This window comes from Cobetia sp. MB87, from assembly GCF_011319755.1.
Taxonomy (GTDB): Bacteria; Pseudomonadota; Gammaproteobacteria; order Pseudomonadales; family Halomonadaceae; genus Cobetia.
Map to the genome: position 1 here is coordinate 57,672 of NZ_VFBC01000004.1, position 57,671 is coordinate 115,342.

Sequence of the window (57,671 nt, forward strand, 5' to 3'; positions counted from 1 at the left end):
CGGCCTTGGCGATCTCGGCGGCCGAGCCCGGCACGCCGCCACGCCATTTAGCGCTCTTGTACTCGCGTGCCCACTTCAGACCGTCCCAGTCGAGGGTCACGGCGGTGGCGTCGGCCAGCAGTACCTTCATCTGCTTGCCGGTGCTTTCCACCACGATGGCGGCCTTCAGCGGGCCGTAATCCGGGGTACGGTCGAGCACTTTCAGCCAGTTCGAGACATCACGGTCGATGCCGGCGATACGCTTCTCGCTCTTCTGGGCCGCCTGCTTGGCGGTTTCCAGCACTTCCGGCGACTTGGAGAGCTCTTCCTCGAGGCCGGCCTGATCGGTCTGGTCCTGGGCTTCCGCCAGGGAGGCTGCGATGTCGGATTCCTCGACCCCGCGCCAACCATGGCGAGTATCGTAGGCGATCAGGCCCTTGATCAGCGCGTCGCGTGCCATTGGTTGCAGCGAGCTGTCCAGCGTCGTGGTGATGCGAACGTTGTCGGTGTAGGCCTTGTCGCCGAAACGATCGACGGCGAAGCTGCGTGCCATTTCCGCGACGTAGGGTGCCTGGACCTCTGGTCTGGAGTAGTGGCGTGCCGCGGTGATCGGTGCCTTGACGGCTTCGTCATAGGCCTGCGGCTCGATGTAACCCAGCTCCTTCATGCGCAGCAGGATCCAGTTGCGACGGATCAACGCGCGCTGCGGGTTGGTCAGCGGGTTGAAGCTCGACGGCGCCTTGGGCAGGCCGGCCAGCATGGCCTGCTCGGCCAGGGTCAGCTCATCCAGTGACTTGTCGTAGTAGGTGCGCGCAGCGGCGGCGATCCCGTAGGCACGATGGCCCAGGAAGATCTTGTTGACGTAGAGCTCCATGATCTCCTGCTTGGAGAGGATCTCTTCCATCTGCAGGGATAGCAGGATCTCGCGAATCTTGCGCGTGAAGGTCTGGTCCAGCGTCAGCAGATAGTTGCGCGCCACCTGCATGGTGATGGTACTGCCACCGGACTGGATGCTGCCGCTGGAGGCCAGTTGCACGGCCGCGCGCGCCAGTCCCTTGGGGTCGATGCCCGGGTGGGAGAAGAAGTTGCTGTCCTCGGCGGCGAGGAGGGCGTCGACGAAGGTCTCGGGAATCTCGTCGTAGGTGACCGGGATGCGGCGCTGGTCACCGTATTCGCCGATCAGCTTGCCATCGCGGGTATAGATGCGCAGCGGCGTCTGCAGCTTGGTATCCTGTAGCTGATGGACGTCGGGCAGGCCTGGCGAGAAGTACAGCGAAGCGCCAACGATGGCCAGAAGTCCCGCGGCACATAGTGATAGCAGCAGCCAGAACACTGGCGAAAATAGTCGTCTCAATAGCTTCATGGGCAAGACAGGGTCCGTGGGTAAGAAAAGCGAGTGGCTGCGCGGGATTGGCAATTCCATTGCTGGGGCATTATAAGTAGCGGGTTCAGATGCGGCCAGCGTTGAACCCTGACTTGCGCGTCTGTTGTGTTATTCTGGGAAACATAATGTAACATCCTGGAATGATAGAGGGTGTCGCGGCAACGTCGTCAGGGAACCGGCGGCCAGCCAGTCTGGCAAGATCGTCATCAGAGCAGGGGAACGCCAATTGCTGGGACTCAAATCCGCCGGCAAGGGACTCATCGGGGTCGATATCACGTCGGCCACGGTGAAGCTCCTGGAGCTGTCCAGGCAAGGAAATCGATACCAGATCGATAGCTATGCGGTGCGTCCACTCAAGGAAGGCGCAGTCGTCGAGCGACGTATACGGGACATGGACGAAGTCGTACTGGCCATCAAGCGCGCGGTCGAGCAGGCACAGCCGCGCTCGAAGCGTGCCGTGGTCGCGGTTCCCGCGAGCGCAGCCATCACCAAGACACTGAGCTTCCCGGCCAATCTCGCCGATGACGAGATCGAACAGCGCATCGCGCTCGAGTCCGAGAAGCACTTTCCCTTTCCGCTGAACGATGTCGCGTTCGACTTCCAGCATCTGGGCGTCAATCCACGCAATCCCGATCAGCAGGACCTGCTGCTGGTGGCGTGTCGCAGCCTGGACGTCGATCAGCTGACCTCGGCACTCTCCCAGGCCGGCCTCGAGCCGGCTGCCGTCGATGTCGAGACCTTCTCCCTCGAGCGCGCCTTCGGCGAGCTGCGTCATCAGTTGCCGCCGACCTATGACAACGAAGAGTGCGTTGCCGTCGTCGATATCGGTGCGACGATGACCGCCTTCCACGTCATCCAGAATGGCCGCATCGTCTACAGTCGCGACGCCGTCTTCGGGGGACGCCAGCTGACGGACGAGATCATGAATCGCTTCGATCTCTCCAATGATGAGGCGGGTCTGGCCAAGAAGCGGGGCGGTCTGCCGGATACCTATGACAGCGAAGTGCTAGGTCCGTTCCGCGAGACGCTCATCCAGCAGATTGCACGTTCGCTGCAGCTCTATTACACCGCCGGCAAGCGTCGTGAGGTGCAGCGTATCCTGCTCGGAGGCGGTACGGCCGCCATCGTCGGGCTGCGTGAAGGCCTGGCGGAACACACCGGGCTTGAAGTGATCATGGCCAACCCCTTCACTCACATGAGCGTCAATCCGCGCGTCGACATCCAGGCGCTGGCGGGCGATGCCCCCGCGATGCTCACGGCCTGCGGTCTTGCGATGAGGAAGCGCTCATGACCATCGAGATCAATCTGCTTTCCTGGCGTGAAGACCGGCGTGAGAAGCGCAGCAAGCGCTTCATGGGCATACTGGCGCTGGCGGCTGTCGTCGGCATCGGTGGCGGCTATGGCATGAGCGAGTATTACCAGAGCCAGCTCGAGGCGCAGCAGCAGCGGCATGCCTTCATCGAGAAGGAAATGGCCCGCCTCAATCGTGACATCAAGGAAGTCGAGGACATCGAGGCGCGCCGTACCCAGATGCTCGACCAGATAGAGCTGATACGCAGTCTGCAATTCTCGCGTCCGGAAACGGTGCGGGTCTTCAATCAGCTGGTGACGTCTCTGGTGGACGGCGCCTGGTATCAGAGCATCAGTCGCAGTGGGCGCCAGCTCAAGGCGAATGGCACGGCGGAAAGCACGCGCCAGGTCTCGGGCCTGATGCGCGCCATTGCCCTGTCGGATTCCTTCGGCACCCCGACGCTCTCCGATGTGCAGAGCAATGACGACGATCAGCGCAGTTTCAATATCATGATTCCGGAGCGCCCGACGGGGTCGGCGCTGAATGCTGCCGATGCGGAAAATGACAAGAAAGGAGGTCGGCGATGAGTTTCATCGATGCTGAAATCCGCCGCCTCAAGTCGACGGATTTTCGTGATCTAGACCTGAAGGAAGCCGGCATCTGGCCGGTCACCCTGCAGGCCGTGCTGGCACTCATCGTGCTGGGCGCCCTGTTCTGGGCGTCCCATTGGTTCCTCGCGGCGCCCAAGGCAGAAAACCTCGAACGTCTGCGCGCCCAGGAAAGTCAGCTGCTGCAACAGTTCGAAAGCAAGGCGTTCAAGGCCGCCAACCTGCCGGCCATGCGCGAGCAGATGGTGGAGCTGGAGTCCCGCATGGGACAGCTGCTGGAGATGCTGCCCACCGACGCGGAAGTCCCGGCGCTGCTGGATGACATCAGCGAGACGGCGATCAACAACCAGCTGGCGGTCGAGTACATTCGTCTGAAGCCGGCGGAGAATCGCAACTTCTACGTCGAACAACCTTTCGATATCAAGGTGCGCGGCGACTATCATCGTATCGCCGCCTTCATTTCCGGTGTCGCGGGGCTTTCCCGCATCGTGACGCTGCATGATTTCGTGCTGACGCCGGTCGCCAACAGTGATGATCTCGAGCTTTCTCTGCTGGCCAAGACCTACAACTATCGTCAGACCCCGGCAACATCAGGAGGCAAGCAATGAGCCTGATGACACGTCGAAATGCCGTGATGGGAAGCATGTTGCTGGTCACTCTGCTGGCGGGTTGTGGAGATCCGCAGCTGGGTGCGCTGGAGGGGGAGCTCGAGTCCTTGAGAGGGCGTCCTTCCGGCAAGGTGCAGGAGCTGCCGCCGCAACCCGAGTATCATCCCGTCACCTATGACATGGCGGATGCGCGCAGTCCTTTCCAGTCACGCCTGCCGGAGCCCGAAGAGGAGCTGACGGCCGTCGACAACGGTGTGCGACCGGACCTCGATCGCCCTCGTGAGCCACTGGAAGCCTGGCCGATGGAGCAGCTCAGCATGGTCGGGACGCTGGATGTCGATGGTGCGCGTTCGGCGTTGATTCTGACGCCGGAGCAGGAAGTCCAGCGTGTGCGGGTCGGCAATCATATGGGCAGCAACTTCGGCAGGATCACTCGTATCGGTGATACGCAGATCGATATGGTGGAAATCGTGCCCAATGGTCAGGGCGGTTGGATAGAGCGGTCTCGCGCCATGGCGCTGAAAGAGCCCGTCTCGACAGGTGGTTGAGATCACTGGCGTTGGCAGTAGCCATATTGTCACGGAAGACGAACGGTCGACCCGCAAGAGTTGGCGACCGACACCATAACGCTTCGATAAGAATAAGGCGCGATCAGCCCGACGGTTGAACGGAGCCACGGCGAGACAGGGGACTAGGGAACATGACGCGATTGCAACGAATGAGTCTGCTGGGGCTGGCGGCAGTCGGTAGCCTGATGGCGAATGTGGCGATGGCTGCGTCGTCGCTGCAGGACCTCAACTTCACCGCCCTCGGGGGCGACCGCATGGAGCTCAAGCTCGACTTCGTCGGCGGAGTGCCGGAGGTCAAGGGCTACCGTATCGAGACGCCGCCGCGCATCACCATCGACCTCCTGGATACCAGCAGTCAGCTCGACAAGCGTCGCTTCGATCTGGGGCTCAGCGGCGTCGACGAGCTGGTGGCGCTGGAGGCCGGCTCGCGCACGCGTCTGGTCATGAAACTCAACCAGTCCAAGCCGTACGTCACGCGCACCGAGGGCAACAGCCTCTACGTCATCATCGGTGAGCAGGGCGGTGCGCCGGGCGCTCAGCCTGCGGCTGCCTCCCAGGCGAGCGCCGCCAACGTGCCGCCTGACAACCGTGCCCTGGAAGTGGCCAGCGAGCCGGCCGTCAGTGGCATCGATTTCCGTCGTGGCACGGATGGTGAAGGTCGCGTCGTGATCAACTTCAACCGCTCCAACGTCGAATCGCGTGTCACCGAGCGCGGGCGCAAGATCTACGTCGATATCAAGGGCGTGAAGCTGCCGCCGGAGATGAATCAGGTGCTGGATGTCGGCGATTTCGCTACGCCGGTGACGCGTATCGATCCGCAGCGTACCCGCGATGGCGTGCGCCTGGTGGTGGACGCCAGTGGCTACTACACCCAGCTTGCCACCCAGGCAGGCAACGAGCTGGTGCTCGAGGTCAAGCCGCTGACGCGTGAAGAGCAGGCGGAGCGCATCAAGGACAAGTTCCCCTACACCGGAAAGAAGATCTCGCTCAACTTCCAGAACATCGAAGTGCGCTCCGTGCTGCAGATCATCGCTGACTTCACGGGGCTCAATCTGGTCGCCAGTGACAACGTCACCGGCAACGTGACCCTGAACCTGAAGGAAGTACCCTGGGATCAGGCGCTGGATCTGGTGCTCAAGTCCAACGGTCTGGCCAGTCGTCGCATGGGCAACGTGCTGATGGTCGCGCCGGCCGAAGAGCTGGCGGCACTCGAGCGCAAGGAGCTTGAGGCGAACCAGCAGGTCAAGGAGCTGGCGCCGATGACCACCGAATACATCCAGGTGCGTTACGCCAAGGCGGCGGACCTGGCGGCGTTGTTGCGTGGTGAGGGGGGTATCGGTCTGCTGTCCGAGCGGGGCCGCGTGATGGTCGATGAGCGCACCAACACCATGCTGATCCAGGATACCCGCGACACGCTCGAGTCCATTCGCGGCACGCTGGAATATCTCGATATTCCGGTGCGTCAGGTGCAGATCGAAGCGCGCATCGTCATCGCGCGCAGCAGTGTCTCCAGCGAGATCGGTGTCAATTGGGGGCTTTCCAACAGCAGCAACGGCAAGTTCGGCCTGGAAGGCGCGTCGACCGGTACGACCAGTGATGGCGGCCTGAGTGTCAATCTCGGCGATGACAGCGATCCGGGAAGCACCTTCAGCTTCGGTTACCTGTCCGGCGATATCCTGCTCGACCTGGAGCTCTCGGCGCTGGAAAGCGAAGGCAAGAGCCAGACCATTTCCCAGCCCAAGATCATCACCGCCAACCAGAAGAAGGCCGTCATCAAGCAGGGTCAGGAAATTCCCTATGAGGAGGCGACCTCCAGCGGTGCGACCAACATCGAGTTCAAGGAAGCGGTGCTGGCGCTGGAAGTGACGCCGCAGATCACACCTGACAACCGCATCATCATGGATCTGTTGATCAACAATGACGATGTCTCCGATGACAGCTTCAATGGCGAACCGGCCATCGATACCAATGAAATCGAGACGCAAGTGCTGGTCAATGACGGCGAAACCGTAGTGCTGGGCGGCATTCTGACCTCTGAGCAGATTCGCAGCGTCTTCAAGACGCCCTTCCTCGGGGACCTGCCGGTGATCGGGAATCTGTTCCGCTATACCGAAGAGTCCAACGAGAAGGTAGAATTGCTGGTATTCATTACTCCGAAGATCATCGAGGACGGCCTGGCGGTGCGCTGATGCATGTGATTCCCAACGTATTCCTTGTCGGCCCCATGGGGGCCGGCAAGAGCACTATCGGCCGCCTGCTGGCGGCCGACTTGCATCGTGAATTTTGCGATAGCGACCATGTGATTGAAGACCGCTGCGGAGCCAGCATCCCGTGGATTTTCGACGTCGAGGGCGAGTCCGGCTTTCGTGAGCGTGAGCAGGCTGTCATCGATGAGCTGACCTCGCTCAGGGAAGTCGTGATGGCCACCGGTGGTGGCGCCATCATGGCGGAGGCCAATCGGCGCGTACTGCGCGAACGCGGCACTGTCGTGTACCTCTACGCGCCTGTCGAACAGCAGCTCAAGCGAGCCGGTCGTGATCGCAATCGTCCGCTGTTGCAGCAGGATGACCCCGGGCGGGTGCTCAAGCGCCTGTTCGAGTTGCGTGACCCGCTTTACCGCGAGACGGCCGATATCATCGTGCGTACCGATCGGCGCAGCCCTCGGGCGGTCACCAACGAGATCCGTCGCCGCATCAAGGCGCTGGCTGATCCGTTGCACGCCCCTGGCTAGTCTCATCAGCGGCTGGTGGCCCTGGCGGGCATCCGTCGCTGTCATCTGTTTGCCCAAGGAGAATTCTGATGTCCCTGGCACCTGCTCATCGTCTTGATGTCGCGCTCGGCGAGCGTAGTTACCCCATTCATATCGGGCCGGGCCTGACCGCACGTGGTGATCTGATTCGTGAGCACCTTGCGGGGCGTCAGGTGATGATCGTCACCAACAGCGTAGTGGCGCCGCTGTATCTGGACGCCTTGAAGGCCTCGTTGGGCGAGGGGCTCGATATCCGCGAGGTCATTCTCGACGACGGTGAACAGACCAAGCACATGGCCAGCATCGGCCTGATCTGGGATGCCCTGCTCGAGGCCGGCTTCAATCGCCGCTGTACCTTGATCGCCCTCGGTGGCGGTGTGATCGGTGACATGACCGGCTTCGCGGCGGCCTGCTATCAGCGGGGTGCGGCTTTCATCCAGGTGCCGACCACGCTGCTGTCGCAGGTGGATTCCTCGGTGGGCGGCAAGACCGGTGTCAACCATCCGCGTGGCAAGAACATGCTGGGCGCCTTCTGGCAGCCGCGTCTGGTGCTGATCGACACTGCAAGCCTCAAGACATTGCCGCAGCGTGAGCTGTCAGCGGGCATGGCCGAGGTCATCAAGTATGGTCTGCTGTGGGATGAAAGCTTCCTGAGCTGGCTGGAAGACAACATGACGGCCCTGATGGCGCTGGACGAGACCCTGCTCGGTGAAGCCATTCGCCGCAGCTGTGCCATCAAGGCGGATGTCGTGGCGCAGGACGAGACCGAGCAGGGCGTGCGTGCGCTGCTCAATCTGGGCCACACCTTCGGGCATGCCATCGAGACGGACCAGGGCTATGGCGTCTGGCTGCACGGTGAAGCCGTCGGCACCGGCATGCTGATGGCGGCTGAGCTTTCGGCGCGCATGGGCTGGCTGTCGAGTGCGGATGTGGAGCGTGTCTCGCACATCATCGCCAAGGCAGGCTTGCCGCTGGCGGCTCCGGAAGACATGGGTGTCGAGGACTTCCTCAAGCACATGCAACTGGACAAGAAGAATGTCGATGGTCGTCTGCGCCTGATCCTGCTTGAGCGCATCGGCCGAGCGGTGATTACCGAAGAGGCGCCAGCCGGCGTGCTGGCCGACATGCTGGAGCACTGGCCACGCAGCTCTCGTTGATACTGACACCGGCTACGAGACTCTGGTCAGCCATCGGCTGGTACATGAGCGCTGCACGACCACACAAGCCGTCACCCTTTGGGTGGCGGCTTTTCTTTTGGCGGGTGTCAGCGCGCCGTGCCGGAGTCATTGGTGGAGCGTGATTCCTGAATTGGTATGCCGTATGCGTAATCGGTATGGGGCAAATCGAATAAAAACGCTGTTTTTTATTTAACCAATACTAAAGTTGCAAGGCGAAATTCATGAGGCATGTCTACCCGCTAAGCGCTTGAGCCTACAGGGTTTTTTGGTTGAAGGTTCTTCTAACCTTCGGTTTTGTCAGGTTTTTTTGGTCGATGGGCGACCTGTGGAGAATTGCGCAGGCGGGAAGCTGGGGGATATGCTCGAGGGAAATCTGGCGTCGTGCAGCGACACTGATGGCGCCACTATCGGCAGGTACAAAAATAAAGATAACCGATAACTATAACCGGGAAAATGCTTGAAAAAAAGCATCTGGACACATGATTTCTCCGTGAGGCACGCCCCATGAACAAAGGTCTCCACCATCCGGGAGAGTTCCGCGACAACTGCGGCTTCGGCCTGATCGCCCATATGGAAGGGCAGGCGAGCCACGAACTGCTGCAGACCGCCATTGAATCCCTGACCTGCATGACCCACCGTGGCGGGATTGCCGCTGACGGCAAGACCGGCGATGGCTGTGGCCTGCTGCTCAAGATGCCGGACGGCTTCATGCGCCAGATCGCTCGAGAAACCCTCGGGCTGGAACTGGGCACTCGTTATGCCGTCGGCACGCTTTTCCTGCCGAATGATGACGCGCGTGAACAGTCCGCGCGTGACGCCTTCGAGTCGGCGCTGAGCGCGCGCAACCTCGAGGTGCTGGGCTGGCGCGACATGCCGGTAGATGACAGCGTGTGCGGCCCGATGGCCCGCGACTGCCTGCCGCGCATCCGTCAGGTCTTCGTCGGTGCCGCCGACGAGCGCACCGATATCGCCTTCAATGTCGATCTGTTCATGGCGCGCCGACATGCCGAGCAGGCGCTGAAGAGTGAAGAGGACTTCTACGTCTGCTCGCTCTCCGGCAAGGTCATCTCCTTCAAGGGTCTGGTGATGCCGGAAGATCTTCCGCGTTTCTACAAGGACCTGGGCGACCCGCGTCTCGAGACCGCGATCTGTGTCTTCCACCAGCGCTTCTCGACCAACACCGCGCCGCGCTGGCCGCTGGCCCAGCCGTTCCGCTTCCTCGCCCACAACGGCGAGATTAATACCATCGAGGCCAACCGCGGCTGGGCCAACGCGCGCAAGGAGAACTTCGTCTCCGAGCAGCTGCCCGAGATCGCCGAGCTGGACGAGATCGTCAACACTGTCGGCTCCGATTCCTCCAGCATGGACAACATGCTGGAAGTCCTGCTGACCGGTGGCATGGATATCTATCGCGCCATCCGCATGATGGTGCCGCCGGCATGGCAGAACGTCGAGCAGATGGACTCCGATCTGCGTGCCTTCTACGAATACAACTCCATGCACATGGAGGCCTGGGACGGCCCGGCGGGCATCGTGCTCACCGACGGTCGCCACGCCGTCTGCATGCTGGACCGCAACGGCTTGCGTCCGGCGCGTTGGGTCATCACGCGCAATGGCTTCATCACTCTGGCCTCCGAGATCGGCACCTACGATTACAAGCCGGAAGATGTCGTCGCCAAGGGGCGCGTCGGGCCGGGGCAGGTGCTGGGCGTCGATACCGAGACCGGTGAAGTGCTGCACACCGATCAGGTCAGTGAGCGCCTGAAGGGCGCGCATCCCTACAAGCGCTGGCTGCGTGAGAACGCCAACTATCTCGAGTCTGCATTGACCGAGCTGGCGCGTTTTCAGCCGATGGATGCCGATCAGCTGGACGTCTACCAGAAGATGTTCCAGGTCAGCTTCGAGGAGCGCGATCAGCTGCTGCGCCCGCTGGCCGAGAGCGGTCAGGAGGCGGTCGGCTCCATGGGCGATGACACGCCGATGGCCGTGCTGTCGCGCCAGAACCGCGTGCTGACCGACTACTTCCGCCAGAAGTTTGCCCAGGTCACCAACCCGCCGATCGATCCGCTGCGTGAAGCGATCGTGATGTCGCTGGAAACCTGCTGTGGCGCCGAGCTCAACATCTTCGACGCGACGCCGGAGCACGCGCATCGCCTGATCCTGACCACGCCGGTGCTGTCACCGCGCAAGTTCAATGCGCTGGTCAATCACGAGGATCCGGCCTTCACCTCCCAGACGCTCAAGCTGCACTACGATCCGGCGCAGGACTCCCTCAAGCAGGCGCTCAAGGGCCTCTGTCAGCAGGCCGAGGAAGCGGCGCGCAATGGCAAGGTGATCCTGGTACTCAGCGACTGTGGCTTGAAGAAGGGACAGCTGCCGATCCACGCCGCACTGGCGACTGGCGCCATCCATCACTACCTTGGCGGGCTGGCACTGCGCCCGCGCGTCAACCTGGTGATCGAGACCGGCTATGCGCGTGATGCGCACCAGATGGCAGTGCTGTTCGGAGTGGGCGCCACGGCGGTCTACCCGTACCTTGCCTATCAGGTGATGGCTGACATGCATCGCACTGGCGAGCTGTCCGGCAATCCGGCGGATGCCCGCGAGAACTATCGCAAGGGCATGCAGAAGGGCCTCTACAAGATCCTGTCCAAGATGGGCATCTCGCACATCGGCTCCTACCGTGGCTCGCAGTTGTTCGAGGCGGTCGGCCTCAACAGTGAAGTCATGGACATGTGCTTCACCGGCATGGCCTCGCGCATTGAAGGCGCCGGCTTTGCCGAGCTGCAGTTCCAGCAGGAGCTACTGGCCCGTGAGGCCTGGCTACCGCGCAAGCGCATCAAGCAGGGCGGGCTGGTCAAGTACGTGCACGGCGGCGAATACCACGCCTACAACCCGGATGTCGTGGTGAAGCTGCAGCAGGCCGTGCAGCAGGGTGACTACGGCAAGTGGAAGGAATTCGCGCGCCTGGTCAACGAGCGCCCGGTGGCGACCATTCGTGACCTGCTGACCCTCAAGCCGGTCGCCGAGCCGCTGCCGATCGAGGAAGTCGAGTCCGTCGAGTCACTGTTGCCGCGCTTCGACAGCGCCGGCATGTCGCTTGGCGCCCTGTCTCCCGAGGCACATGAAGCGCTGGCCCAGGCCATGAACGAGGCCGGTGGGCGCTCCAACTCCGGGGAGGGCGGTGAAGACCCGGCGCGTTACGGCACCGTGCGCTCCTCCAAGATCAAGCAGATCGCCTCCGGTCGCTTCGGCGTCACGCCGGCGTACCTGGTCAATGCCGAGGTACTGCAGATCAAGGTCGCCCAGGGCGCCAAGCCCGGTGAAGGCGGTCAGCTGCCGGGCGGCAAGGTCAACGACCTGATCGCACGTCTGCGCTACGCCGTGCCGGGGGTGACACTGATCTCGCCGCCGCCGCACCACGATATCTATTCCATCGAGGATCTGGCGCAGCTGATCTTCGATCTCAAACAGGTCAATCCGTCGGCGCAGGTTTCGGTCAAGCTGGTTTCCGAGCCGGGGATCGGCACCATCGCCACCGGTGTCGCCAAGGCGTACGCCGACCTGATCACCGTTTCCGGCTATGACGGCGGCACCGCAGCCAGCCCGATCACCTCGATCAAGCATGCCGGTTCCCCGTGGGAACTGGGGCTGCCCGAGGTGCACCAGGCGCTGCGCATCAACCAGCTGCGTCACAAGATTCGCCTGCAGACGGATGGTGGCCTCAAGACCGGTCTGGACGTGGTCAAGGCCGCGATCCTAGGCGCCGAGAGCTTCGGCTTCGGCACCGCGCCGATGGTCGCGCTGGGCTGCAAGTACCTGCGTATCTGCCACCTGAACAACTGTGCCACCGGTGTCGCGACCCAGCACCAGGCGCTGCGCGACGAGCATTTCCGCGGCACCGTCGAGATGGTCAAGCACTACTTCCGCTTCATCGCCGAGGAAGTGCGCGAGCTGATGGCACTGCTGGGCGTGCGTCAGATCACCGACCTGATCGGTCGTACCGATCTGCTCGAAGTGCTGGAAGGCGAGACCAACGCGCAGCGTCGTCTCGATCTCACGCCGTTGCTGGGCAATGACTTCGTGCCCAAGGACGCGCCGCAGTTCTGCCAGGTCAGCCGCAACGAGCCACATGATCCCGGCGCCAAGAACCTCGAGATGCTGGCCGCGATGGAATCGGCGATCGACAGCCGCAGCGGTGGCGAGTTCAGCTTCCATGTCACCAACTGCGATCGCTCGGTGGGCGCGCGCGTCTCGGGCGAAATCGCCAAGCGCTATGGCGAGGCCGGGTTGGCGGGCTCGCCGCTCAAGGTCAGTCTGACCGGTGTGGCAGGCCAGAGCTTCGGTGTCTGGAATGCGCACGGACTCGAGATGCACCTGGAAGGTGACGCCAACGATTACGTCGGCAAGGGCATGAACGGCGGCAAGCTGACCATCGTGCCGCCGCGTGGTTCGCGCTTCGAGAGCCACAAGACCGCCATCATCGGCAACACCTGCCTGTACGGCGCGACCGGTGGCAGGCTGTATGCCGCGGGCACCGCCGGCGAGCGCTTCGGGGTGCGTAACTCAGGTGCGCACGCCGTCATCGAAGGCGCGGGTGACCACTGCTGTGAGTACATGACCGGTGGTCTGGTGTGCGTGCTGGGCGAGACAGGCGTCAACTTCGGTGCGGGCATGACCGGCGGCTTCGCCTACGTGCTGGACGAGAATCGCGACTTCGTCGACAAGTACAACCACGAGCTGGTGGAAATCCACCGCATCAATACCGAAGCCATGGAGGCCTACCGTCGCCATCTGCGCGAAGTCATCGAGGAATATGTGGCCGAGACCGGCTCCGAGCGCGGGCGCGACATCCTGCGTGATTTCCCTGACTTCGTGCGTCACTTCTGGTTGGTCAAGCCGAAGGCAGCAAGCCTCAACGGCCTGCTGGACCAGTCACGGCGTCAGCCGGAGTGATCGCATCCCTCACCCCTGCATGCCTCGGGTGAGGGCCCGCACCGCGACGGTGCCCGGATTTTGAGAGAGGATTCATCATGGCCAATCAGCTCGCCAACGACTTCCAGTTCATCGATGTGGGTCGTCAGGACCCGCAGAAGAAAGATGCTCGCGTGCGTGCCCGCGAGTTCAACGAGATCTATGCCGAGTTCAAGCCGGTAGAAGCCGCCAGCCAGGCGCATCGCTGCCTGGGCTGTGGCAACCCCTACTGTGAGTGGAAGTGCCCGGTACACAACTACATTCCCAACTGGCTGAAGCTGGTCTCCGAGGGCAATATCCTCGAAGCCGCCGAGCTTTCGCACCAGACCAACTCGCTGCCGGAAGTCTGTGGTCGTGTCTGCCCGCAGGACCGTCTCTGCGAGGGCGACTGCACCCTGAATGATGGCTTCGGTGCCGTCACCATCGGCTCGGTGGAGAAATACATCACCGACACCGCCTTCGCGATGGGCTGGCGCCCCGACATGTCCAAGGTCAGCTGGACCGACAAGCGCGTCGCCATCATCGGCGCAGGCCCGGCGGGTCTCGGTGCCGCCGATATCCTGGTGCGCAATGGTGTGCGTCCGGTGATCTATGATCGCCATCCGGAAATCGGCGGTCTGCTGACCTTCGGTATCCCGGAGTTCAAGCTCGAGAAGGGCGTGATGACGCGTCGTCGCGAGATCTTCGAAGAGATGGGCATGGAGTTCCGTCTCAACGTCGAGGTCGGGCGTGATGTGACCTTCGATGCGCTGCTCGAGGAATACGATGCCGTCTTCCTGGGCATGGGCACCTACAACGCCATGAGTGGCGGCTTCCCGGGTGAGGATCTGCCGGGCGTGCACAAGGCGCTCGACTTCCTGATCGCCAACGTCAATCACTGCCTGGGCTTCGAGAAGGACCCGGCGGATTACGTCTCCATGGAAGGCAAGAAGGTCGTGGTGCTCGGCGGTGGTGATACCGCGATGGACTGCAACCGCACCTCCATTCGCCAGGGCGCGGAAAGCGTGACCTGTGCCTACCGTCGTGATGAGGCCAACATGCCGGGTTCACGCCGTGAGGTGACCAATGCTCGCGAAGAGGGCGTCGATTTCCTCTTCAACCGTCAGCCGGTGGCAGTGGTCGGTGATGGCAAGGTCGAGGGCGTCAAGGTCGTGCGTACCCGTCTGGGTGAGCCGGATGCCAATGGCCGTCAGCGTCCGGAAGTGGTGCCGGGGTCTGAAGAGATTCTGCCGGCGGATGCCGTGGTCGTGGCTTTCGGTTTCCAGGCAAGTCCTGCGCCGTGGTTCGCCGACTTCGACATCGCCGTCGATGAGCGTGGTCGCATCGCGACCAGCACCGAGCGTCATGCCTTCCAGACCACCAATGCCAAGGTGTTCGCTGGCGGTGACATGGTGCGCGGCTCCGATCTGGTGGTGACCGCCATCGATGAAGGTCGTCGTGCCGCTGAAGGGATTCTTGATTTCCTGGAAGTGTAAAGGTCGACTCGAGTCACGCATCAGGCCCGCCACGGCGGGCCTGATGCGTGATGGCGGGCGCATCGGATGGCGACGCGAGGTGGGCAGGTGGTGGCATTCAAATTGAGCCGGAGCAGCCTTTCCGCTAGACTGGCGACCCATCCTGATCCGTTCCCCCGGATCTCTCCTACAGCTCACGTTTTCGGCAGGTTTCCATGACACGATTTATCTTCGTGACGGGCGGCGTTGTGTCCTCGCTTGGCAAGGGCATCGCATCCGCTTCGCTGGCGGCTATTCTCGAGGCCCGTGGCCTCAAGGTCACCATCCTCAAGCTGGATCCGTACATCAACGTCGATCCGGGCACCATGAGCCCGTTCCAGCACGGCGAAGTCTTTGTCACCGAAGATGGCGCGGAAACCGACCTCGACCTCGGTCACTACGAGCGTTTCATCCGCTCGCGCATGACCCAGGGCAACAACTTCACCACCGGTCGCGTCTACGAGCACGTGCTGCGCAAGGAGCGCCGCGGTGACTATCTCGGTGGAACGGTGCAGGTCATCCCGCACATCACCGACGAGATCAAGCGTCGCGTGATCGCCGGCGGTGAAGGCTATGACGTCGCACTGGTCGAGATCGGCGGTACCGTGGGTGACATCGAGTCGCTGCCGTTTCTGGAGTCCATCCGTCAGCTGCGTGCGCAGCTGGGTGGCGAGCGTGCACTCTTCATGCACCTGACGCTGGTGCCGTACATCAAGACGGCCGGCGAGACCAAGACCAAGCCGACCCAGCACAGCGTCAAGGAGCTGCGCTCCATCGGTATCCAGCCGGATATCCTGATCTGCCGCAGCGAAGTCGAGATCGAGGAAAGCGAGCGTCGCAAGATCTCGCTGTTCACCAACGTCGAAGAGCGTGCCGTCGTCTCCCTGCAGGATGCCGACACCATCTATCGCATTCCGTTGATGCTCCACGAAGCCGGCCTCGACGAGATCGTCTGTGACAAGTTCCGCCTGGAGGCCAAAGAGGCCGACATGTCCGAGTGGGTCGCGGTGCTCGACGCCAAGCTCAACCCGCTCAAGACCATCAACATCGCGATGGTCGGCAAGTACATGGAGCTGCTCGACGCCTACAAGTCGCTGAACGAGGCGCTGATTCACGCCGGTATCCAGGGGCGTGTGAAGGTCAACGTCGACTTCATCGACTCCGAGGAAATCGAGCGCAACGGCACTGATCGTCTGATTGGCAAGGACGCGGTGCTGGTGCCGGGCGGCTTCGGCGAGCGCGGCGTGGAAGGCAAGATCGCCACTGCGCGCTTCGCGCGTGAGAACAAGGTGCCGTATCTGGGCATCTGCCTGGGCATGCAGGTTGCCGTCATCGAGTTCGCGCGTAATGTGGCGGGCTGGAGCGATGCCAACTCTACCGAGTTCACCCATGACACCCAGCACCCGGTGGTCGGTCTGATCACCGAGTGGCTGACGCCGGAAGGCAAGATCGAGACCCGCGACGCGGCGTCTGATCTGGGCGGTACCATGCGTCTCGGTGGCCAGGCCTGCAGCCTGCTCAACGGCTCCAAGGCACATCAGGCCTATGGCAGCGACGAGATCGTCGAGCGTCACCGTCACCGCTATGAGGTCAACGACCAGTTCGTGCCGGCCCTGGAAGAAGCGGGCTTGATCTTCTCCGGCCGCAGCGTCGACAACTCGCTGGTCGAGATGGTCGAACTGCCGGATCACCCGTGGTTCGTGGCGTGCCAGTTCCACCCGGAATTCACCTCCACGCCGCGTGATGGCCATCCGCTGTTCACCGGGTTCGTGAATGCCGCGCTCAATCACAAGGCGGCGCGTACTCGCGGCGAGTGATAGGGTGTTGAGCGGGCGCCACCCCGGGTGGCGCCCGTAGGTCTTCTCCGCGGTGGCTCAGGCCTTGATGTTCGCCAGAGCATCATCAGGCAGATTGCCGATGGACAACGATTTGATGGACGGTGCAGAGATGAGCAACGAACAACGCGTGATAGATTTTGCGGGTCTGCAAGTCGCCAACGATCGTCCGATGACGCTTTTCGGTGGCATGAACGTGCTCGAATCGCGGGAGCTGGCGCTGGAAGTCGCCGAGCAGTATGTCGAAGTGACGTCGCGCCTGGGCATGCCTTACGTCTTCAAGGCCAGCTTCGACAAGGCCAACCGCAGCTCCATGCACTCCTACCGCGGTCCCGGGATGGAGAAGGGGCTCGAGATCCTGGCCGAGATCAAGTCGCGCTTCGGTGTGCCGATCATCACGGACGTGCATGAGCCGCATCAGGCCGCGGCCGTGGCGGAAGTGGCCGATGTCATCCAGCTGCCGGCCTTCCTGGCGCGTCAGACGGACCTGGTCGTCGCCATGGCGCGCACCGGCGCCGTCATCAACGTCAAGAAGCCGCAGTTCCTCGCGCCGCACGAGATGCGCCATATCGTCGCCAAGTGCGGTGAAGCGGGCAATGATCGGATTCTGCTCTGCGAGCGTGGCTCCAGCTTCGGTTACAACAATCTGGTGGTCGACATGCTCGGCATGGCCGAGATGAAGGATACGGGGCTACCGGTATTGTTTGATGTCACCCACTCGCTGCAGCGCCCGGGTGGACGGGCTGATTCCGCTGGCGGACGTCGTGAGCAGGTCTTCGATCTGGCACGCTCCGGTGTCGCATTGGGGCTGGCAGGCCTGTTCCTCGAGGCGCATCCGGACCCTGACAACGCCAAGTGTGACGGCCCCTGCGCCTTGCCGCTGGACCAGCTCGAACCCTTCCTGCGCCAGCTGCAATCATTGGATGCGCTGGTCAAGGGCTTCGCGCCACTGGATATTCGCTGAACATGACTACTGGCCGTTCACCCCTGTGTGAGCGGCCTTTTTGCACTATGGGCAAGATGCCCGTCGTGGTGTTTCAATCCCCCGTGTAGAGGACGACACAAGATGGCCAATATCGTCGAAATCCGCGCCCTTGAGGTGCTCGATTCCCGTGGTAACCCGACCGTACAGGCCGAGGTCGTGCTGGAAGGTGGCCAACGCGCCAGTGCCTGCGCGCCTTCCGGTGCCTCCACCGGTTCGCGTGAAGCGCTGGAATTGCGTGATGGCGACAAGAGCCGTTATCTGGGCAAGGGCGTGCTGAAGGCAGTCGAAGCCGTCAATGGCGCGATCCGCGAGCGCCTGGTGGGCATGGATGCACTCGACCAGCGCGCGCTGGACGATGCCATGCTGGCGCTGGACGGTACCGAGAACAAGGAATCGCTGGGTGCCAACGCGATTCTCGCAGTCTCTCTGGCGGCTGCCAAGGCGGCAGCGCAGGCCAAGGGTATCGAGCTCTATGCTCACATCGCTGAGCTCTACGGCCAGCCGGGCCAGTACTCCATGCCGGTGCCGATGATGAACATCATCAACGGCGGTGAGCATGCCGACAACAATGTCGACATCCAGGAGTTCATGGTCCAGCCGGTCGGCGCGCCGACCTTCCGTGAAGCACTGCGCACCGGCGCCGAGATCTTCCACGCGCTGAAGAAGGTGCTGCAGGGTCGCGAGCTGAGCACCTCCGTGGGTGATGAAGGTGGCTTTGCACCGAACCTGGCGTCCAACTCCGAAGCACTGGCCGTCATCAAGCAGGCCGTCAGCGATGCGGGCTACACCCTGGGCACCGATGTGACCCTGGCGCTGGATTGCGCGTCTTCCGAGTTCTACAAGGACGGTCAGTACAACCTGTCCGGCGAAGGCAAGAGCTTCGACGCACGTGGTTTCGTCGACTATCTGGCCGGCCTGGCCGCGGAATATCCGATCGTCTCCATCGAAGACGGCATGGACGAGTCCGACTGGGAAGGCTGGAAGATGCTGACCGACGAGCTGGGCGACAAGGTGCAGCTGGTCGGCGACGACCTGTTCGTCACCAACACGCGCATCCTGAGTCGTGGTATCGATGAAGGCATCGGCAACTCCATCCTGATCAAGTTCAACCAGATCGGCTCGCTGTCCGAGACCCTGGATGCGATCAAGATGGCGCAGGCCGCCGGCTTCACCGCGGTCATCTCCCACCGCAGTGGCGAGACCGAAGACACCACCATCGCCGACCTCGCCGTCGGTACCTGTGCTGGCCAGATCAAGACCGGCTCTCTGTGCCGCTCTGACCGTGTCGCCAAGTACAACCGCCTGCTGGTGATCGAGCAGCAGCTGGGTGACGTGGCTTACAACGGCCTGAAAGAGATCAAGGGTCAGTAATCGCCTGTGATATGAGGGGCTCCGGCCCCACAGCATCGCAGGGGTAACTTGCAACGGGGTCGTGCCTTCTGGCACGGCCCCGTTGTGCATTGGAGACGATGATTGAGTGCTATTGAGGGGGATGCAGGAAACAGGCCGCTTTCAGGCACTGAATTCGTGTAAGTCATCTCTTACAAATCTCGCAGGACAATCGAGACACTGACTGCGAGTTGCCTGCGGATTTGAACGTATGTTCTTCTATATGTAGTTGATTTTATTGATTATATTTTACTTGACGGCCCGTTCAGGTATAGCGGGTTAAGAGGTTTGGCTAGTTGCCTCGCCAGCGAATGCTGCCCAGAATGGCTGCATGGACGTGAGGGTGCGGCGGGACACCGCAGTCTCGGCAGGATGCCAACGGGATGATCAGGAAAGACTTGATGGCGAGACAGGATGTTTCGCCTCGCTGAGCAGGACGCTCGGCGAAAAAAGGACCTGACATGGACGTCGGTAGCAGTGAGCTGCATATCCTCGCTTGAAGGAGTCAGGCGAGAGATGCCAGGGAAGCAAGGATAGCGGGCATGACACCGGAGTGTGTCAGGATCAGGATGATCCGTCGGCGATGGGAAGCGCCACACAGGCAGGAAGCACGATAACGACACGGAGTGTCGGAGAGCTCCAGGCTCTGATATGCAGTCAGGAAGCTTGCCCTTCACAGGAAGTGACGGATGACGGGACATCATCCGCGTCAGGAATGATGGGGCAGACAGCGGCAGCATCAAGTGGCTGGAAGCCACGACAAGGATGGTCGGACAAGGAATGTCGTGAGGCTGTCAGCTGCATAGGTAGGGAGCGGTACAGGCAGGACGCCGGGCAATGCATGGGCAGGACAGCAGGACAGGCAAATATCTGCACTAACGGGCATTGCGGTGGGACAGCTGCGCAAGCAGTGCTGCAATGCCCGCCACGCGTGACGGTGCGCCCCGAATGACAGGATGTCGTGAAGGGCAGGGACAGCACTCAGGAGTGCGATCCAGGATGGATCGACAGGAACACGCTTGGAGCGGGCGACCTTACGGGGTCGCCCTTTTTTATGCCCGTATGCCAGGGACTGAGCTCCTGGTACGAGCCCTTGGTACGAGCTCCTGGCACGAGCTTGGGGCACCGACTTCAGGCATCAGATACAGAAACGGCAGCGGCTCCCGGGGGGAATCGCTACCGTTTCTGTCATGAGAGCCGAGCTTGCCCGGTCAGGGCGGGCAAGCCGCTTGCCGCGCGAGATGCGGGTGACTTGAGGGGCTTACTGCTCCAGATACTCAAGCTTGCCATCGACACCATCCCACTTCTCGGCGTCTTCCATGGCGTCCTTCTTCTCGCTGATGTTCGGCCAGACTTCGGCCAGGTCGGCATTCAGCTCGATGAATTCCTTCTGGTTCTCCGGCACTTCATCTTCGGAGAAGATGGCTTCGGCGGGGCATTCAGGCTCACACAGCGCGCAGTCAATGCACTCATCCGGGTTGATCACCAGGAAGTTCGGGCCTTCGTAGAAGCAATCCACCGGGCAGACTTCCACGCAGTCGGTGTATTTGCAGCGAATGCAGTTCTCGGTGACGATGAATGCCATGCAGGTCTCCTGACGCGGATTGGCGTCTCTCTCGTAGGTCGTGGTCCAGGCGCCCACCATGTGTCGTCTCGGCGACATCATGGTCTTCAGGTTATAAGCGGCGCAGATGTTATAAGGCGTTATTCTAGTGGCGCTCTGCCGCCCCCGCAATCAGCAGGGGCGGATCGTTTTGGAATGGTGCTATGCCCGAAGGTTGCTGTCGAGTCTTGCCGCTCATTCTCGGGCCTTGCCACTCATTCTCGAGCCAGGCGCGTCAACGCTGGCTCGGTGTGACGGCGCTCAGCGCTGACGGTGCCATTCGTAGATCAGCTCCAGCGCTCGCTTGGGGCTCAGATCATCCGGGTCCAGGCCATTGAGGGCTTCGACGACCGGATGCGGCGGTGCCGCGAACAGGTCATTCTGTTGCGGTACCGGCTGCCCCAGCGCATCCTCGCGCGCCACCTGCGGACGATCGACTTCCTGCTGCTCCAGACTGGTCAGCTTCTCGCGTGCCCGCAGGATGACGCTCTGCGGGACACCGGCCAGCTGGGCCACCTGCAGGCCATAGCTCTGGCTGGCAGGGCCTTCCTCGACGCGGTGCATGAAGACGATGCCATCGCCATGTTCTGCGGCCGTCAGGTGCACGTTGGCGACGGCATCGGCATGCTCGGGCAGCGCCGTCATCTCGAAGTAATGGGTCGCGAACAGGGTGAAGGCACGCGTGCGCGCCAGATGCTCGGCGCTGGCCCATGCCAGTGACAGACCATCGAAGGTCGAGGTGCCACGGCCGATCTCATCCATCAACACCAGGCTCTCGTCAGTGGCGTTGTGCAGGATGCTGGCGGTCTCGGTCATCTCGACCATGAAGGTCGAGCGGCCGCCGGCCAGGTCATCCGAGGAGCCGATGCGCGTGAAGATGCGATCCAGCGGGCCGATGGATGCGCGGGACGCCGGCACGAAGCTGCCAGTATGCGCGAGCAGGGCAATCAGTGCCGTCTGGCGCATGTAGGTGGACTTACCGCCCATGTTGGGGCCGGTGATCACCAGCATGCGCCGCGTATCATCGAAGCGCACATCGTTGGGCACGAAGGGATGATCGCTGACATGTTCGACCACCGGGTGGCGTCCGCCTTCGATATCGATGCCCGGGGTCTCGCTGAGTTCTGGGCGCACGAAATCAAGAGCAGCGGCGCGATCGGCGAAGGCGGTCAGCACATCCAGTGACGCCAGCGCACGGGCCGTCTGCTGCAGGCCATCCAGTTCGGTATTCAGGTCATCCAGCAGGTGCTCATACAGCAGCTTCTCGCGCGCCAGTGACTTGGACTTGGCGGACAGCGCCTTGTCCTCGAATTCCTTGAGCTCGGGGATGATGAAGCGCTCGGCATTCTTGAGTGTCTGGCGACGGATGTATTCCGGCGGGGCCTCGGCCGATTGCGAGCGCGGCAGCTCGATGAAGTAGCCATGCACGCGGTTGTAGCCGACCTTGAGGTTGCTCAGGCCGGTGCGCTCGCGCTCGCGGGTCTCGAGTGCGACCAGGTACTGGCCGGCGTTCTCGGACAGGCCGCGATACTCGTCCAGCTCATCGTCGTAGCCATCGGCGATCACACCACCATCGCGCAGCACTACCGGCGGATTCTCGACCAGCGCCTCGCTGAGCATCGCGGAAAGTGCCGGGAACAGGCGGATGGCATCGCGCAGGTCATCGATGGCGCTGCCTTTCTCGACGCTGGCGAGTACGGCGCGCAGCTCGGGCAGGGTGTTGAGGCCATCGCGCAGGCGTGCCATGTCACGAGGGCGTGCGCTGCGCAGTGCGACACGGGCGAGTATGCGTTCCACATCGCCGATGCGCTTGAGCAGGCCTTGCAGCTCGAAGGGATAGTCGCCATCCAGCAGACGTTGCACCGCCGCCTGGCGCTGGCCGATCTGGAGTTGATCGCGCAGCGGGCGGTTGAGCCAGCGCTTGAGCAGGCGCGAGCCCATCGCGGTCGCGGTGACGTCCAGCACGCTGGCCAGCGTGTTGTCGCTGGTGCCGCCCAGGTTGGTATCGATCTCGAGGTTGCGACGGCTGGCGGCATCGATCACCACCGAGTCATCGCGGCTCTCGACGGCCAGCGCGGTCACGTGGGGCAGGCCGGTGCGCTGGGTGTCGCGAGCATAGTCGAGCAGAGCACCGGCTGCCGTGACGGCGCGCGTCAGGTGGCTGCAACCGAAGCCGTTGAGGTCCTGGACGCCGAATTGATCGCACAGCAGACGCAAGGCAGTTTCGTGATCGAAGTGCCAATCGCTCTGGCGGGTCAGGCCCGGGCGCGAGGACAGGCTGGCGGGGAGAGTACGGCTTTCACCGACCATGACCTCTGCAGGCGAAAGGCGCTGGATCTCGGCCAGCAGCTCATCATCACCATTGACCTCGAGCACGCTGAAGCGACCGGAGGAGAGTTCGAGAGCGGCCAGGCCCCAGGTCTCGCCGTCACGGTGCAGCGCCACCAGCAGGTTGTCGCGGCTGGCATCCAGCAGCGCCTCATCATGCAGCGTTCCCGGGGTGACGATACGCACGACCTTGCGCTCGACGGGCCCCTTGCTGGTCGCCGGGTCACCGATCTGCTCGCAGATGGCCACCGATTCGCCCATCTTGACCAGGCGTGCCAGATAGCCTTCGGCGCTGTGGTAGGGCACCCCTGCCATGGGGATCGGTGAGCCACCGGAGCTGCCGCGCGCCGTCAAGGTGATATCGAGCAGTTGTGCTGCGCGCTTGGCGTCCTCATGAAACAGTTCATAGAAGTCGCCCATGCGATAGAACAGCAGCACGCCGGGGTGCTCGCGTTTGATCTTCATGTACTGCGTCATCATCGGCGTCATCTGGGGCGCGCTGTTCTTGGCCATGGCCATGGACTTCCTTGACTGCACTGCAATGGGAAAAAGCACACATGCGAGAGCACGGCATGCGGGATGCGCGATATTCTACGGACTGGCGCGGCCGGCTCCAATGCCTGTGATGTCTCATGCTCGCTGCCCTTTTCACCCGATGACCTCCACAAGGAGAAAGTTCGTGAGTCAATTGACCGGTACGGCCCCTGAGGCTGCGTGCGCGAATACCCTGGCTGAGCAGTTGCAGGCATTGGCGGTCGCGCGCGGCGTGCGCGTCACCACCGCCGAGTCGTGCACCGGAGGCGGGGTGAGTGCCGCGATCACGGCGATTGCCGGCAGCTCCCGCTATTTCGATGCGGGCTACGTGACCTATTCCAATGCCACCAAGCAGCGCCTGCTGGGAGTCAGTGAGGCATCGCTTGAAACCTTCGGTGCCGTCTCCGAGGCGGTCGTCTGCGAGATGGTGCGCGGTGCCTGTCGCGAAAGTGGCGCTGAGCTGGGGGTGGCGATCAGCGGTGTGGCCGGCCCCGGCGGGGGAAGTGACGAGAAGCCCGTCGGCACCGTGTGGCTGGCGTGGGGGAGCGAGGCGCGCCAGCAGGCACGCTGCTGTCACTTTTCCGGCGACCGGCAGGCCGTGCGCGACGCCGCCGTGCGGGAGGCGCTGCAGGGCTTGATCGAGCGCGTGGAGGCCTTGCAGATCGGTACCGAAGACTCGTGAGCCCGATGCAAGCCCCGCGTTGAGGGTGCTGCCTGAAAAAGCGCATCACCGGACTGGCAGAGTGACGCAACTTGCGGCATTATACTGTCCATGTATACAGGGTTTTGCCACGACACCTCAGCCGCTAGTCTGACGGTGTCTGCTCAGCTCTCAGTGACAGAATTCTCTATTCCAGGTGGCAGCCCGTGTGGCTCCGCCGTTCGACAGGAGGCCACATGGCAAAGGACGACAATCGTACCAAGGCGCTGAACGCGGCGCTGTCCCAGATCGAGCGCCAGTTCGGCAAGGGCGCCGTCATGCGCATGGGCGATGCCCCGCGTGTGGCCATCCCGTCGGTTTCCACCGGTTCTCTGGGGCTGGATATCGCACTCGGCATCGGCGGCCTGCCCTTCGGACGCGTGGTCGAGATCTACGGTCCGGAATCCTCGGGCAAGACGACACTGACCCTCTCGGTCATCGCCCAGGCGCAGAAGCAGGGCAAGGTCTGTGCCTTCATCGATGCCGAGCACGCGCTGGATCCGTCCTACGCCGAGAAGCTGGGCGTCAATCTGGACGAGATGCTGGTCTCCCAGCCGGACACCGGTGAGCAGGCGCTCGAGATCGTCGACATGCTGGTACGCTCCGGCGGCGTTGACGTCATCATCGTCGACTCCGTGGCAGCACTGACGCCGCGTGCCGAGATCGAAGGCGAGATGGGCGACTCACACGTCGGCCTGCAGGCGCGTCTGATGTCCCAGGCACTGCGCAAGGTGACCGGTCACATCAAGAACGCCAACTGCATGGTGGTGTTCATCAACCAGATCCGCATGAAGATCGGCGTGATGTTCGGCAGCCCCGAAACCACGACTGGCGGTAACGCACTGAAGTTCTACTCCAGTGTACGTCTGGATATCCGTCGTACCGGTTCCGTGAAGTCCGGTGATGAAGTCACCGGTAACGAGACCCGCGTCAAGGTCGTCAAGAACAAGGTCGCGCCGCCGTTCCGTCAGGCCGAGTTCCAGATTCTCTACGGCAAGGGCATCTATCACGCCGGTGAGGTGATCGACCTGGGCGTGCAGTGTGGACTGGTCGGCAAGTCAGGCGCCTGGTACAGCTATCAGGGCAGCAAGATCGGTCAGGGCAAGGCCAACTCCGCCCAGTACCTGGAAGACAATCCCGCCATCATGGAGGAGATTGAAGCCCAGATCCGTGCCCAGTTGCTGGCAGCACCGGAAGCCAAGGAAGAGCCGAAAGAGACCGCGGCCGCCGAGAGTGAAGACGACCTGGATATCGATCTCGATTGAGGCTCGTCCCGAAGAAAGAGCAAGAGCGCCAGCCGCCAGGCTGGCGTCATCGCACCGTATCGTTTCCGGCTCGGTGAGATGACCCCAAGGCGCCCGCCCCGATGACTCGGAGGCGGGCGCCTTGCGTTCACGTCCATCGATGTCCTTCTGCTCAACTCCGGGAGCATGACCATGCACGATGACAGCGCTGAAATGAGTGGGCCTGAGTATCAACCGCTCGACTCAGGCGCGATGACGCCGAAACGGCGTGCACGCAATGATGCCATCGCGCGTCTGGCACGCCGCGAACATAGTCGCCGCGAGCTGCACGACTATCTCAAGGAGCGCGACTACCTGCGGGCGGTCAGCGATGACGAGTTAGCAGAGCGGCAAGCCGCGGGCGAGGAGGGTGCACAGGCGGCCTTGAGTCGCGATGAGGTCGAGCTGCTGATCGAGGAGGTGCTGGAGCGCATGGTCGAGGAGGGCCTGCAATCCGATGAGCGCTTTGCCGCCAGCTTCCTGCGGACGCGCGTCCTGCGCGGACAGGGACCGAGGCGTATCCAGCAGGAGCTGCGCCAGCGTGGTATCGATAGCGAGACGCTCAATGCCGTGATGCGTGCCGCCAGTGACCCGACGCCGGATGCCTTCGGTCATGTCGATGCGGTGGATTTCTTCGAACTGGCGCGCGAGACGCTGGCCAGGCGCTTCTCCGGCCCCGGCGAGGGGCACAAGGAGCGCGCACGGCGCGAACGCTTTCTGCTCCAGCGCGGCTTCGACTATGAGCAGCTGCGCTATGCCATGGAGTCCGCCTGGAGTGATGAGGGGGAATAAGGCTAGCGGGTGGCTGTTTGGCTCTCATGACGCGCAAACCGGCGCTTCAAGACATTTCCCCCCCTTTAGCTTGCGCGAACAGGCGTTATACTAGGTCGTCTTGCGACGGCACGGGGCAGGCGCCTTCTTTCATGCTTTTCATTGCACCTCCATGCATACCCACATGGATGAACATGCAGAAACCATGCGGAAGTCATGCAGAAGACCCCCGGAGCGTCTTTACGCACATCGCTACGGAACCTCTATGAAAAGCGCAGAAATCAGAAACGCCTTCCTGACCTATTTCGAGAAGCAGGGCCATACCATCGTTCCCACCAGCTCCCTGGTGCCGAACAACGACCCGACCCTGCTGTTCACCAACGCCGGCATGGTGCCCTTCAAGGATGTCTTCCTGGGCCGTGATCCGCGTGGCTACAGCCGTGCGACCTCCGCGCAGCGCTGCGTGCGCGCCGGTGGCAAGCACAATGACCTGGACAACGTCGGCTATACCGCCCGCCACCACACCTTCTTCGAGATGCTGGGCAACTTCAGCTTCGGCGACTACTTCAAGCGCGAAGCCATCCAGTTCGCCTGGAAGTTTCTGACCGAAGAACTCGGCCTGCCGAAGGAGAAGCTGTGGGTCACCGTGCACGTCAGCGATGACGAAGCCCGTGACATCTGGTTCAACGAGGTCGGCATCGATCAGAACCGCTTCTCGCGTCTCGACGAGGACAACTTCTGGCAGATGGGCGACACCGGTCCGTGTGGTCCGTCCTCCGAGATCTTCTATGACCACGGCGAAGATGTCGCCGGTGGCCCGCCGGGCAGCCCGGACGAAGATGGCGATCGCTACATCGAGATCTGGAACCTGGTCTTCATGCAGTTCGACCGTGACGCCGAGGGCACGCTGCACCCGCTGCCCAAGCCGTCCATCGATACCGGCATGGGTCTGGAGCGTGTCGCGGCCGTGATGCAGGGCGTGCACTCCAACTACGAGATCGACCTGTTCCAGAATCTGTTGGCCGCCGCGGCCGAGATCATCGGTCACGACAACATCGCCACGCCGTCACTGCGTGTAGTGGCTGACCACATCCGCTCGTGCGCCTTCCTGATCGCCGATGGCGTGCTGCCGTCCAACGAAGGCCGTGGCTACGTGCTGCGTCGCATCATCCGTCGCGCCGTGCGTCATGGTCACAAGCTGGGCGCGCGTGGCAGCTTCTTCTACAAGCTGGTCGCGGCTCTCGACAGCGAGATGGGCGATGCCTATCCGGAACTGCGCGCTGCCCGCGAGCAGATCGAGCGTGTGCTGCTCAAGGAAGAAGAGCAGTTCGCGCGTACGCTGGAACATGGCATGAAGCTTCTGGAAGAAGCCATCGCTGGTCTCGAGGGCAATACCCTCGACGGCGAGACCATCTTCAAGCTCTACGACACCTACGGCTTCCCGTATGACCTGACCGCTGACATCTGCCGTGAGCGCGAGCTGATCCTCGATGAGGCAGGCTTCCAGGCGGCCCTGGAAGCACAGCGTGATCGCGCCCGTGCCGCCAGCAACTTCGGCGGCGACTACTCCGCCAATCTGGTGCTGGAGGGCGAGACCGTCTTCACCGGTTACGACCAGCTGGAAGGGGAAGCCACCGTCACCTCGCTGTTCGACGCCGAAGGCAATGCCGTCGAGCAGCTCGAGGTAGACACCAAGGGCATCGTGGTGCTTGATACCACCCCGTTCTACGGCGAGTCAGGCGGTCAGGCCGGCGACACCGGTTATCTGCATCTGGATGGCGGCCGCTTCCAGGTCAGCGATACCCAGAAGCAGACCGGCCATCATCTGCACCACGGTGTGCTGATCGAGGGCGCTCTCAAGGTCGGTGACAAGGTGCGTCCGCAGGTCGATGCCGAGCTGCGTGCGGCTTCCGTGCGCAACCACTCAGCCACGCACCTGCTGCACGAAGCGCTGCGACTGGTGCTGGGCGAGCACGTTCAGCAGAAGGGCTCGCTGGTCACGGCCGAGCGTCTGCGCTTCGACTTCAGCCACTTTGAGGCGATGACGGCCGAGCAGCTGTCCGAAGTCGAGCGCATCGTCAACGCGCAGATCCTGGCCAACGCCGAGACCACCATCGAGTTCATGAGTCTCGATGAGGCCAAGGCGCGCGGCGCAGCGGCCCTCTTCGATGCCAAGTATGGTGAGGAAGTTCGCGTGCTGACCATCGGTCAGGATGCCTTCTCCATCGAGCTGTGCGGCGGGACTCACGTCAAGCGCAGCGGCGACATCGGCCAGATGCATATTCTCGCCGAGACAGGCATCGCGTCCGGCGTGCGTCGTATCGAGGCCATCACCGGTCGCGCCGCGCGTGACTTCCTGCTCGCGCAGGAAGCGACTCTTGCTCGCCTCGGTGAGCGCCTCAAGGCCAAGCCGGAGCAGGTCGAGGAGCGCGTCAGCAGCCTGCTGGAGCGCAATCGCGGCCTCGAGAAGGAGCTTGAGCGCCTCAAGGCCAAGCTGGCGTCCGCTTCGGCCAGCGACATGCTCAGTGACATCGCGAATGTCCAGGGCATCAAGGTGCTGGCCAAGCAGGTCGAAGGCGTCTCCGGCAAGGAGCTGCGCGGCCTGATGGATGACCTCAAGTCCAAACTCGGCTCCGGCATTCTGGTGCTCGGCGTCGCGGACGGTGACAAGGTCAGCCTGATCGCCGGTGTCACCGACGACCTGACCTCGCGCGTCAAGGCGGGGGATCTGGTGCGCCACGTGGCTGAGCAGGTCGGCGGCAAGGGTGGTGGTCGTGCTGACATGGCCCAGGCCGGTGGCAGTGACGCCGCTTCGCTTCCGGGCGCACTGGCCGGTGTGCCATCATGGGTAGACGCCCAGCTGGGCTGACAGTACAAGATGAAGGCCGGGCTCCTCTTGAGGAGACCCGGCCTCTTTTTGGGCTCACATGAGCTTCATGTGGGGACAACGCAAACGGACACGGATAACGGAAACGCACATGGCGCTATACGTTCAGAAGTTCGGAGGCACTTCGGTCGGCTCGGTGGAGCGGATCAAGGCCGTCGCCGAGAAGGTCAAGCGATTCCGCGATGAGGGCCATCAGATTGTCGTGGTCGTCTCTGCCATGAGTGGCGAGACCAACCGACTGATCGGTCTCGCCAGCGAGATCAATGATGACCCGACACCGCGCGAGATGGACATGCTGGTCTCCACCGGCGAGCAGGTCACCATTTCCCTGCTGGCCATGGCGCTGCAGAAGATCGGCGTCGACGCGACCTCCTACACAGGGGCGCAGGTGGGCATCCGCACCGATAGCGCGCACACCAAGGCGCGTATCCAGCACATCGATACCGATGACCTGCGTGAAGACCTCGACGATGGCAAGGTGGTCGTGGTGGCAGGCTTCCAGGGTGTCGATGAAGAGGGCAACATCACGACGCTGGGTCGTGGTGGCTCTGACACTACCGGTGTCGCCCTGGCTGCCGCACTGAAGGCGGATGAGTGCCAGATCTACACCGATGTCGATGGTGTCTATACCACTGACCCGCGCGTGTGCTCCAAGGCACGTCGTCTGGAAACGGTGACCGTCGAGGAAATGCTGGAAATGGCGAGCCTGGGCTCCAAGATCCTGCAGATCCGTTCGGTGGAATTCGCCGGCAAGTACAATGTTCCCCTGCGTGTGCTGTCTTCCTTCGAGGATGGCCCGGGTACCCTGATCGTCGCTGAGGAAGAAGACAACATGGAAGAACCGCTGATCTCCGGCATCGCCTTCAATGTCAACGAAGCCAAGCTGACTCTGCTCAACACGCCGGATATCCCGGGTGTCGCTTCCAAGATTCTGGGCCCGATCGCCGATTCCAACATCGAAATCGACATGATCGTCCAGAACGTCTCTCCGGACGGCAATACCACTGACTTCTCCTTCACCGTCGCCAAGACCGACTTCAAGGCGACCCAGCGCATCCTGACCGAGACGGTGATTCCGTCCGTCGGTGGTGGTGAGATGCGCGGTGATGACAACATCGCCAAGGTCTCGCTGGTCGGTGTCGGCATGCGTTCTCACGCCGGTGTCGCCTCCAAGATGTTCCGCGTCCTGGCGGAAGAAGGCATCAATATCCGCATGGTCTCCACTTCAGAGATCAAGATTTCCGTCCTGATCGACGAGAAATTCATGGAGCTGGCGGTTCGCTCCCTGCATACCGCTTTCGGGCTGGATGCAGAAGCGATCAGTGACGAGACTGCCTGAGTACCACCACGGAGCATGCAGCAAGGAAGTCGTAAAGACACCGACAATCAATGACTTGCTCAAGTCGTGAAGCGTCGGTGCCCAGGCTGGGGACATTGGTCTGGCTGACGTGCGGCACCTGAAGTCGATAGCGCCCGATGTATTTTCTGTCATTCTTCGGAATGTCAGTCTGTGCATCGGGCGCTTTCATTCAACGTGTCTATCGGGTGTGATGAAGGTATGGCATTGGCCGTCGGAGCATGCATAGCGCATAATTCGAGCTTCATGCATCAGGGTGGTCGACTTGTCCCGGTCGATTGCCGCCTCCACATCCCGTTGAAGTCCCAGCTGTTTTGAATTTCTGACAAGGAGATAAGTCATGCTCATCCTGACCCGTAGAGTGGGTGAAACTCTGATGATCGGAGACGACATCACTGTCACCGTTCTCGGAGTGAAAGGTAATCAGGTGCGTATCGGTGTGAACGCGCCCAAGGACGTTGCCGTCCATCGAGAAGAGATCTATCAGCGCATCCAGCGTGAGAAAGAAGACAACGGCGATGCCATCGCCTGACGGCATGCTGCGCCTGCACGTCGCACGACCCTGCACGACCCGATGAACGCCAGCCATTGTCCCCATGGCTGGCGTTCGCGTGTGTGGGTCTGGCGCAGGCGAGGGCAGCCCGCCTACCCCATGAACAACGACGTACTTGCTTCCATGAGCAGCGGCTCATGCGGGGTGATGAGAGGGTGGCTTGTTCAAGTCTGTGTTCCGTAAGGGAAAAATTTGGCTTTTTTCTCAAAAAGGGGGAGACAAGCCGATTCTGGTTCGGTAATATGCCCGCTCCCTCGAACGAGACGCGACGACAGGCTAGCCATCGTCATGTTCTGGTTCATGCGGGGAGATTGCTTGGGGGCGCGCAGCCTCGAGCCTGTCGTCGAGTGGTGATGAGATGTTCAGCATCGAAGCCAAAAAATCGACACAGGGGCTGGACAAAGCCCAATCAAATGAGTAAGATATGCGCCGTACCTGATGAGGAGAGGTGGCCGAGTGGCTGAAGGCGCTCCCCTGCTAAGGGAGTATAGGGTTTATAGCCCTATCGAGGGTTCGAATCCCTCTCTCTCCGCCATTAGGTACAAATGCAGTAAGATGCGCCCTTAGCTCAGCTGGATAGAGTACCTGACTACGAATCAGGCGGTCGGAGGTTCGAATCCTCCAGGGCGCGCCACTGCAACGCAAGACATGAAGTTGGCAAGACGCAGTACTCGTACGATAAAGTCCTGAAGTCATTTGAAATGCTCAGGCCACAGATTTCAAGGTTTATGCGCCCTTAGCTCAGCTGGATAGAGTACCTGACTACGAATCAGGCGGTCGGAGGTTCGAATCCTCCAGGGCGCGCCAATTGAAAAACCCGCTTCACTGAAGCGGGTTTTTCTTCGTCTGAAGAAAAGTCAGGCAATGAAAGAAGCCAGGCTTTGAGGCCAGGTTCTGAAACAAGGCTCTGAAACAAGGCTCTGAAGCAAGTCTCTGAGGCAAGGTCAGCACCGAGTGATCGCCCCCTGCACGGCCCCGATCCCCGCATTGCTGATGAGCTGAGTGTTCTACCGCTTTCCTTGACTGTGATGTCACGCCTTCGGGCGGACGATCGCCAGGGCGCCCTTTTCGCGAGGGGCGCCCTTTTTTTGGTTCGCTGATCGGGACAGCGAGCGGATCGGGTGTTGGCCGGTGCTGATGTTCAGGTTTCGGTTCCAGTTCAGGCTCCAGTTCAGGCTCAGGCCGGGGTGGTCACGGCTTCCGCTTCCGATGCTTGGGACGATTCCGATGCCTGAGCCGGTTCCGGCATGCGAGTCACTGAGGTGAGAAGACTCGGTGCCAATCCCAGCCCAGTGTCGGCCACCAGTCCGGTGAAGAACTCAGCGCGCCCCTTGTGGCGTTTGATGGCCTGGAAGCGGTTCTCGGCTTCTGCGTTGCCGCTCTGGCGCATCATGTTCATCCACTGCTTGAGCAGAGGCACCATTACCTTGTCGGGGAGGTGGGCGCAGCGTTCAGCGTGAGAGAGCAGCACCTGCGCACGCTGTGTCCAGTCCGTCTCGGGCAGCAGTTCGCCGGTCGCCTGCCAATGCTTGATGCGCGCTGCCAGGAAGGGGTCGGCCAAGGCGGCACGCCCCAGCATGACATCGCGACAACCTGACAGGGAGCGCGCCCGCCAGTAGCAGTGCATGTCCCAGATATCGCCATTGGCGATCACTGGAATGGAAAGCTCGGAGGTGATCTTGCCGATCCATTCCCAGTGCGCCGGTGGGCGATAGCCTTCCTGTTTGGTGCGCCCATGCACCACCAGCTGAGTCGCGCCGCCTGCCTCGGCCGCCTGAGCGCAGGCCAGCGCCAGGCGCCGATCATTGAAGCCGAGACGAATCTTGGCGGTGACCGGTACGCCCGTGCCCTCGAGTGCCTTGCGCACGCCCTCCACCGCGCGGAAGACGCGTTCCGGCGAGCGCAGCAGCGCCGCGCCGCCATCATGTCGGTTGACGGTCTTGGCCGGGCAGCCGAAATTGATATCGACGCTTGGGGCACCCAGGCGCGCCGCGACCCGGGCATTGATGCCCAGTGCCTCGGGGTCGGCTCCCAGCAGCTGCAGGGCGACCGGGGTCTCGTGTCGTGTTCGTGCCGTCTGTATCGGGGAGGCGTCGAGCAGCTCCGGACAGATGCGCTTGAAGACGCGCGGCGGTAACTTGACGTGGGTCACGCGCACGAATTCCGTCACGCACCAGTCGTAGCCGCCAAGGCCGGTGAGACATTCGCGCGTGATGTCATCTATCACGCCTTCCATCGGCGCGATGCCGATGCGGCCGGCCCGCGCGAGGGCCTGTGGGGTCAACGATGGTGTCATTGCAATTGCCGTGGAATCAGGCACTTTAGAGCGACCAACAAGCATTGAATGCAGCTGCATGGGCATACCGACAGAGGCTATCGGCGGCGGAGCCTATCCGTCGTGCCGTGTCCGGCGTGACCGAAGACATTGGCGTTCAGCGCAGGCGCTGCGCCGTAGTGCGGCTCGATAACGAGAAAGACTCGAGGACACTGGCATGCAAGAGAATGATCTGCTCGGTGAAGGCTTGAACCTGATGGTGTTCGGGATGGGGTTCGTGTTCGTGTTTCTAAGTCTGCTGGTGGTCGCCATGATGGCGATGGCCAAGCTGGTGGATCGCTTCGCGCCCGCACCAGCGCCCGCAGCGCCAGGTGTTGCGCGGGCGCCGGCTTCCCCGGCCCCTGCGGCAGAGGACGACAGCGAACTGACGGCCGTCATGGCCGCGGCGATTCATCGCTTCCGGCAGGACCAGCACCGGCACTGACGCTTTCGCGGCTTCGCCGATAGCGTCTGACCACTGCCAAGAATAGCAGGCGGCGATTCTATCACGAGCAGTACGGTGGGTAGACCTCCCCCCGAGTGCAATATTCTGTGCTTCAGGCTGACGCAACAGGCTGCCTGCAGCGCGCGCAGAACTCGATATCCACAATATAAAGAACAAGGGATCACTCATGGACAAGCAACCGCTGGGCATCACGGATGTGGTACTGCGCGACGCGCATCAGTCACTGCTGGCCACGCGCATGCGCCTCGATGACATGTTGCCGATCGCCGCCAAGCTGGACGACATCGGCTTCTGGTCGCTGGAGAGCTGGGGCGGCGCGACCTTCGACGCCTGCATTCGCTACCTGGGCGAAGACCCCTGGGCGCGCATTCGTGCCTTGAAGGAAGCGATGCCCAAGACCCAGCAGCAGATGCTGCTGCGCGCCCAGAACCTGCTCGGCTATCGTCATTACGCCGATGATGTGGTGGATACCTTCGTCAAGCGTGCCGCGATCAGCGGTGTCGATGTCTTCCGTGTCTTCGACGCCATGAATGACCCGCGCAACCTCGAGCGTCCGCTCAAGGCGGTGCTGGATCAGGGCAAGCATGCCCAGGGCACCATCTCCTACACCGTGAGCCCCGTACACACTCTGGAGATGTGGGTCGAGCTGGCACAGAAGATCGAGTCCATGGGCGCCCAGTCACTGGCGATCAAGGACATGGCGGGCCTGCTGACGCCGTACACCGCCTATGAACTGGTCTCGCGCCTCAAGGCGAGCCTGTCGATCCCGATCCACATGCAGTGCCACGCCACCACCGGGCTTTCCACCGCCACGGCCCTCAAGGCCATCGAGGCGGGCATCGACAATGTCGATACCTCCATCTCCTCGATGTCGATGACCTACGGCCATAGCCCGACGGAATCCGTGGTCGCGATGCTGGCGGGCACCGAGCGCGATACCGGGCTCGATCTCGAGAAGCTCGAGGATATCGCGGCCTACTTCCGCGAAGTGCGCAAGAAATACGCGGCCTTCGAAGGCAGCCTGCGCGGTATCGACTCGCGTATTCTGGTTGCCCAGGTGCCGGGTGGCATGCTCACCAACATGGAAGGCCAGCTCAAGGAGCAAGGCGCCGGTGACAAGCTGGATGACGTGCTCGCCGAGATTCCGCGTGTGCGCAAGGACCTGGGCTACATCCCGCTGGTGACCCCGACCTCACAGATCGTCGGCACCCAGTCGGTGATGAACGTGATGATGGGCGAGCGCTACAAGTCGATCTCCAAGGAAGTGCAGGCGCTGCTCAAGGGCGAATATGGCGCGGCGCCGGCGCCCTTCGACAGTGAGCTTCAGTCCCGCGTGCTGGAAGGCGCCGAGCCGATCACCTGCCGCCCGGCAGACAACCTGACGCCGGAGATGGAGCGTCTGCGTGAGGAGCTCAAGGGCAAGGCCAGCGAAGAAGGCATCACGCTGGAAGGCGGCGAGCGCGAGACCGATGACGTGCTGACCTACGCGCTGTTCCCGCAGATCGGCCTCAAGTTCCTGCGCAACCGTGGCAACCCGGATGCCTTCGAGCCCGCGCCGCAGGCTGTCGATGACAAGGCGTCCAAGGCCGCCGCAGCGCCGGTCTCCAGTGCTCCGGCCGTCAGTGCTCCTGCCGCGTCCAGCGGTCCGCAGACCTACACCCTGAACGTCAACGGCAAGCAGTATGTGGTCGAGGTCGCCGAAGGCGGAGACATCACCCAGGTGCAGGCCAACGCGCCAGCGGGGCCTGCTCCGGCAGCCGCAGCGACGGCACCTGCCGCACAGGCCGCCTCCGGTGAGCCGGTGAGTGCGCCGCTGGCGGGCAACATCTTCAAGGTCAATGTCAGTGTCGGTGACAGCGTGGCCGAAGGGGATGTGGTCATCATCCTCGAGGCGATGAAGATGGAGACCGAGATCCGTGCCCACCAGGCTGGTACCGTCTCCGCGGTGAAGGTCAAGGAAGGCGACAGTGTCAGTGTTGGCGACGTTCTGATCACCCTCTGAGCCGGTGTGTCCGGCCCGTCGTCATGCACGGCGGGCCGGTCGGTGATGCTCCTCTGCAAGGCGACACGACATGGACAAGATACTCAACCTCTGGCACGGCTCGGGGCTCTACAACATGAGCTTCGGCCAGCTGGCGATGATCGTCATCGGCCTTGGCCTGCTTTATCTGGCGATCCGCAAGAACTTCGAACCCCTGCTGCTGGTGCCGATCGGCTTCGGCGGCATTCTGGCCAACATCCCGGAAGCGGGGCTGGCGCTATCTGCCGCCGAGCAGGCGGCCCATCTCGGCAAGCCGGAGCTGCTGGCTGCGATGGCCAATCTGCTCAACGTCAACATCGCCAGCCTGCCGCTGGATGAGGCACGCCACGCGGTGGAGCAGGCGCTGCATGGCGAGATTCCCGCCGCGCTCAAGCAGCAGGCCAGCAACATGGCGCTGGATGGCGGCTTCTCCAACGGCATGCTCTACAGCTTCTACAGCGTGGCGATCGCTTCCGGCATCGCGCCGCTGGTGATCTTCATGGGCGTGGGCGCGATGACGGACTTCGGCCCGCTGCTGGCCAATCCCAAGACCCTCTTCCTCGGCGCGGCGGCACAGTTCGGCATCTTCGCGACCCTGCTGGGCGCAGTGGCGTTGACCTCGATGGGCCTGATGGACTTCAGCCTGCAACAGTCGGCGGCCATCGGCATCATCGGGGGTGCGGACGGCCCGACCTCCATCTATGTCGCCAGTCTGCTGGCGCCGGAGCTGCTGGGCGCGATCGCCGTGGCATCCTACTCCTACATGGCACTGGTGCCGATGATCCAGCCGCCGATCATGCGCGCGCTGACCACCGCCAAGGAACGTAGCCTGGTCATGACCCAGCTGCGGCCGGTGTCCAAGACCGAGAAGATCCTGTTCCCGCTGGTGCTGCTGATCATGGTGGCGATGCTGCTGCCGGACGCCGCACCGCTGCTGGGCATGTTCTGCTTCGGTAATCTGATGCGCGAGTGTGGTGTGGTGGAGCGTCTGTCAGATACCGCCCAGAACGCGCTGATCAACATCACCACCATCTTCCTGGGACTGTCGGTAGGCTCCAAGCTGCAGGCCGACAAGTTCCTGGCGGTGGAGACGCTGGGCATTCTGGCCCTCGGCGTGGTCGCCTTTGGTATCGGCACGGCCTGCGGGGTACTGATGGCCAAGTTGATGAACAAGGTCTCCAAGACGCCCATCAACCCGCTGATCGGGTCGGCCGGTGTCTCGGCGGTGCCGATGGCGGCGCGTGTCTCCAACAAGGTCGGGCTCGAGTACAACCCGCACAATTTCCTGCTGATGCATGCCATGGGGCCGAACGTGGCCGGCGTGATCGGCTCGGCGGTTGCCGCGGGGGTGATGATCAAGTACCTCGGCTGATCGTCTTTGCAGCACTGATACGACAACGCCCGCCATGGCTATCATGGCGGGCGTTGTCGTATCTGGGGCCTTCATCAGCGGCGCTTTATCTTGTCTCGGCCGAGGGACTGGAGGGCGTGATAGAGACGGTGCGTTGGCTCGGCTGCATGCGGGATGCCGGGTCATGGATGGCTTGCCAGAGGCTCAGCAGAGCGGCGCGATCGACGCGTTGGCTGGGCAGCCGCTGGCTGTCCTGCAACGCCTGCCAGTCCCCGTCCGAGGTCTCGCGAGCCAGAGCGAAGCGGAAGGGGTGATAGCCGGGCGAGCCCAGGCGTGTATCGGTCACGGCCAGCAAGGTCTCTCCCTGTGGCGTCTTCTCACGTTCCGCTCGCAGATAGGGCGCCGCGAACCAGCGCAGACGCTGGCCGTCCTCCAGCTTCGCGACCTCGGCATCCAGCGCTGGCTGGCGCGGAAAATCACGGCGTGCGAGAGACGCCAGCTGCGCATCGGAGTCGAACACGCTGACCATCCACTCGTGATCCGCCTGCGGCGTGGTTGCACTGACACGCCACAGCAGACTGTTGAAGGGAGTCGGCTGCACCATGCGCGGGGCGTCGGCGAAGCCCTGGCTGGCCAGCAGCGGCGCCACGCGATGTTCGACCCAGCTCTTGGCGGCCAGCCCCCAGCCCAGATAGAGGCTCGAGAGCATGAGGCCCGCGGTCAACAGGTGCCCGGCGCGACCACGAATCGCCACCCACAGGCCGGTGATCAGCAATGGCAGGGTGTAGAGCGGGTCGATGATGAAGACGCTGGCCAGACTGATGGGGCGGCTGGGCCACGGCCACAGCAGCTGGGTGCCGTAGGTGGTGAAGCTGTCCAGCAGCGGGTGGGTGACCAGGCACAGCACGCAGTAGACGATCGGCCGGCCACGGCCGAGACTCGCCAGACGTGGCAGGCGCGCCAGCAGCCAGCCGAGCACGATGCCCAAAAGCGCCAGCACCGGCAGGGAATGGCTGAAGCCGCGATGATGGGTGTAATCGGCGACCGCGTCGCCGTAGTCGATCATCACGTCGAGGTCGGGCAGGGTGCCGAGCGCCGCACCGCCGAGCAGTGCATAGCGGATGGCCGCGCCGCGTTTCGGGCTGGGCAGGCAACGAATGGCCGGCGTCATGACGGCGCCGCCAACGACGGCTCCGAGACAGATCTGGGTAAGGGAGTCCATGCGTGGGCTACCTGTGAGGAAGAAGAGGGCGGGAGTCGTGGGTTGAGGCGTCAGTCATCTGCGCGGATCGCCGCCAAGGCGCCCGGCTCGGCCCAGCGCGGTCCGGCATCCAGCACGCGTGCCTGCACCGGGCAGTCATCACGATGACAGCCCGGCAGATAGCCGCAGCTCATCAGCAGCTCGTTGACGATCTCGGGGCCAGTGAAGCGGAAGGTCTTCTTGAACAGCTTGATCCAGGCGGACAGCGGTTGTGGATGATGGGCATCCAGCCAGGCGCTGAAGCTGCCGTGGGTATCCTTGAGCTGCATCACCACGCCTGCGTTGTGGATCACGGCATTGATCTTGAGCCGGTTGCGAATGATGCCGGCATTGCTGAGCAGGCGCGCGCGATCCTCGTCCCCGTAGGCGGCGATGCGCGCGATGTCGTACTCCTCGAAGGCCTCACGGAAGGCCGCGCGCTTCTTGAGCACCGTCAGCCAGGAGAGACCGGCCTGATTGATCTCGAGCACGAAGCGTTCGAACAGCACTCGGTCATCGCTGACCGGAAAGCCGTATTCATGGTCATGATATGGGCCATGAATCGGGTGCTGGGGAGCATTCTCGCAATAGGTGCTGGCGGTGACGACGTCGGCCATCAGTCCTCCTGTACCGCGAAGCGGCCGCTGCCGAGAAAGACGACGGCCAGAGCGCTGGCGAGGAAGAAGCCTTGCAGTTCAAGCGCCCAGCCGCCGGAGGGCGACAGGCTCAACAGTTGGCCCATGTGCGCCACGGCAAAGGCGAACAACATGTTGGCGAACACGATCAGGCCGGCGATGCGTGAGTGCACACCGAGTACCAGCATGATGGGCGCGATGATCTCGCCGATATAGACGCCATAGGCCACCACGCCCGGGATGCCCAGATTCTCGAGCTCGCCGGCGATCCAGCTCAGCGTGCCGCCGTCACCAAGCAATTTCGAGAGGCCATGAAACAGCAATAGCAGGCCCAGCATCAGGCGCAGGATCAGCTTGCCGAGGTCGTCATTTTCGAGAAATTGCACGATAGAGCTCCTTGCTCAGCGGTCGTCGGGCTTGCTCAGTAGTCGTCGGGCTTGCTTAGCGGTCCTCGGGACACAAGGCGGCTGACTCAGGCGTTGGGGTTGTCCACCAGAATGCGCGAGAAGCGCACGATCTCGGCATTGCGGTTGGACCAGCCAAGGCGCTCCCAGAAGCGATGAGCGTCATGGTTGTCGTGCAGGGTATCCAGATGCACCTTGTCGATGCCTTCGCTGGCCAAGGCTGCCAGACAGCGGTCGACCAGCGTGCTGGCGATGCCCTGGCCACGCATGTCCGGCGCCGTCATCACATGCTGAAGATAGCCGCGCTTGCCGTCATGGCCCGCCATGGCGCAGCCGACCAGGCGTTCATCGAGAAAGGCCAGGTGGCTCATGCCGGGGTTGCGCGCCAGATAGCGGGCGACAGGGGCATGGCGGTCGGCATCGCGGATGACCACTCCCGGGGTCGCCTCCATCATGGCGATGAAGGCAGGGTGGTCTTCCGGTGTCATTGGGCGATAGGTCAAGGTTGGCATCGTGTGTCCTGGCAAACGGCGGTCGTCGGGGATGCCATATCCTATCAGTCCCTCGGGATATCGAAATGCCCAGGCTGCGCCGCGACACGTGCCAGCCACGCCTGAATGGCGGGATAGTCATCCAGCGCGAAGCCGCCTTCATCGGCAACATGCGTATAAGCATAAAGGGAAATGTCGGCGATCGTGAATCGCTCCCCGACCAGCCAGTCATGCTCGGCGAGGTGGTGCTCCATCACGCGCAGGGCGCGCTTGCCGCCCTCCTGCTTGGCGGCGTACTCGGCGCGGCGCTCATCGGGGAGGCCGAGGTAGCGATTGATGAAGCGGGCGGTGGCGATGTAGGGCTCATGGCTGTACTGCTCGAAGAACTGCCACTGCAGCACCTTGGCGCGCAGGAAGGGGTCACTCGGCAGGTAGTCGCTGCCATCGGCGAGATAATTCAGGATGGCGTTCGACTCTGACAGCGTCTCGCCGCGATGCAGCTCCAGCAGCGGAATCTTGCCATTGACGTTGCGGGTCAGAAATTCCGGCGTGCGGGTGTCGCCGGCCAGAATGTCGACCTCGATGTAGTGATGATGGCGTTCGAGCAGGTGCAGCAGCAGCTCGACCTTGTAGCAGTTGCCGGAGCGGCGATCACCGTAGAGTGTCAGCATGCAGGGGGCGTCCTGTGCGAGCGTGGAATTGGCGTCTCGACAGTCTAACCAACCTCGCCCGCATGAACAGTGATTATTCGAACAGTGTTCGACGCTCTGGCGTCATTCGTGTACTCCGGACGCAGGCCGAGGGACAGCCGAGATCAGCCGAGGATCATCACCACGCAGGAAGCGGTCAGTACGCCCATCACGCGGTTGAAGATCTTCCAGGCGCGCTCGGTGTTCAACAGGCGCCCGATGGCAGTACCGAAACCCGCCCACAGCGAAATGCATGGCAGTGCCACCAGTTCCGCGAAGCCTGCCAGCAGCACGGCATTGAGCAATGCGGGGCCTTCCTCGGGGAGAAACCCCGCCATCAATGCCATGCCCATCACCCAGGCCTTGGGATTGGCGAACTGGAACAGGCTCGCCGCGAGAAAGGTCATCGGGCGTGCATCCTGCTGGCTGGCGAAGTCAGGGGGCGGGGCGGTGGCGATCTTCCAGGCCAGATAGAGCAGGTAGGCACTGCCCAGTACCTTCAGCAGCGTCTGCACGATGGGATATCGCTCGAAGACCAGCCCCAACCCCAGCGCGATGGCGATGAATAGCACCAGGCAGCCGATCAGGATGCCGAAGATATGCGGCAGGGTGCGCCAGTAACCATAGTTGGCCCCCGAGGCCGTCAACATCACGTTGTTGGGGCCTGGCGTCAGGGTCATCGACAGCATGAAAAGCGTGGCGGGGGCCAGAAAGGCGAGGGATTCCATGGGTGTCCTTCAGCGTGGTGGGCGTTGTCGAGGTGGCTCGTATGATTGTATGGGTTCAATTTGCAGGTGCCGGCACATTCGCGTGTTTTGTGGCTTGTTGGCGGCATGTTTTGAGCATAATCTGATGACAATTACCGTCAACAGGTTTTTTGTCACCATGACAATGTGGACTCCGACCCTGGACCCCGCCATGCCGCGTTACCGTGCGCTGGCGGAGGCCATCCGCCTCGATATCGCCTCGGGTCAACTCAAGGAAGGCGAGCGATTGCCGCCTCAGCGGCGACTGGCGGACGCGCTGGGCGTGACCATCGGCACGGTGACGCGAGGCTACGCCGAGGCCGAGCGGAGTGGCCTGGTGTCGGCGCGTGTCGGGAGCGGTACCTATATCAACGGCGCCACCCGGAGCGCGCATGGATCCTTCAGCAGCTTCGGGCATGCCCTGCGTGCCAGCAAGGCCTACGGATTGGCGCCAGAACAGGAGGGCGCGCTGCCGGCAGCGTCCGGCGTGATCGATCTCACCATGAGCCTGCCACCGCCTCACCCCGCGCGGCAGCAGGGAATGGCGGCGGCGCTGGCCGCGATCAGCCAGTCACCCGAGGCCTTGCTGCGCAGTGTCGAGTATCAGAATGAATTCGGGGACGCCAGCCACCGGCAGTTGCTGGCGAGCTGGATGGGCGAGCTCGGCATGCCGGTCGACCCCGAGGAGCTGATGCTGTCCCAGGGCGGCCAGAATGGCATCACGCTGGCGTTGTCGGCGCTGCTGGCACCCGGGGATGCCGTGGTCACCGGCGCACTGACCTATCCCGGGCTGATCGTCGCCAGCGCCGAACGTGGCCTCAAGCTGTTGCGGGTGCCGCTGGACAAGGACGGCATGGATGTCGAGGCGCTGGCGCGGCTGTGTCGTCAGCAGGCGCCCAGAATGGTCTATGTGATGGCCGAGCAGAACAATCCGGGCGCGGCGCAGTTGTCTCATGCACGGCGCGAGGCCCTGGTCGCCCTCGCGCGCCAGCATGACTTCTGGATTCTGGAAGATGGGGTGCAGTATCTGCCCGACGAGGAGTGCGGCACGCGGCTCTATCAGATGGCGCCGGAGCGCACCCTGTATGTCTTCAGCACCTCCAAGTTGCTGGCCGGCGGCCTGCGCCTGGGCGTATTGCGAGCGCCGGTGGAGGTACTGACACGCATCGGCGCAGTGCTGCGCAGCCACAGCTGGATGGTGGCGCCGCTGTTGATGGAAACGGTCTGCGCCTGGCTGACCAGCGGCAACGCGACACAGCTGGTGGAGTGGCAGATGGAGGAGATGCGCGCGCGGCAGAAACTGGCCCGCACGCTGCTGGCGGAGTGGGCGCCGGCGGCGCGGCCGTCCTCGTTCGATCTGTGGCTCGAGTTGCCGGAAGGGCAGCGTAGTCAGGCGATGGTCGCGTCATTGGCCGGGCGGGGTGTGCATGTCACCAGCGCCGAGCCCTTCTGTGTCGGCAATGAGCCGCCGCCGCAGGCCATCCGGCTGTGTCTGAGCGCCGCCGAGAGCCGTGAGGCGCTGACCCATGCGCTGGGCATCGTGCGCGAGCAGCTGCAGGCGCCGCCTGCGCTGCGCCCCATGACGCTCTAGCGCTTCGCCGCGCTCACTCCTTGCTGGTGCCGGACTCCTGCGCCAATCTGGCCTGCTTGAGTGGCACGCCCCAGCGATAGCCGCCGAGCCCGCCATCGCCGCGCACCACACGATGGCAAGGCGTCAGCAGAGCCAGCGGGTTGGCACCACAGGCATTGGCGACGGCGCGGCTGGCGGTCGGCCGCTCGAGCGCCTCGGCCAGCTGGCGGTAGGTCAGGGTATCGCCGCACACGGTGGCGTTGAGCTGCTGCCAGACGCTCAATTGAAAGGCGGTGCCACGCACATCCAGCGGCAGTTCGAGCAGCAGCGCATGACTGGTATCCGGTTGCTCACACAGGGCGAGCAGCCGTGCCCCCAGTGAGGCATGCAGCAGGCGACTGGCCGCGTGAGCGTTGCCGTTCTGCCCGTCTGTCTCTGCCTCCATCTGCTGCCAACTGGCTCTGGGCAGGCGTGCTTCCAGCGCCTGTTGGCCTGCCTCACGACTGTCACTGAGCTGAATGACGACCACGCCGCGCGCGCTGAGTCCTGCGCTCAGCCAGCAGGATTGCTCAGGGACACCGAAGCGACATGGCCAATGCAATGCCAGCAGGTCTTCTCCCTGGCCGCCAGAACGACGGGCTCTGGGCGTGATGCCATCCTTGCGCGCATAGGCACGGCTGCTGGAGCGATAGCCGGCGGCGATGATCGCCTCGGTCACGCCATGGCCCTCTTCCAAAAGCGCATGGAACTGCATCTGGCGCAGACCCGCCGAATACTCGGATGGTGACAGGCCCAGCAGTGCCGTGAAGCGGCGCTGAAGATGCGAGGCACTTATCCTGTGCTTCGCCGCCAGGCTTGCGAGTGTTGGGGTGGGCTCGCCTGCGGCGACGGCCTGCTCCAGCTGCCGACACACCGTCAGCGGCCAGGGCGAGGCGGGGGTTGAGTCAGCATTTGCAGGTGTCGAGCGGGCGGCAATGGAGGCGCATGAATATGAGGTGTTCGATTCCGGCATCGTCGGTGCTCCAGACGTGGCGCTGGCGGGATGGCGAGTCTGCTTGTCGGCCTGAGGGCGATCAGGCTTGTCGGACTGCTCAGGATGACAGCGCCGACAGGCGCGCATGCCCGCGGCTTGCGCCGCGTGGGCGTCGGCAAACAGGCGCAGGTTGTCGCGGCGTGGCGCAGGGGATGGGCAGCCAATGCGGCAGAAGATGCCAGTGGTGATCACGCCGTAGCGCAGCGCTTCCCCGGCGATCGGCTGGCGCGCCAGCAGACGCTGCCAGATGGCCTCATCGCACCCTTGAGCGCCGCCAGCGGCAGGTGGTGCCGTCATCCCTGCCGCTGTCTCTTCGCCGGACACTGATGTCATCGTTCATCTCGCTGTGCAAGGTTCACGATCAGTATCGCCATCCGCTCGGGGCGGTGCACTCCGTATCTTGTGCTGACTGTCAGGATTGCGCTCGCAGCGCTTGCCGGGAGTCGCTCAGAACTCGAGGGATTCCTGGCGCTTCTCTTCTTCTTCGGCCTGCTTGCGCAGCTTCTTGCGGATGGCGGCCTTGTGGAAGCGCAGCTTCTGTTCCTGGGTTTCCAGGTTGAGCGGCGGCACCGGCACCGGCTGGCCGTTGGTGTCGACCGCGACCATGGTCAGGTAGCAGCTGTTGGTATGGCGAATCAGGCGACCCTGGATGGATTCGGCGACCACCTTGATGCCGATCTCCATCGAGGAGCGGCCGACATGATTGACCGAGGCCAGGAAGGTGACCAGCTCGCCGACGTGGATCGGCTGCTTGAAGCGCACCTGGTCCACCGACAGAGTGACGACGTAGCTGCCGCTGTAGCGACTGGCACAGGCGTAGGCGACTTCATCCAGCTTCTTGAGGATGGCACCACCGTGCACCTTGCCACTGAAGTTGGCCATGTCGGGGGTCATCAGCTCGGTCATGATCAACTGATGCTGGCCGGGCAGAGCTTCGTTGAGGGCGGTCTGTTCTGGCTGGTTCTCGCTCATGGGGGCGTCCTTCAGGCACGGGCCTGTCAGGTGAGTGGGAGCTGTCAGGGGCTCTCAGGTGAAGCAATGGCTCTGGCATGTTGCGCAGAGAGGGATAATGGCTAGTCTGCGGGATTCGTGACGTCTTGGCACCCCGTGAGCGGCATATCAGCTATCTATAAACGACCTTGCCCCCACAGTCGCCTGTGGGGGCAAGGGGCTTGCGGGGGCATCAGCCAGGCTATCTGAATGGCTGGCTGAAAAGGCTAGCGGACGCCGCCGTCAAGCAGGTATCAGAGCAGCGTCAGACCCAGCGAGATGATGATGCCGGTCACCAGCAGCTGCACCAGGCAGAAGCCCATGATGTCCTTGGCCTTGAGGCCGGCGATGGCGAGCACCGGCAGTGCCCAGAAGGGTTGCAGCATGTTGGTCCAGGCATCGCCCCAGGCGACGGCCATGGCGACGCGTGACAGGTCGGCACCCAATGCCTGAGCGGCGGGAATCATGACCGGTGCCTGCACGGCCCACTGGCCGCCACCGGAGGGTACGAATAGATTGACGATACCGGCACTGATGAAGGACCAGAACGGCAGGCTGTCGGCGGTGGCAATCGACACGAAGCCTTCGGACAGTGTGGCGGCCAGTCCCGACTGCACCATGATCGCCATGATGCCGGCGTAGAAGGGGAACTGGATGACGATGCCTGCGCCACCCTTGATGGCTTCATTCAGGCTGTCCAGCAGCTTGCGCGGCGTGCCATGCAGCACGATGGCCAGGAACAGGAAACTGAAGTTGATCACGTTCAGGTTCAGCCCGCCGCCACGAATCACGAAGTGATCCACCAGCCAGGCGAGGCCGAACAGCCCGACGACCCAGGCGAGAATCGGCGAGTTCTCGAGACGTTCGGCGGGACGAGGCTGGTCGCTGATCTCGGTGCGCTTCTCCTCGAGCAGGGCCGGGTCCACGTACACGCTTTCCTTCTCGAAGGGCATCATGGCGCGATTGACCAGCGGCATGATGATCAAGAGCGCCGCGACGATGGCGATGTTGAAGAAGGCGAAGATGGTGTCCGAGGTGGGCACGATGCCGATGCTGTCCTCGGTGAAGTGGCCCGCGGTGGCGATGGTCAGCGGAATCGAGCCCGAGATGCCCGCATGCCAGATCACGAAACCGGAGTAGGCACTGGCGATCAGCAGGCGGTAATCGACCTTGATCATCCTGGCCAGCTGCTTGGCGAACAGTGCCCCGATGACCAGCCCGAAGCCCCAGTTGATCCAGCTGGCGATCAGCGACACGAAGGTGACCAGCATGATGGCGCTGCCGGGCGTTCTGGCCAGCGAGGCGATGCTGGCCAGGCCTTTCTTCACCGGCGGGGTGTTGGCGAGCATGAAGCCTGAGATCAACACCAGCAGCATCTGCATCGAGAAGGTCAGCAGATTCCAGAAGCCGTCGCCCCAATAGCGCATCACCTCGGCGGGGGAGCGCTGTTCGATGAGCATGGCGGCTGCCGCTGCAACGACGGTCAGCAACAAGACGAAGATATAGGGGTCAGGCAGATAGCGCTCAACCAGCTTGACGGCTGGCCGTGATAGCGATTGCAGCATGTGAGAGTCCCTGTTGGCTTTTTATCGGTATGGGAAACGGGTTGGCACGCTCACATTAGTCTATTCGCTATCAGGAGAATATCGCGCGATGGTCGAGTGGCACGCCAGTGCCAGCGGCAAGCCTTTCAGCGCTGCATCAACCTGTTGAAGTCTCCAATTGGCAAGGCATCAGCGCCAATGATGGCGGCGATGATGCAGGTAATAGCCGCCGAGCACGGCAGAGCGCACGCTGGTGAACAACAGGAAGGCCAGCCACAGTCCATGGTTGCCGAAGCCCTCGAGCAGCGGCCACAGGCCGATGAAGGCCAGCAGGGATATCACCAATGTATTGCGCATTTCACGCGTCGCCATGGCGCCGATGAAGATGCCGTCCAGCAGGTAGCTCCACACCGCGACCAGGGGCATGGCGACCATCCAGGGCAGATAGAGGGTGGCCAGGGCGCGGACTTCGGGAATGTCGGTCAGCAGGTGGATCAACGCCGGCCCGCAGAGCCAGAGCAGGCCGCTGGCCGCTGTCGCGGTGATCAGGGAGAAGCGGGTTGCCGCCCCCACGCTGCGTGCGAAGCGTTGCCAGTCGTTCTGGCCGACGGCTCGCCCGACCTCTGACTCCGCCGCCTGGGCGAAGCCATCCAATGCATGGGACGTCATCATCACGAACTGCAGCAGTACCGCATTGGCCGCTAGAACATCATCCCCGAAGCTGGCCCCCTGCGAGGTGAAATAGGCCGTCGCGCCCAGCAGGCACAGGGTGCGCACGAACAGATGCTGATTGATGCGGATCAGCGCGCCCCAGGCAGGAAGAGATAGCAGTGCTGCGCGATCACTGCGCCCCGGCATGCGTCTGAGCTGGCGGGCGACCAGCCACAGGCCCGTGGCCAGCGCACAGTAGTCGGCGATCACGCTGGCCAGCGCCACGCCATCGCTGGTCATGCCAAGCCCGGGCACGAAAGCCAGATCGAGCAGGATGTTGACGCCATTGGTCAGTACGAGGATGCCGAGCGTGACGCGCGAATTCCCCAGCCCCAGGAACCAGCCCAGAATCACGTAGTTGATCAGCACCGCCGGAGCCGACCACAGACGGATGCTGGCGTAGTCATGGGCCAGGGCGCGGGTGGTCTCGCTGGCCTCCATCAGTGATAGTCCCAGAGTGATCAGCGGTGAGCCGGCGATGATCAACACCAGTCCGATGGCCAGTGCCAGCCCGATGCCCTGGCCCAGCAAGGTGCGCAGGCCATCGTGGTCTTCCCGGCCATGGGCCTGTGCCGTCATGCCGGTCGTACCCATGCGCAGAAACCCGAAGCCCCAGTACAGGAAGCTGAAGAGGACAGCGCCCAGCGTGACCGCCCCCAGATACACCGCGTCCTCGAGATGCCCGACCACGGCGGTATCCACCAGTCCCAGCAACGGCACGGAAATGTTGGAAAGGATGATGGGCCATGCAAGGCGCCACATATGGCGATCGGCGGAAGGCAGTGTGGCGGTCTTCAGGGAGGGGACGGGCATGATGGGTCCGAATGAAGGGTGAAGGTAACGTCGGCCGGGAGCGGTCGGCGAGCCATGGCGTTGATCAGGATAAGACCTGGCAGGGCTGGGCGTAATGGCGCTAGAGCGCTAATCTAGTTCTGGTGACTTGATGGCAAGGCTTGCCATGCGCCAGCCGAGAGATTCACTGGCGCGAAGACCCATAATAGGGACGCATGGAGCGTCCGGACGCAAGGGAACTGACTATGAAACGCACGATTCTTCAGCGAAGCACGCGATTGCGCACTGGCCTTGCAGCAGCTGGCATGATGCTGGTGCTGGCGACGCCGGTGCAGGCCATCGAGCTGCCCAGCGAGCAGGGCGATGATACGCCCAGTGCAGGCATGATGGTGGCCGATGCCCTCATCGGACGTCCACTGTTGCTGGCCACGACCGTCGTCGGTGCTGCCATCTTTGTCGTGTCGGCTCCCTTCGCGGCCATGGGGCAGAATATCGATGAGACGGCGCGCGTACTGGTCGCGACCCCGGCGCAGGCGACCTTCGCTCGCTGTCTGGGCTGCAAGACCACGCGTGTCGATTGGGATTGATGTCCTGATCGCGGCTGGTGAGCGCGCGCCGCTCATGGCTGGACACGACAACGCCGACCTCGAGGGTCGGCGTTGTCGTATCTGAAGGACGGTGAGAGCGGCGATCAGTGCGCGGGTTGCCTGGCGTGGCTATCGGCTGCGGGCGGCAGTGAGTTGAAGCACAGCACGCGTTTGCGTCCAGCGCGCTTCGCCTGGTAGAGCGCATTGTCGGCCATGTTGAACAGCGCGTCGGTGGCCTGGCTGTCATGCGGCGCGTTGGCGACCCCGGCGGAGAAGCTCAAGCCGGTCAGCGGCCCCAGTGTCTCATGCTCGAAGACTTCTTCGTGGAAGGCTTCGAGAATGGCTTCGACGCGTGCGCGTGACACCGCTGCGCTGGCCCCGGGGATCAGGATCACGAACTCCTCGCCCCCGTAGCGACAGGCTTCATCGGAGCTGCGCAGCGACTCACGTATCAGGTTGGCCAGGCGCGTGAGGACCTGATCGCCCATCTCATGCCCGTAGGTATCGTTGACCTGCTTGAAGTGGTCGAGATCCATCACCACCAGGGACAGCGGGTTGCCGATGCTGGCCTCGGCCAGTTTCTGGGGTAGCACCTCATCGAGGTGGCGGCGGTTGAAGAGGCGCGTCAGGGTGTCCTTGCGCGCCTCATGTGCCAGACCCCGCTTCAGCTGCAGGTCGGCCAGTGCCAGCATCACCAGGTGGCTGACATCTTCCGCCAGGGGCTGCAGGCGTTCCAGGCTGTCCTCTTCCGGCGGGATCAGCAGCACGAACTCTCCCACCTGGCCATCCCCGACCGTCAGCGTCTGCTTGAGATGACGAGCGTCGGTGGGCGGTGCTCCCCAGTTGATATGCATCGTCTGATTGATGTCATTCGGGTCATGCAGGGTCACGTTGCCTTCGCAGCCGGCGAACAGGCTGGGCAGACGAACGTTGAGCTGGGTGATGATCTCATCGAGCTGAGAGCAGGTCAGCAGACATTCCGCGAGATGGTGGATCTGGCTGCGGCTCTCGGAGAGTCGCGACAGCTTGAGGTTGGCAGCCTGCAGGTCGCGCTGGGCACGCTTGCGATCGGTGATGTCGTGAACGATGGAGAACAGCAGGGTGCGGCCGTTCAGGTCCACCGGGCCGGTAAAGATCTCGACATCACGCAATTCACCGTTGGCAAGCTGGTGGCTGGCCTCGAAGTGGTTGTCGGTACGGTTGACGACCGCACGGATGCGCTTGGAGAGCGACTGGCTGGCCAGCACGTTGATACGGCCCAATGGCATGCCGCACATCTCGCCGATGCTGTAGCCATAGAAGTCGGCGGCGACCGGATTGGCATCGATGATCTCGGCAAGCTCCGGGTCGATCAGCAGCTTGATGGCGTTGCCGGTGCTGAAGACTTCCTGATACAGGGTCGCGTTCTCCTCGAGCAGCTCGATGGCGCGACGGCGGTCCTCGATATTGTTGATCAATACCAGGGTGCGCTCTTCGCCCTCCAGCGGCGTGAGGGTGACTTCTGCCCAGAACATCTGACCCGTGTCGGTCTGCATGTGATATTCGTCCTGGAAGCTGCCGCCCTCGCGTTGCAGCTGGCCCCAGGCACGTTTCATGCGACTGATCTCGTCCAGTGAGAACAGCCCCCACAGCGATTGCTGGAAAAGCTCGGCATCACTCTTGCCCAGCAGGGCATGCATGGCCGAGTTGGCGTCCGCGATGGTGCCATCCCGGTCGGCGACGATGATGCCCACCGGGGCGGAATGATAGATGGAGCGCAGACGGGCACGGCTGCTTATCAGGCGTTGCTGCTGCTCCTTGATCCAGTCGATGTCGCTGTGAGTGCCGATCATGCGCAGGGGCCTGCCATCCTCGGCACGTTCCACCACGCGTCCCTGATCGAGAATCCACTTCCACTCACCGTTGCGCGTCAGCATGCGGTGCTCGTTGCGATATTCTGCGCTGTGACCTTCAAAGTGCTGTTTCAGGTCGTCGAGGGTACGCGGCATGTCATCCGGATGGATGCGTGACTTCCACTCATCGAAGCTGCTGCCGATCTCGTGTTCCTGGAAGCCGAGCGTCGCCTTCCACTGCGCAGAGTAGAAGACATGATCGGTATCCTGCTTCCAGTCCCAGACGCCGGCACCTGACCCTTCCAGCGCGAACTGCCAGCGTTGTTCGGCCTCGCCCAGGGCATCACTCATCTTCTGCAGCTGCTGGTAGGGGTAGACCATGCGCGATGAATAGATGGCGTGATAGATCATCGCGTAGGCCACCACCTTGTACAGGTGCCCGAGCAGATTGAAGACATCGAAGGCAGTGGCATAGAGCGTGAAGCACAGCTCGGATATCCCCGTGGCCAGCGCCGCGACCGCCAGCCAGCCGGCATTGGTGCCTTCAGGCAGTCGGCGCGCGCCGAGCAGAAGTACCGCGGCCAGCGCAGCGCTCAGCGCCAGGGCCCACTCGTAGCCGATCTTCCAGGCGGTCAGGCCGCTGCCGACGATGAAGGTCTCTGGCAGGAAGTCCAAATGAAAGAGGCCTATCCAGCTCACCACCAGCCCGATGGCGAGCGTCAAGCCAAAGGCCACGGGCAGATAGCGGCTCGGAACGGGGCGGGCTGTCAGCAGGCAGGGAGCCAGCAGCGCGATGATGAAGGCGGTTCGCCCTGCCAACCAGAAATGGATGGCCTTGCTGACGGAGGCTTCGCTGACGAAGTCGGGCATGCCGTCATAGCTGAAGATATGCACCATGTCGAAGAAGGCGGAGAGCATGAAGGCACAGCCCATGACCAGAAAGCTGGTCGGCAGTGTCCGACGGTGCCCCTGGAAGATGGAGACGGCAGACATCAGAGCGACCAGTATCGCGCCCATTTCCAGCAGTGAATGCGGGACGAGGTACTGTCCGACCGAGGTGAACAGCTGCGGACGCGGTACCACGATCAAGGCCACCATGATCGCCAGCATGATAAGCAGCATCCCCGTGCCGGCATTGGGCAGCTGGATGCGTGTCCCCTGGAAAGGGCGCTTGAGAACGGTAGAGAGAGAGCGAGAGGACATGGGCAATCCGTGCGCGTGTAAGAGTACGACCGGTGACTTTATTACTACAGGATAGAATAGATTGTTTACATTACCCTAACAGAAAATAACCTGGCGTAGCGCTTGGTATTGATTGCGTAGCCATTTAGGCAGGGGCCGCTAGCAGGCAGCCGCGATCCTTTTCTCGCGTCAGCACTGGCGCCAGCAGGGGGCGGCGGGAGCAGGCAATGACGGGGACAGCGGGAGTGCTTGATCGAGAACGAGGTATGTTAACAGCCGACGTCCTTGCCAATCGGTGTTAATGCCAGTCGGTTACGTTACCCGTTGGTGTCTTGCAGCAAGAGGCGCCGCGTTGGCGAGTCTGGCGCTGAAGCGCCTGTCAGGGCCAAGCTTGAGGAAACGGCTTGAGGAAAAGGCTTATAGAGAGGGCTTGCGGAGAAGGCAGGAGGTGTCAGGCAAGACGCAAGCAGCGGCCGTCACGACGGATGTGGCGCAGTACGGGCCACGTCATCGTCGTGACGGCTGCCGGAGCAGGCGGCAATCAGTTGCCGAGTGCGGCCGTGATGATGTGGTACTTGTCCATCAGCTCTTCCTGGCTTTCCTTGTTGGCCGGGTCGAGCGGGATGCAGTCGACAGGGCAGACCTGCTGACATTGCGGCTCATCGAAGTGTCCGACGCATTCGGTGCACAGGTCCGGGTCGATGACGTAGATCTCTTCCCCCGGCGAGATGGCCCCATTGGGACATTCCGGCTCGCAGACGTCGCAGTTGATGCACTCATCAGTGATGATCAGGGCCATGATGCTGTCCTCAGCTTGTGGCGGTGTCGTCGTCGGTAGCGGAGAAATGCCGGGCGAGGGTCTCGGCCACCAGCGGATGCACCAGACGCGACACATCACCGCCATGACGCGATATCTCGCGCACGATGGTCGATGAAATGTAGGAGTTCTGTAATTCCGGGGTCAGGAACAGGCTATCGACGTGCGGTGCCTGTGCCCGGTTCATGTTGGCCAGCTGCAGTTCGTACTCGAAATCGGAGACCGCACGCAGGCCGCGCAGAATGATACGCGCATTCTGCTGCTCAAGCAGCTCTGTCAGCAGGCAGCTGAAACCGATGACCTCGACATTGTCGAGATGCGCCAGAATCCGGCGTGCCAGATCGATGCGCATCTCCAGCGGCAGCGCGGGGCGTTTGCTGGGGCTGTAAGCCACCGCGACCACCACCTTGTCGAACAGGCGGGCGCCGCGCTCGATCAGGTCGGTATGGCCATTGGTGATCGGGTCGAAGGTGCCGGGATAGACGGCAATGTTCTTGGGCATGACGAACTCGAGCTCTGTCGGCAGCGGGTCAGCCTGGTGACCGGCTGCAGTGGACGACGAAGGATGAGGAGCCGCAGCAGACCGGGACGCAGTGGCTGTCGCGCCGCCGGCTCCCCCGGTACGCCGAGTGTAGAACCCCTCGCGCGGCTTGCCAGTCGCGGGAGGGGATTCGTCACCGAGTGCGCACCCCGGGGGTTAGCGAGTCGGTCTTGCAGCGAGCCGGTCTTGCAGTGAGCCTGGCTTACAGCGAACCGAAGGGGTTGTCGACCTTGAGCGAGACGGGCTTCGCATAGCCGGGGATACGGATCTCGCGATCCGTGATCTCCAGCTCCGGACCTTCGAGCACGCCCTCACCGAAGCGATAGGTCGGCGTGAATTCGCCGCGCTGTGCCTTGTCCAGATAGTCGGCGCGCCGCTGTTCACAGAGACCGCTGCGCTCACGCCAGGCAGCCAGTGCCTCCTCACCATGTCGCGCCGCCAGCAACTTCAGGGTGACGTCTGCCGACAGCACCACGCCACTGGCATTGTTGCCACCGAAGCCCTTGGCATTGATGAAGGCGACGTCTGCTGCGAACTCGCGTGCCTCGCGACGGATGTCGAGGTGGCTGTGATGCACGTCATCGGCGATGGCATCCAGCGTCGGGATACCCGGCAGGATGCCGGCCGCCATGCTGCCGAGCGCCGATACCGCCTGATCACCCGCGGCACTGCCCTGGCTGTGGCCGACGAAGGATTTTACCGCCACCACAGGCCAAGCCTGGATGTCGTTGGCGCGAGCCACTTCATTGAGCACGTGGGATTCGGTGGTGCGGTTCTTCGGCGTGGAGGTGGCATGGGCGTGCACGAAGCTGCGCTGGCGCACGCCTTCATCGCCGACGATATCGCGCGCCAGCGCCACCGCCTTGCTCAGGGTGATGTAATTGCCGACACCGGGTGCCGAGATGGAGCGCTTCCAGCCATCGGCATTGACGAACACGTCCGGCACGCTGCCGATGATGCGAGCACCGGTGTCCAGCGCCAGATCATCTGCCATCAGGATCACGAACTGGGTCGCTTCCGCGATGGTGAAGCCACAGTTGCGCGCGAACGGGCGACAGGCTTTCTGGTAATCGCTGTCGGTGAGCACTTCCAGCGCGTCGAGGGCCTTGAGGCTCTCGTCATCGGCCAGAGCACCCATGCTGCGGAAGCCCTCGATGACTTCCGGCGTGATCGGCGCATCGGCGGTGCCGACCATCACCACACGGCGACGGCCGCTGCGGATGTCGTTCAGGCCCAGCTTCAGGTTGTAGAGGAAGCTGGCACAGGCGCCCATCGCGGCCCCGGCGCCGCCGACATTGCCCAGCACGTAGGCATTGAGAAAGTCGGCGGGCATCTGGGCATAGCCCAGCGGCATCTGCTTGGAGGTGGCGCGCTCGCCGGCCACGAAGGACTTCATCAGTCCGCCCCAGCCTTCGGCATCCATCTGGCCGATGGAGTTGCCGGCGTAGACGGCAATATCGTCCGGATCGAGGCTATCGCGCAGCGCATCCCAGTCCAGGCCGCTGTCGCCGAGGCAATCGCTGGCACCGAAGATGGTCATCGACAGGCCGCGCGGGTGATGCACGCTGCGATAGAGCTGCTCCGGCGCGAAGCCGCTGGGCAGCTGCCCCGCGGCGCGCACCAGCGCCTGACGATGATCGGGCAGCAGGACATCGAATTCGCCGGCCGGTACCGTGACTTCGACATGGCGGTTGTCCAGCTCGCGTATCTGCCAGTCGGCGGGCGGCTGTTCCGGCAGCTGGCGGCTGCGCAGCGTGAAGGTCAGGTCCTGGCCCAGCGTCAGCTTTGATTGACGATTGGCAGGAATGCCGGTCGCGTTGAAGCGCTCGTCTTCAATGCGACGAATCAGGGTGTGGGACAGCACCTGGTCTGCCAGACGCTCCGCAAGCGCCTGAGCCTCGGCGGGCTGGCCTTCGGCATCGAACCACTGGCCCTGATCATCGCAGCGGGCGAGGTTCATGAGCGACGCGAGACCCAGCAGGGTCTCTTGACGGTCTGTCTCCGGCAGGGAGTCGAGCACCGTGCGTCGGAACGCCTGATGGCCCGAAGTTCTGCCGGCGGCATTGACGCCGCCCATGCCGACGATCACCGGTAAGTGTGACAAGCCGCTTTCCTCGTAAAAATACTGTGAGTCGTTGGTCTGGGCGATACCTCTGCGGATATTCGTCCAAATGATGGGCGGATGATAACACCCCCTCAATACAGGCGTCATGCACCCCCGCCTCTACGCGGGCGCGCCAGCGAGCGCTTGCTGCGAACACTGTGCGATATCTCTGCACTCAGTGCGAGTCCCATTGGTCTCTTTTTGCACTCGTCATGCCTCGGGGAGGATTGTGATTAAACGTTTGTTTGATTTTCGGGAGGCAAGCTGCCATTCTGTCGTGGCTGTTTGAGTTGGTGTAGGCGCGTGCCGCGAGGCAGGCGCCTTTTTTTGTGTTCAGGCCTTTTTGTACCGACAGCATCAGATGGGCTGTACGCCATATGGCGCAGCCCGATGCAGGCGCATCTGCTAGACTCCGCGCGTGATTTTCCTGCCCGTTGCTATCGGAACTGCTGATGTACGCCAACTCCCGCCAGATCGATTCTCCCCAGACCGGCCCCCACGAGGATATCGAGCGTCGCGTGCGCCGTGCGATGGCGCACCCGCTGCGCAAACCCGTGGCGGAACATACCCGCGCAGCGTTCCTGCAAGCGCAACAGTGGTTGTCGGCTCAGGCGAAGCCCCTGTGGCTGGACAGTGGCTGCGGCGTCGGGCGATCGACGCGTCAACTGGCACTGGCGCATCCGGATCATGCCGTCATCGGCGTGGACCGCAGCGAAGACCGTCTCAGTCGCAAGCATGGCGAGCTGCCGGACAACGCCTTGCTGGTGCGCGCGGACCTCGTCGACTTCTGGCGCCTGGCGCTCGCTGCGGGCTGGGCACCTGCGCACCACACCCTGCTGTACCCCAATCCTTATCCCAAGGCGCGCCATCTCAAGATGCGCTGGCAGGGCCACCCGGTATTCCCGATCATCATGGCGCTGGGCGGTCAGCTGGAGCTGCGCACCAACTGGGAGATCTACGCTCGGGAATTCGCCCAGGCCATCGGGTATGCCACCGGTATCGAGGTGACGGCGTACGCCTTCGAGCCGCAGGGCGATTATCTGACGCACTTCGAGCGCAAGTATCACGAGTCTGGCCAGGCGCTGTGGCGACTCGAATGCCAGCTGGAACACACGCCCGAGCGCTACCCGCTGCAGGTCTGACGCGAATCACGCCGGTGGCAGGTTCTGATTGGCGATAGCGGCGTGGCTGTTGTAGAAGGTGTCGCGCAGGGACTGGCGCAGCCAGCTGGCCGCGGGGCCGCGAGGGCTGTCGCGACGCGAGATCAGTTCGATATCGATATCAGCGGTGGCGCCCAGTGCGCTCAAGTCCAGAATCTTCAGACGCTGCTGGAAGGGCGGGTAGTGGGCGATATGGCGCGGAACCTGCGCCCAGCCCAGTCCGCGCGTCGTGAGCTCAGCCATCGCATAGAAGCTGTTGAGCTGCCAGAAGCGCTGTGAGCGCGGCCCCTCGTGGCCGGGTTCCAGTTGCTGGCGTTGGCCTATCATCAGCTGTCGGTGATCGGCCAGGTCACTGTGGGTCGGGCTCTCGAGCTGGGCCAGCGGGTGATCGCGTGCCACGATCAGCACCTGCTCCAGTCGTCCCAACGCCTCGCGCTCCAGCGCCATGACACCCAGCGGTTGATAGAACAGGATGCCGAGATTGGCCTGGTGCTGCTCCACCCAGCGGGCCACCTCATCCTGCGCGCCATTGAGCAGATTCAGCGTCAGCGTCGGGTATTGCACCGCCATCTTTTCCAGCACCGCCATCACCGGCGGCATCTCCACCAGCGCCTCATCGATCGCCAGCGTCAGGCTGGCTTCCAGCCCCTGGCTGAGGGTGCGGGCGCGTGCCTCCAGGCGCTGGCACTGCATCAGCACGCTGTTGGCTTCATGCAGCATGGCCTCGCCCGCGGGCGTCAACACCGGCGTGCGAGGGCGGCGATCGAACAGCTCGCAGCCCAGGTCCAGCTCCAGGTTGGCGATGGCGGTGCTGACCGCGGACTGCGCGCGACCCAGACGCCGCGCTGCCGCCGAGAACGAGCCTGTCTCCGCCACGCAGCGCAGTGTCTGCAGTTGCTCCAGTGTCCAGTTCATTGCCTCGCCTCGCGCCTTGATCCATCTGAATAATGGATGGATACCAACTTTAAACCATCTTGTATCTCTCTAGAATGCCTCCTCCATCCGCGTCGTCCAGCCCATCCGGCATCACACGCGGTGATCGAGAGGAGGTATGACATGCGTTCCAAGAAAGAACGTCTGGCCCAGGCAGGATTGCTGGAATTGGGCGGCATCCTGCTCGTGGCGCCGCTGTCGGCGCTGGTCACGGGGCATGACCTGGCGAGCATGGGCAGTCTGGCGGTGGTGATGTCCACACTGGCGGTGATCTGGAGTACGGTCTGGAACTGGATGTTCGATCGCTGGGTACCGACCCGCCAGCGCAGCGCGACCCAGCGCATCGTTCAGGCGCTCGGCTTCGAGCTCGGCCTGGTACTGGTGACCGTCTTCATCGTGTCCGCCTGGCTCGACCTGGGGCTGTGGCAGGCATTGCTGCTGGATCTGGGCTTCGTTGCCTT

General features: G+C 62.8%; 44 protein-coding genes and 3 tRNA genes (2 of these 47 cut by a window edge). 28 read left to right on the forward strand and 19 right to left on the reverse strand.

The features are described 5' to 3' along the window. Positions 1-1,342, reverse strand: partial view of a penicillin-binding protein 1A gene (locus CDPAHKCJ_RS02880; RefSeq protein WP_166018636.1) — the 5' portion only. It extends 1,175 nt beyond the left edge of the window; the window shows 1,342 of its 2,517 coding nt (coding positions 1-1,342); its start codon is at positions 1,340-1,342; the stop codon falls past the left edge of the window. Between the two features lie 247 nt (positions 1,343-1,589). On the opposite strand from CDPAHKCJ_RS02880, the gene pilM reads away from it, so the two are divergent. From pilM to eno, 12 genes are all read left to right on the forward strand, one after another. After that, complete coding sequence (gene pilM / locus CDPAHKCJ_RS02885) at positions 1,590-2,654, forward strand: type IV pilus assembly protein PilM (RefSeq protein WP_107335932.1); 1,065 nt, start codon at positions 1,590-1,592, stop codon at positions 2,652-2,654. Continuing rightward, the gene (locus CDPAHKCJ_RS02890; RefSeq protein ID WP_166018637.1) at positions 2,651-3,241 is read left to right on the forward strand and encodes a PilN domain-containing protein; all 591 of its coding nucleotides are present in this window, start codon (positions 2,651-2,653) and stop codon (positions 3,239-3,241) included. Before pilM ends, CDPAHKCJ_RS02890 begins: the two co-directional genes overlap by 4 nt. Beyond that, on the forward strand, positions 3,238-3,870 hold the full coding sequence (locus CDPAHKCJ_RS02895; protein WP_166018638.1) for a type 4a pilus biogenesis protein PilO: 633 nt from the start codon (positions 3,238-3,240) through the stop codon (positions 3,868-3,870). Before CDPAHKCJ_RS02890 ends, CDPAHKCJ_RS02895 begins: the two co-directional genes overlap by 4 nt. Beyond that, on the forward strand, positions 3,867-4,418 hold the full coding sequence (locus CDPAHKCJ_RS02900; protein ID WP_166018639.1) for a pilus assembly protein PilP: 552 nt from the start codon (positions 3,867-3,869) through the stop codon (positions 4,416-4,418). Before CDPAHKCJ_RS02895 ends, CDPAHKCJ_RS02900 begins: the two co-directional genes overlap by 4 nt. 152 nt (positions 4,419-4,570) lie before the next feature. Then, positions 4,571-6,628, forward strand: coding sequence for a type IV pilus secretin PilQ family protein (locus CDPAHKCJ_RS02905; RefSeq protein WP_166018640.1), 2,058 nt, complete (start codon positions 4,571-4,573; stop codon positions 6,626-6,628). Further along, positions 6,628-7,170 carry a shikimate kinase AroK gene (gene aroK, locus CDPAHKCJ_RS02910; RefSeq protein ID WP_054556506.1) on the forward strand — a complete coding sequence of 181 codons (543 nt, stop codon included), beginning with the start codon at positions 6,628-6,630 and terminating at the stop codon, positions 7,168-7,170. The genes CDPAHKCJ_RS02905 and aroK overlap by 1 nt, the downstream gene beginning before the upstream one ends. 68 nt (positions 7,171-7,238) lie before the next feature. Beyond that, positions 7,239-8,345, forward strand: coding sequence for a 3-dehydroquinate synthase (gene aroB, locus CDPAHKCJ_RS02915; RefSeq protein WP_166018641.1), 1,107 nt, complete (start codon positions 7,239-7,241; stop codon positions 8,343-8,345). Between the two features lie 525 nt (positions 8,346-8,870). Continuing rightward, positions 8,871-13,322: a glutamate synthase large subunit gene (gene gltB, locus CDPAHKCJ_RS02920; RefSeq protein WP_166018642.1), complete on the forward strand. Its 4,452-nt coding sequence runs from the start codon at positions 8,871-8,873 to the stop codon at positions 13,320-13,322. Between the two features lie 77 nt (positions 13,323-13,399). Then, positions 13,400-14,815 carry an FAD-dependent oxidoreductase gene (locus tag CDPAHKCJ_RS02925; RefSeq protein WP_166018643.1) on the forward strand — a complete coding sequence of 472 codons (1,416 nt, stop codon included), beginning with the start codon at positions 13,400-13,402 and terminating at the stop codon, positions 14,813-14,815. Between the two features lie 194 nt (positions 14,816-15,009). Beyond that, on the forward strand, positions 15,010-16,650 hold the full coding sequence (locus CDPAHKCJ_RS02930) for a CTP synthase (protein ID WP_043332948.1): 1,641 nt from the start codon (positions 15,010-15,012) through the stop codon (positions 16,648-16,650). A 130-nt stretch (positions 16,651-16,780) separates the two neighbouring features. Continuing rightward, positions 16,781-17,632 (forward strand): 3-deoxy-8-phosphooctulonate synthase, encoded by an 852-nt coding sequence (gene kdsA, locus CDPAHKCJ_RS02935; protein WP_166018644.1) that lies wholly within the window; start codon positions 16,781-16,783, stop codon positions 17,630-17,632. 102 nt (positions 17,633-17,734) lie between these two features. After that, on the forward strand, positions 17,735-19,024 hold the full coding sequence (eno, locus tag CDPAHKCJ_RS02940) for a phosphopyruvate hydratase (RefSeq protein ID WP_043332946.1): 1,290 nt from the start codon (positions 17,735-17,737) through the stop codon (positions 19,022-19,024). Positions 19,025-20,303: 1,279 nt separating this feature from the next. Here eno and fdxA read toward each other — a convergent pair. Further along, positions 20,304-20,627, reverse strand: coding sequence for a ferredoxin FdxA (gene fdxA, locus CDPAHKCJ_RS02945; protein WP_043333067.1), 324 nt, complete (start codon positions 20,625-20,627; stop codon positions 20,304-20,306). 279 nt (positions 20,628-20,906) lie between these two features. Further along, complete coding sequence (gene mutS / locus CDPAHKCJ_RS02950) at positions 20,907-23,486, reverse strand: DNA mismatch repair protein MutS (protein WP_166018645.1); 2,580 nt, start codon at positions 23,484-23,486, stop codon at positions 20,907-20,909. Positions 23,487-23,700: 214 nt separating this feature from the next. On the opposite strand from mutS, the gene CDPAHKCJ_RS02955 reads away from it, so the two are divergent. From CDPAHKCJ_RS02955 to CDPAHKCJ_RS02995, 9 genes are all read left to right on the forward strand, one after another. Beyond that, positions 23,701-24,189, forward strand: coding sequence for a CinA family protein (locus tag CDPAHKCJ_RS02955; protein ID WP_240916640.1), 489 nt, complete (start codon positions 23,701-23,703; stop codon positions 24,187-24,189). A 215-nt stretch (positions 24,190-24,404) separates the two neighbouring features. Continuing rightward, positions 24,405-25,472 carry a recombinase RecA gene (recA, locus tag CDPAHKCJ_RS02960; RefSeq protein ID WP_166018647.1) on the forward strand — a complete coding sequence of 356 codons (1,068 nt, stop codon included), beginning with the start codon at positions 24,405-24,407 and terminating at the stop codon, positions 25,470-25,472. Positions 25,473-25,643: 171 nt separating this feature from the next. Then, positions 25,644-26,282, forward strand: coding sequence for a regulatory protein RecX (locus CDPAHKCJ_RS02965; RefSeq protein WP_346773888.1), 639 nt, complete (start codon positions 25,644-25,646; stop codon positions 26,280-26,282). 244 nt (positions 26,283-26,526) lie between these two features. Continuing rightward, on the forward strand, positions 26,527-29,130 hold the full coding sequence (alaS, locus tag CDPAHKCJ_RS02970; protein ID WP_166018648.1) for an alanine--tRNA ligase: 2,604 nt from the start codon (positions 26,527-26,529) through the stop codon (positions 29,128-29,130). 109 nt (positions 29,131-29,239) lie between these two features. Beyond that, a complete protein-coding gene (locus CDPAHKCJ_RS02975) occupies positions 29,240-30,487 on the forward strand; it encodes an aspartate kinase (RefSeq protein ID WP_043332939.1) in 1,248 nt (415 codons plus the stop codon). A gap of 358 nt (positions 30,488-30,845) precedes the next feature. Then, positions 30,846-31,037 carry a carbon storage regulator CsrA gene (csrA, locus tag CDPAHKCJ_RS02980; RefSeq protein WP_043332937.1) on the forward strand — a complete coding sequence of 64 codons (192 nt, stop codon included), beginning with the start codon at positions 30,846-30,848 and terminating at the stop codon, positions 31,035-31,037. 463 nt (positions 31,038-31,500) lie between these two features. Then, positions 31,501-31,593 (forward strand) — tRNA-Ser (locus tag CDPAHKCJ_RS02985). A gap of 22 nt (positions 31,594-31,615) precedes the next feature. Continuing rightward, positions 31,616-31,692 (forward strand) — tRNA-Arg (locus CDPAHKCJ_RS02990). A gap of 96 nt (positions 31,693-31,788) precedes the next feature. Then, positions 31,789-31,865 (forward strand) — tRNA-Arg (locus CDPAHKCJ_RS02995). A 370-nt stretch (positions 31,866-32,235) separates the two neighbouring features. Here the strand turns inward: CDPAHKCJ_RS02995 and CDPAHKCJ_RS03000 are convergent. Continuing rightward, positions 32,236-33,354, reverse strand: coding sequence for a tRNA-dihydrouridine synthase family protein (locus CDPAHKCJ_RS03000; RefSeq protein WP_240916635.1), 1,119 nt, complete (start codon positions 33,352-33,354; stop codon positions 32,236-32,238). Positions 33,355-33,550: 196 nt separating this feature from the next. On the opposite strand from CDPAHKCJ_RS03000, the gene CDPAHKCJ_RS03005 reads away from it, so the two are divergent. The 3 genes from CDPAHKCJ_RS03005 to CDPAHKCJ_RS03015 all read left to right on the forward strand — a co-directional run bounded on the left by CDPAHKCJ_RS03005 (position 33,551) and on the right by CDPAHKCJ_RS03015 (position 37,230). Next, positions 33,551-33,817: an OadG family protein gene (locus CDPAHKCJ_RS03005; RefSeq protein ID WP_166018649.1), complete on the forward strand. Its 267-nt coding sequence runs from the start codon at positions 33,551-33,553 to the stop codon at positions 33,815-33,817. A 187-nt stretch (positions 33,818-34,004) separates the two neighbouring features. Then, positions 34,005-35,840, forward strand: coding sequence for a sodium-extruding oxaloacetate decarboxylase subunit alpha (gene oadA / locus CDPAHKCJ_RS03010; protein WP_166018650.1), 1,836 nt, complete (start codon positions 34,005-34,007; stop codon positions 35,838-35,840). Between the two features lie 70 nt (positions 35,841-35,910). Further along, positions 35,911-37,230: a sodium ion-translocating decarboxylase subunit beta gene (locus CDPAHKCJ_RS03015; protein ID WP_166018651.1), complete on the forward strand. Its 1,320-nt coding sequence runs from the start codon at positions 35,911-35,913 to the stop codon at positions 37,228-37,230. Between the two features lie 85 nt (positions 37,231-37,315). On the opposite strand, the gene CDPAHKCJ_RS03020 is transcribed toward CDPAHKCJ_RS03015, so the two are convergent. The 6 genes from CDPAHKCJ_RS03020 to CDPAHKCJ_RS03045 form a co-directional block, all read right to left on the reverse strand. Beyond that, complete coding sequence (locus tag CDPAHKCJ_RS03020) at positions 37,316-38,431, reverse strand: metal-dependent hydrolase (RefSeq protein ID WP_166018652.1); 1,116 nt, start codon at positions 38,429-38,431, stop codon at positions 37,316-37,318. Positions 38,432-38,481: 50 nt separating this feature from the next. Then, the gene (locus CDPAHKCJ_RS03025) at positions 38,482-39,066 is read right to left on the reverse strand and encodes a DNA-3-methyladenine glycosylase I (protein ID WP_166018653.1); all 585 of its coding nucleotides are present in this window, start codon (positions 39,064-39,066) and stop codon (positions 38,482-38,484) included. After that, complete coding sequence (locus CDPAHKCJ_RS03030; protein ID WP_346773889.1) at positions 39,066-39,470, reverse strand: DoxX family protein; 405 nt, start codon at positions 39,468-39,470, stop codon at positions 39,066-39,068. Before CDPAHKCJ_RS03030 ends, CDPAHKCJ_RS03025 begins: the two co-directional genes overlap by 1 nt. 86 nt (positions 39,471-39,556) lie before the next feature. Then, complete coding sequence (locus tag CDPAHKCJ_RS03035) at positions 39,557-40,000, reverse strand: GNAT family N-acetyltransferase (protein WP_107335943.1); 444 nt, start codon at positions 39,998-40,000, stop codon at positions 39,557-39,559. Between the two features lie 44 nt (positions 40,001-40,044). Continuing rightward, entirely contained in the window at positions 40,045-40,650 is a 606-nt protein-coding gene (locus tag CDPAHKCJ_RS03040; RefSeq protein ID WP_166018654.1) for a glutathione S-transferase family protein, read from the reverse strand. A gap of 143 nt (positions 40,651-40,793) precedes the next feature. Then, the gene (locus tag CDPAHKCJ_RS03045; protein WP_166018655.1) at positions 40,794-41,396 is read right to left on the reverse strand and encodes a LysE family translocator; all 603 of its coding nucleotides are present in this window, start codon (positions 41,394-41,396) and stop codon (positions 40,794-40,796) included. A gap of 157 nt (positions 41,397-41,553) precedes the next feature. On the opposite strand from CDPAHKCJ_RS03045, the gene CDPAHKCJ_RS03050 reads away from it, so the two are divergent. Beyond that, positions 41,554-43,005 carry a PLP-dependent aminotransferase family protein gene (locus CDPAHKCJ_RS03050; RefSeq protein WP_166018656.1) on the forward strand — a complete coding sequence of 484 codons (1,452 nt, stop codon included), beginning with the start codon at positions 41,554-41,556 and terminating at the stop codon, positions 43,003-43,005. Positions 43,006-43,018: 13 nt separating this feature from the next. Here CDPAHKCJ_RS03050 and CDPAHKCJ_RS03055 read toward each other — a convergent pair whose 3' ends face one another. The 4 genes from CDPAHKCJ_RS03055 to CDPAHKCJ_RS03070 all read right to left on the reverse strand — a co-directional run bounded on the left by CDPAHKCJ_RS03055 (position 43,019) and on the right by CDPAHKCJ_RS03070 (position 48,075). After that, positions 43,019-44,350 carry a methylated-DNA--[protein]-cysteine S-methyltransferase gene (locus CDPAHKCJ_RS03055; RefSeq protein ID WP_166018657.1) on the reverse strand — a complete coding sequence of 444 codons (1,332 nt, stop codon included), beginning with the start codon at positions 44,348-44,350 and terminating at the stop codon, positions 43,019-43,021. A 114-nt stretch (positions 44,351-44,464) separates the two neighbouring features. Then, positions 44,465-44,989: an acyl-CoA thioesterase gene (locus CDPAHKCJ_RS03060; protein WP_166018658.1), complete on the reverse strand. Its 525-nt coding sequence runs from the start codon at positions 44,987-44,989 to the stop codon at positions 44,465-44,467. A 272-nt stretch (positions 44,990-45,261) separates the two neighbouring features. Next, complete coding sequence (locus CDPAHKCJ_RS03065; protein WP_166018659.1) at positions 45,262-46,572, reverse strand: short-chain fatty acid transporter; 1,311 nt, start codon at positions 46,570-46,572, stop codon at positions 45,262-45,264. A gap of 168 nt (positions 46,573-46,740) precedes the next feature. Beyond that, positions 46,741-48,075, reverse strand: a complete 1,335-nt coding sequence (locus CDPAHKCJ_RS03070) for an MATE family efflux transporter (protein WP_166018660.1) — start codon at positions 48,073-48,075, stop codon at positions 46,741-46,743. Between the two features lie 284 nt (positions 48,076-48,359). Here CDPAHKCJ_RS03070 and CDPAHKCJ_RS03075 point away from each other — a divergent pair, with 284 nt between their 5' ends. Continuing rightward, positions 48,360-48,641 (forward strand): hypothetical protein, encoded by a 282-nt coding sequence (locus CDPAHKCJ_RS03075; RefSeq protein ID WP_233593359.1) that lies wholly within the window; start codon positions 48,360-48,362, stop codon positions 48,639-48,641. A 104-nt stretch (positions 48,642-48,745) separates the two neighbouring features. Here the strand turns inward: CDPAHKCJ_RS03075 and CDPAHKCJ_RS03080 are convergent, their stop codons facing one another. The 4 genes from CDPAHKCJ_RS03080 to CDPAHKCJ_RS03095 form a co-directional block, all read right to left on the reverse strand. After that, positions 48,746-51,676, reverse strand: a complete 2,931-nt coding sequence (locus CDPAHKCJ_RS03080) for an MASE3 domain-containing protein (RefSeq protein ID WP_166018662.1) — start codon at positions 51,674-51,676, stop codon at positions 48,746-48,748. Positions 51,677-52,196: 520 nt separating this feature from the next. Beyond that, complete coding sequence (locus tag CDPAHKCJ_RS03085) at positions 52,197-52,454, reverse strand: YfhL family 4Fe-4S dicluster ferredoxin (protein WP_043334597.1); 258 nt, start codon at positions 52,452-52,454, stop codon at positions 52,197-52,199. Positions 52,455-52,464: 10 nt separating this feature from the next. Further along, positions 52,465-52,974: a pantetheine-phosphate adenylyltransferase gene (gene coaD / locus CDPAHKCJ_RS03090; RefSeq protein ID WP_043334599.1), complete on the reverse strand. Its 510-nt coding sequence runs from the start codon at positions 52,972-52,974 to the stop codon at positions 52,465-52,467. Between the two features lie 241 nt (positions 52,975-53,215). After that, positions 53,216-55,090 carry a beta-ketoacyl synthase gene (locus CDPAHKCJ_RS03095; protein WP_166018698.1) on the reverse strand — a complete coding sequence of 625 codons (1,875 nt, stop codon included), beginning with the start codon at positions 55,088-55,090 and terminating at the stop codon, positions 53,216-53,218. A gap of 479 nt (positions 55,091-55,569) precedes the next feature. On the opposite strand from CDPAHKCJ_RS03095, the gene CDPAHKCJ_RS03100 reads away from it, so the two are divergent. Further along, positions 55,570-56,259 (forward strand): SAM-dependent methyltransferase, encoded by a 690-nt coding sequence (locus CDPAHKCJ_RS03100; RefSeq protein WP_166018663.1) that lies wholly within the window; start codon positions 55,570-55,572, stop codon positions 56,257-56,259. Between the two features lie 6 nt (positions 56,260-56,265). Here CDPAHKCJ_RS03100 and CDPAHKCJ_RS03105 read toward each other — a convergent pair whose 3' ends face one another. Continuing rightward, positions 56,266-57,192 (reverse strand): LysR family transcriptional regulator, encoded by a 927-nt coding sequence (locus CDPAHKCJ_RS03105; RefSeq protein WP_166018664.1) that lies wholly within the window; start codon positions 57,190-57,192, stop codon positions 56,266-56,268. 141 nt (positions 57,193-57,333) lie between these two features. Between CDPAHKCJ_RS03105 and CDPAHKCJ_RS03110 the strand changes: the two genes are divergently transcribed. Then, on the forward strand, positions 57,334-57,671 hold the 5' portion of the coding sequence (locus tag CDPAHKCJ_RS03110) for a PACE efflux transporter (RefSeq protein ID WP_166018665.1). It continues 112 nt past the right edge of the window; the window shows 338 of its 450 coding nt (coding positions 1-338); it begins with the start codon at positions 57,334-57,336; the stop codon falls past the right edge of the window.

Bases quoted from the DNA above. Each gene is read 5' to 3' on its own strand.
- CDPAHKCJ_RS02890 (WP_166018637.1), top strand. From the start codon at position 2,651: ATGACCATCGAGATCAATCTGCTTTCCTGGCGTGAAGACCGGCGTGAG.
- CDPAHKCJ_RS02895 (WP_166018638.1), top strand. From the start codon at position 3,238: ATGAGTTTCATCGATGCTGAAATCCGCCGCCTCAAGTCGACGGATTTT.
- CDPAHKCJ_RS02900 (WP_166018639.1), top strand. From the start codon at position 3,867: ATGAGCCTGATGACACGTCGAAATGCCGTGATGGGAAGCATGTTGCTG.
- CDPAHKCJ_RS02905 (WP_166018640.1), top strand. From the start codon at position 4,571: ATGACGCGATTGCAACGAATGAGTCTGCTGGGGCTGGCGGCAGTCGGT.
- aroK (WP_054556506.1), top strand. From the start codon at position 6,628: ATGCATGTGATTCCCAACGTATTCCTTGTCGGCCCCATGGGGGCCGGC.
- aroB (WP_166018641.1), top strand. From the start codon at position 7,239: ATGTCCCTGGCACCTGCTCATCGTCTTGATGTCGCGCTCGGCGAGCGT.
- gltB (WP_166018642.1), top strand. From the start codon at position 8,871: ATGAACAAAGGTCTCCACCATCCGGGAGAGTTCCGCGACAACTGCGGC.
- CDPAHKCJ_RS02925 (WP_166018643.1), top strand. From the start codon at position 13,400: ATGGCCAATCAGCTCGCCAACGACTTCCAGTTCATCGATGTGGGTCGT.
- CDPAHKCJ_RS02930 (WP_043332948.1), top strand. From the start codon at position 15,010: ATGACACGATTTATCTTCGTGACGGGCGGCGTTGTGTCCTCGCTTGGC.
- kdsA (WP_166018644.1), top strand. From the start codon at position 16,781: ATGAGCAACGAACAACGCGTGATAGATTTTGCGGGTCTGCAAGTCGCC.
- eno (WP_043332946.1), top strand. From the start codon at position 17,735: ATGGCCAATATCGTCGAAATCCGCGCCCTTGAGGTGCTCGATTCCCGT.
- fdxA (WP_043333067.1), bottom strand. From the start codon at position 20,627: ATGGCATTCATCGTCACCGAGAACTGCATTCGCTGCAAATACACCGAC.
- mutS (WP_166018645.1), bottom strand. From the start codon at position 23,486: ATGGCCAAGAACAGCGCGCCCCAGATGACGCCGATGATGACGCAGTAC.
- recA (WP_166018647.1), top strand. From the start codon at position 24,405: ATGGCAAAGGACGACAATCGTACCAAGGCGCTGAACGCGGCGCTGTCC.
- CDPAHKCJ_RS02965 (WP_346773888.1), top strand. From the start codon at position 25,644: ATGCACGATGACAGCGCTGAAATGAGTGGGCCTGAGTATCAACCGCTC.
- alaS (WP_166018648.1), top strand. From the start codon at position 26,527: ATGAAAAGCGCAGAAATCAGAAACGCCTTCCTGACCTATTTCGAGAAG.
- CDPAHKCJ_RS02975 (WP_043332939.1), top strand. From the start codon at position 29,240: ATGGCGCTATACGTTCAGAAGTTCGGAGGCACTTCGGTCGGCTCGGTG.
- csrA (WP_043332937.1), top strand. From the start codon at position 30,846: ATGCTCATCCTGACCCGTAGAGTGGGTGAAACTCTGATGATCGGAGAC.
- CDPAHKCJ_RS03000 (WP_240916635.1), bottom strand. From the start codon at position 33,354: ATGACACCATCGTTGACCCCACAGGCCCTCGCGCGGGCCGGCCGCATC.
- CDPAHKCJ_RS03005 (WP_166018649.1), top strand. From the start codon at position 33,551: ATGCAAGAGAATGATCTGCTCGGTGAAGGCTTGAACCTGATGGTGTTC.
- oadA (WP_166018650.1), top strand. From the start codon at position 34,005: ATGGACAAGCAACCGCTGGGCATCACGGATGTGGTACTGCGCGACGCG.
- CDPAHKCJ_RS03015 (WP_166018651.1), top strand. From the start codon at position 35,911: ATGGACAAGATACTCAACCTCTGGCACGGCTCGGGGCTCTACAACATG.
- CDPAHKCJ_RS03020 (WP_166018652.1), bottom strand. From the start codon at position 38,431: ATGGACTCCCTTACCCAGATCTGTCTCGGAGCCGTCGTTGGCGGCGCC.
- CDPAHKCJ_RS03025 (WP_166018653.1), bottom strand. From the start codon at position 39,066: ATGGCCGACGTCGTCACCGCCAGCACCTATTGCGAGAATGCTCCCCAG.
- CDPAHKCJ_RS03035 (WP_107335943.1), bottom strand. From the start codon at position 40,000: ATGCCAACCTTGACCTATCGCCCAATGACACCGGAAGACCACCCTGCC.
- CDPAHKCJ_RS03040 (WP_166018654.1), bottom strand. From the start codon at position 40,650: ATGCTGACACTCTACGGTGATCGCCGCTCCGGCAACTGCTACAAGGTC.
- CDPAHKCJ_RS03045 (WP_166018655.1), bottom strand. From the start codon at position 41,396: ATGGAATCCCTCGCCTTTCTGGCCCCCGCCACGCTTTTCATGCTGTCG.
- CDPAHKCJ_RS03050 (WP_166018656.1), top strand. From the start codon at position 41,554: ATGACAATGTGGACTCCGACCCTGGACCCCGCCATGCCGCGTTACCGT.
- CDPAHKCJ_RS03055 (WP_166018657.1), bottom strand. From the start codon at position 44,350: ATGACATCAGTGTCCGGCGAAGAGACAGCGGCAGGGATGACGGCACCA.
- CDPAHKCJ_RS03060 (WP_166018658.1), bottom strand. From the start codon at position 44,989: ATGAGCGAGAACCAGCCAGAACAGACCGCCCTCAACGAAGCTCTGCCC.
- CDPAHKCJ_RS03065 (WP_166018659.1), bottom strand. From the start codon at position 46,572: ATGCTGCAATCGCTATCACGGCCAGCCGTCAAGCTGGTTGAGCGCTAT.
- CDPAHKCJ_RS03070 (WP_166018660.1), bottom strand. From the start codon at position 48,075: ATGCCCGTCCCCTCCCTGAAGACCGCCACACTGCCTTCCGCCGATCGC.
- CDPAHKCJ_RS03075 (WP_233593359.1), top strand. From the start codon at position 48,360: ATGATGCTGGTGCTGGCGACGCCGGTGCAGGCCATCGAGCTGCCCAGC.
- CDPAHKCJ_RS03080 (WP_166018662.1), bottom strand. From the start codon at position 51,676: ATGTCCTCTCGCTCTCTCTCTACCGTTCTCAAGCGCCCTTTCCAGGGG.
- CDPAHKCJ_RS03085 (WP_043334597.1), bottom strand. From the start codon at position 52,454: ATGGCCCTGATCATCACTGATGAGTGCATCAACTGCGACGTCTGCGAG.
- coaD (WP_043334599.1), bottom strand. From the start codon at position 52,974: ATGCCCAAGAACATTGCCGTCTATCCCGGCACCTTCGACCCGATCACC.
- CDPAHKCJ_RS03095 (WP_166018698.1), bottom strand. From the start codon at position 55,090: ATGGGCGGCGTCAATGCCGCCGGCAGAACTTCGGGCCATCAGGCGTTC.
- CDPAHKCJ_RS03100 (WP_166018663.1), top strand. From the start codon at position 55,570: ATGTACGCCAACTCCCGCCAGATCGATTCTCCCCAGACCGGCCCCCAC.
- CDPAHKCJ_RS03105 (WP_166018664.1), bottom strand. From the start codon at position 57,192: ATGAACTGGACACTGGAGCAACTGCAGACACTGCGCTGCGTGGCGGAG.